Below are 56,205 nucleotides of genomic sequence, written 5' to 3'. Positions count from 1 at the left end.
CTCAGGTCACTCGCCCCAGGTTTCGGCCGGCGCGTAGCCGCTGCCGTTGTACTTCACGACCTGCAGCGACGACACCGCCGGCTGCCCGTCCTGCGTCGTGTCGACCGCGGTGCCCTCGAGCATCAGCGGCGCCTGGAAGTCCGAGATCGTCCGCAGCTGCTCCATGAAGTCCTCGCGGGTGGGCTCGGTCATCTTGGCGAAGACCTGCTCCAGCGTCGCGCCGATCATGTAGCTCCACATGCAGTGCGGGAAGGCCGGCACATCCGGGTAGTTCGCGTACTCGGCGAGGTTGTCGAGGAAGCCCACGACGTCCTCGTCCTCGGCGAACGCCGGGCTCTGCGGAGCCTTCGCGAACGACACCGTGTACACGCCGGGGAACGCGGTCGCCCCACCGGGCTCGAGGATCGCTCCCGGGCTCGACGTGTTCGATGGCAGGAACCAGCTGGGCAGCCAGCCGAGCTCCTGCGTCTTCTGCAGCGACGAGATCACCAGCGGGGTGATCGACATCGCGTTGAAGAAGACGTCCGCATCGGTCGCGGCCAGCTCGGTCAGCTGCGCGTCCACCGAGGCGTCGGTGGCCTCGTAGGTGAGCTCACCCACGATCTCGATGTTGTCGGATCCTTCGATCGCGGACTTGAAGCCCTCGACATAGCCCTCGCCGTAATCGTCGTTCTGCGACAGGATCGCGACCTTGTGGTCCTCGCCGGAGCTTGCCAGCAGCTCGCCGAAGGCTGCGCCCTCGTTCTGGTAGATCGGCACGAAGCCGAGCTGCCACGGGCTCTCCTCGGCGTCGCTGAAGATCGGGTCACCCGTCTGGATGAGCACCTGGGGAACCTCGTCGGCGATGGCCGCCTCACGCCATGCGCGGTTGGTCGGGGTGCCCAGGCCCGAGGTCATCGCGAACACGCTGCCCTTGAGCTGGTCGTAGTTGGCCTTGGCCTTCTGCGGGTCGTACTCGTCGTCCAGCGCCTCGATCTCGACGGTGCGGGTCTGGCCATCGCCGAACTCGATGCCGCCTTCGGCGTTGCGGGCGCCGAAGTATGCGGTGATGCCGGCCACGGTGCAGGTGCCCGGTCCCGCGGTCGGGCCGCTCAGCGGAGTCGTGATGCCGAGCGTGATGGACGAGTCGGTGATGCCGGGGCTGGCGGCCGTTTCGCCGTCGCCCCCTCCGTCGCCGCCTCCGCCTCGGGCGCATCCGGCAGCGAGGACGGCGACGACGCCGATTCCCGCGACGACCGAAGCGACCCGCATCCTCTTGCGGTTGATGCTCATTGGTCTTGCCTCTCTCTTGGTGATTCGTGTGGTTAAGACGACGGTGTGGCGTCGGACGACGGTGTGGCGTCGGACGACCGTGTGGGTGGCGACGAGGCGCGGCGACGTCGCCACAGCCTCGGGAGCGAGACCAGCCCGCCAGGAAGGACGAACAGCACCACCAGCAGGATCGCGCCCTGCAGGACGGCGGTGATGTTCGGGTCGATGATGTTCGTGATCTGCGGGACGAGCACGTACCAGGCACCGCCCAGCAGCGAGCCGAAGATGCTTCCGGCGCCGCCGATCACCATCGACGCGAGCAGCTCGATGGAGTGTCCGAAGTGGAGTGTCTCGGGCGAGGTGTACTGCACGACCACCATGTAGAGGAATCCGCTCACGCCGCCGATGAGGGACGCGATGGTGAACGCGAGCACCTTGTAGCGGTACGGCGAGACCCCCATGGATGACGCGACCGCTTCGTTGCCCTTCACGATGGCGAACGCGCGCCCGTATTTGCCGTGCACGAGGTTGCGGGTGAGCAGGAACGTGATGCCGCCGATGAGGAACACCAGGTACAGCTGCCACTGATCGTCGTACAGGCCCGTCCATTCCGGGGCATCCGTGAATCGCGCCGACGTGCCCTGCGAACCGCCCGTGAACTCTGACAGGCGCTTGGCGAGCGGCACGCCGACAATGGGCAGGGCGATCGTGACCATGGCGATGGCGAGCCCGCCGAGCCGTGCCGCGGCGAGGGCGATGAGCAGGCCCACCACGGCGGGCACGATGCAGGCCAGCACGAACACCAGGACGACGTTCCAGTCCTCGTTGACGCCGTACGCCGTGACGTACGCGCCGAGCCCGACGAAGAAGATCTGCCCGAGCGAGACCTGGCCGGTGTAGCCCATCACGACGTTCAACCCCAGCACCGCGACGGCGAAGACGCCGATCCGCGCGATCGTCTGGTTCGCGAACTCGGGAAGCAGCAGCGGCAGCACCAGCAGGAGCACGACGATCAGCGCGACACCGGCCCACTGCACCCAGGGCTTGGCGAAGAACCCGGAGGCCCCGGCCGTGCTGGTGCGATTCAGATCCGTTGTGGTCGACATCAGACGCGCACCACCGCTTTCCGGCCGAACAGGCCCTGGGGCCGGAGGATCAGCACCACGAAGATGAGGATGAAGGGCACCGCGATCTTCAGATCGTGGCCGATGAACGGCACGTACACGGCGGCGAGATTCTCGAGAACGCCGATGAGCCACGCCGCGACGACGACTCCGACGGGACTCGACAAGCCGCCGAGGATGCACGCGGCCAGCGCGTAGACCAGCGCGGAGTCCATCATGCCGGGGGTCAGGGTCAGCTGCGGGGCGACGAGGACGCCGGCGACCGCGCCGAGCACGGCCGCGAGGCCCCAGCCCACCATGAGCAGCCGGCCGACCGGGAGCCCTGAGAACGCCGACGAATGCGGGTTGATGGCGACGGCCCGCAGCGCAAGTCCGAGCTTGGTGCCGATGATCAGCGCCTGCAGCAGGCCCATCATCGCCACGATCACGATGAAGGTCCCGAGAGAGCGGACGCTGATCACGGCGCCCGCGAACTCCACGGTCTCGAGGGGGAACAGCGACGGGAAGAGGCGATTGTTATAGGTCCAGATCCACGCGCAGATGCCCGTGATGAGCGTCAGGAGGCCGATCGTGACCACCACCGCGGTGTCGGGATCACCGCCTTCGAAGCGGCGGATGAGATAGCGCTCGATCACCGCCCCGAGCAGGAACGAGAACACGATCGCCACGAGGATCGCCCCGATGAGGGGCACACCCCACCCGTAGACCGCCCACGCAACGTAGGCCGACAGCACCGCCATACCGCCCTGGGCGAAGTTGATGAGGCCGGTGGACTGATTGACCAGCACGATCGCGAGCGCCAGCGCCGCGTAGATCGAACCGGTCGACAGCCCGTCGACCACCAGCTGGATGAACGTCCCCATCCGTCAGCCTCCCAGGTACGCGCGGCGGATCTCATCCATGCCGCGAAGCTCGGCGGACGTGCCCGAGAGCACGCTCCGGCCGGTCTCGAGCACGGTCGCGGTGTCGACGAGCGACAGGGCGAGGTTGGCGTTCTGCTCGACCACGAGCATCGCGATGCCGGATTCGCGGCGCAGCCGGCCGATCGCGTCATAGACGGATCGCGCGGTGCTGGGCGCGAGGCCCAGTGAGGCCTCGTCGAGCATCATGAGCCGGGGCTTGGCCATGATCGCCCGGGCCACCGCGAGCATCTGCTGCTCGCCGCCCGAGAGCGCCGAGCCGTTCGAGCGGATGCGCTCCTTGAGCTGCGGAAAGAGGTCGAGGCAGTACTCGGTGTCGGACGCGATGCCTTTGCGATCCTTGCGCAGGTAGGCACCGACCATCAGGTTCTCGCGCACCGTGAGATCCGACAGCGTGCCGCGGCCTTCGGGAACATGCGCGATGCCGAGCGCGGCGACCTGATCGGGCCGCATCCCCCGCAGGTCCTTGCCGTCGAAGCGGAGCGTGCCCGTGGACCGCACGGCTCCCGAGATCGCGCGCAGCGTGGTGGTCTTGCCGGCGCCGTTCGCGCCCAGGATGCCGACGGCGCCGCCCTCGGGGACCGTCAGCGAGACCCGCTCCAGCACCTGGATGGGTCCGTACGACGCGGTGAGATCGGCGAGCTCAAGCAGCGTCATCCGCGGCGTCCTTCCCGATATAGGCCTCGATCACCCGGGGGTCGGCCTGCGCCTCGGCGGCGGTGCCCTCCATGAGCTTGCTGCCGTGGTCGAGGACCATGACGCGATCGGTGAGCGCCGAGATGAGGCCCATGTTGTGCTCGACGATGATGACGGTGATGTCGGCATCCCGCACGCGTCGCACCGTCTCGATCAGCTGCTCCACCTCTTCGTGCGGCAGGCCCGCGGCCGGCTCGTCGAGCAGCAGCAGGCGCGGCTTCATCAACAGCGCACGGCACAGCTCGACACCCTTGTGAAGACCGTGCGACAGCTCGTCGGCGCGCATGCGCGCAGCCCAGCCGAGTCCGTGCGCCTCGAGGAGCTCCATCGCCTCGGTGCGAAGCTCCCTCTCGGCGCGGGATGTGCGCGGCAGCCGCAGCGACCATTCCACCGGACCGCCGGGAAGCCTGCTGTGCGCGCCGAGCAGCACGTTCTCGAGGACGGTCTCGCGCAGTTGCAGCGCCGGATGCTGGAACGTGCGGGCCAGGCCGTGCCGCGCGAGGGTGGCGGGCCTGGCGCCTCGCACTTCGACGCCGTCGATGCGGATGGACCCGGTGCTCGGGCGGTAGTGCCCGCTGATGCAGTTGAACAGCGAGGTCTTGCCGGCGCCGTTGGGGCCGACCAGGCCGAAGATCACACCCGGATCGACCTCGAACGAGACGTCCTGGAGCACCTTCACGCCGCCGAAGTGCAGGTTGACGTCGCTCACCGTCAATTGCGCGCCCATGCTGCCCTTTCGCTTCGTTGCGTCGTCGCGCCGACGATTCCACCGCTGGGCGGCGTCACCTCGACAGGGGACTCGAGTCCTCCCCTGCCTGGGAAACTACGGATCGCCGGTTGGATTGTCAACGATTTTGGTGTGAACCGCGCGACTGTGCGCGAATTGTGACCGTTCGCCCCCTGCATCGCTGCCGGGGCGTAGTCGATCGTCCTCCTCCCGCGAGTCCGCGGTCACGGCGAATTCTGTTCAACGGAATCATCCCACGCCCTCCGAGCGGCCCGACCTACGCTGACCGCAACGAACAGGAGGGTCGACGATGACCGAGACGAGCACCGAATCACTTGCCCAGGCGATCGAGCGAGCGGGCAGCCCCATCGAACTGCTGCGCAACCAGAACTGGCCGGCGTTCACCTTTCCGGTGGCCCCCGAGTTCACCAATTGGCGTGACGAGCAGCGGGCATGGAGCGCGACCGTCGCCCTCATGGACCAGTCCCATCACATGACGCAGCTGTTCCTCGACGGCGCCGACCTCATCCCGCTTCTGAGTTCCCTCTCGCCCAACACGTTCGCGACGTTCCGTCCCGGCGTGGCCAAGCAGCTGATCTCGGTCAACCAGAACGGTTACCTGATCGGCGACGGCATCCTCTTCTACAACTCCGAGGGGCCCGAGGGTCTGGTGCTCATCGGCCACCACATGCTCATCGACTGGGTGCGCTTCAACGTCGAGAAGGCTCAGGATGCCGGCAAGGACGTGCGCTCCCGGCTCGAGGCGAACTCCCACATGCGGCAGGGGCCGCCGACGTTCTACCGCTACGAGCTGCAGGGTCCGAAGGCCGACGTCGCGATGGAGAAGATCTTCGGCGGGCCGCCTCCCGAGATCAAGTTCTTCCACATCGGCGACGTCACGATCGCGGGACGTCCCGTGAAGGCCCTGCGCCACGGCATGGCCGGCCAGCCCGGGTTCGAGTTCTACGGCCCGTGGGAAGACAACGAGGTCGTGCTCGAGGCGATCCTCGAGGCGGGCGCCGAGCACGACATCCGTCGCGTGGGCGCCAAGGCCTACTCGTCGTCACCGCTCGAGTCCGGCTGGGTGCCGACGCCGTTCCCGGCGGTGTTCGACGACGACTTCGCCGAGTACCGCGAGTGGCTGCCCGCGGCGCGCATCGGGTCGGTCGCCGGCTCCCTGCACTCCGACGACGTTCACGACTTCTACATGACGCCCTTCGACATCGGGCTCGGCCGCTCGGTGCGGTTCGATCACGATTTCCACGGCCGTGAGGCGCTCGAGGGCCACGCCGAGAATCCGCGCCGCCGCAAGGTCACGCTGCTGTGGAACTCCGAGGATGTCGCGGCGGTGGTGCGGTCGCAGATCGAGCCCGGCACGCCGGCGAAGTTCCTCGACTTTCCGAAGGCCCGCTACGGCCTCTACCAGATGGACGAGGTGCGGCGCGGCGGCGAGCTGGTGGGCATCTCGACGGATGCCGGCTACGTCGCGTACGACCAGCTGTACATGTCGCTGGCGACCCTGGACGTCGGCATCGCCGAAGGCGAAGAGGTCGAGGTCGTGTGGGGCGAGGATCCCATCTCGCACAAGGACTCCGTGGACCGCCTGCACCGCCAGGTGCGCATCCGCGCGACCGTGGCACCCGCGCCGTTCCACGACTACGCCCGGACGGTCTATCGCTCCGACTCGTGACGGCAGCGTTCCGTTCATCGGAAACCCGGGCTAGCATGGCGGCGTCATCGAGGAGGATGCCGTGGCACGAGGATCAGCCGGCGAGTCGGTGCTGCACCGTCACCTGCGCGTGCTCGAGACGTTCGACGCGTGGCATCCGTTCCTCACCCTGAGTGAGATCGCCGACGGTGCCGGCATCCCCCGCTCCAGCGCCCACCGGCTGATCGCCGAGCTCGAGCAGGAGGGTCTGCTCGAACGGCTGCCCGATCGCACATACCGTCTCGGCGTGCGGCTATGGGAGTTCGCCAGCCGCACGCCCGGTGCGCTGGGCCTGCGAGAGATCGCTCGCCCGTGGCTGGGAGCGGTGCACGAGCGGGTGCGGCAGCACACGCAGCTGGGGGTGCTCAGCGGGCGGGACGTGCTGTTCATCGACCGGATGTCCACGCGCGACGCCGTCGTGAACGCGACGCTGATCGGCGGGCGGATCCCGCTGCACGCATCGTCGAGCGGGCTCGTGCTGCTGGCGCACGCCGACGCATCCCTCGTCGCCGACGTCGTCTCCGACGGCCTGCGCGTGTACACCGAGAAGACCATCCGCACCGCGGCCGAACTGCGCCAGCGCCTGCGACAGGTGCGCAGCGACGGTCATGCCGTGGCCGAGGGCTTCATCCACCTCGAGTCGCGGGGCGTCGCGGTGCCGGTCAACGGCCCCGGCGGCACCGTTTACGCCGCCATCGGCGTGGTCATCCCCAACGACGGCACATCCGCGCATCCATACGTCGAGCTGCTACGTCGCGCGGCTGCCGGCATCTCGCGCGACCTCGCCGCCGCCTACCGGCCCGATGTCGACGAGCGCACCCACGGCATCCGCTCGGTCGTGAGCGGATCGCGGCGGTCGCTCGAGTACTTCGAGAGCCTCGAGACCAACCCGCATGACGCGGGAGTGCTGCACGACGCTCTCACCGAGCAGGCGGGCGGGCGGCGATGACCGGGGATTCGACGACGGTCACCGTCCTCGGGCTCGGCGAAGCGGGGCGGCGCTACGCGAGCGGTCTGGCCCGCGCCGGTGCCGTGGTCCGCGGTTTCGATCCCGCCCATCAGCTGGACGCCCCCGAGGTCACGCAGTTCACGGACCTGGCCGCCGCCCTGCACGGAGCCGACGTCGCGCTCAGCCTGGTGAGCGGCCGGGCCGCGGCATCCGTCGCCCGAGACGCCCTGCCGCACCTGCCCCGGGGCTCGGTGTACGCCGACCTCAACACCGGCTCGCCCGAGGTCAAGCAGCAGATCGCCCGGCTCGCGGCGGACCGCGAGGTGCTGATGGCGGATGCCGCGGTGCTCGGCCCCGTCGTTCGGGCAGGGCACCGCACCCGGGTGCTCGCGAGCGGGCCGGGTGCTCAGGCTCTGGCCGATCTGCTCGCGCCATTCGAGGTCCCCGTCGAGGTGCTCGCTGCCGGCGCGGGCGAGGCGGCGAGACTGCGACTGCTACGGAGCGTCTTCATGAAGGGCCTCGCCGCGCTCGTGATCGAGGGGCTCGATGCCGCACGCGCGTCCGGCGCCGAAGGCTGGCTGCACGAGCAGATGGCGCGCGAACTCGGACCCGACGGCGACGCGCTCGTGCACCGGCTCGTCGAGGGAACCCGGCGCCATGCGGCACGCCGCGAGCACGAGGTGCGCGATGCTCTGGCGATGCTCGAATCCGCCGGGCAGCCGGCCGACATGACGCGCGCGACCCTGGCCTGGCTCGAGCGGCTCGCCGGCGGTGACGAAACCGCCTGACACCGATGGAAAGGACGATGCCCGCCCGCGGAAGCGGACGGGCATCGTCGGGGCGAACGCGGGCTCAGAAGTCCGGACCGCGTCCGTCCGGCGCGACGTACATGGTCGCGAGCGCTCGGAGGCTGCCCGGCGCGGCGGGGTCGTAGGCGAAGATCGACGACGTGTCGGGCTGCAGCCGATCCTCGGCCGGGCCGTAGGTCATGTCGCCGTTGAGCCCGAGGTAGCTGACCTTGTCGAGCTCGACCATCGCGTTCATGATCCCGGCGCCCGAAAGGTCGCCCAGTTCGACGGCCTTCTCGAGGATCGTCGATGCCGTGATGGCCTGCATGAAGCCGTAGACGTTCTGCATCGTGGGGGTCGTGCCCAGCTGCTCGGTGAGCAGGTCGATGCCCTCGATCGAGGTGTCGTCCAGGTTGCCGGCGAGTCCCGTGATGAGGAAGTTCTCGGCGAGGTAGCCGGCGATGTCGGTGTCTTTGAACGACTGGGCGATCGCGAAGAACTCGGCCAGCCACACCGGCGCGTAGTCGAGCTGCGTGGCCGCGGCGACCAGGTTGGGCACGTTGTTCGTGGCACCGCCGAAGACGACGACCTCGCACTCGGCGTTCTTCAGGGTCTGCACCTGCGCGGTGAACGCGGTGTCGGTGGGCGCGAACTCGGTCTTCGGGCCGAGGGTGAACCCCAGCTCCTCACTCGCGTACTCGAGGGCGATCTGGCGCGCTTCGCCGGACTGGTCGGCCTGGATCATCGAGCACACCGTCGATTCCGTGGTGATCTGCCCCTCTTCGAACAGGTACGACAGCGTGTTCCACGTGTTCGACTGGTACGACGTGAACGTCATGCCGAGGTTGGGCTGCTTCGTGAACCTCGAGCTCTGCGTCGACGGCAGCGCCACGGCGTCGTCCTGCTCGAGGATCGGCAGCAGCGCCTCGGTCGACGCGTCGCCCAGCACGCCCGAGAGCATGACGACCTGAGCCTTGATGCGCTGGTACTCCTGCACGGCCAGCTGCGGGTTGTACTGGTTGTCGGCGGTGACGACCTCGACCGGGTACTGCCCGGCGATGCCGCCCTCGGCGTTGACGATGTCGTAGTAGGCCTGCTGTCCCGCGACCTGTTCGTTCGACGACGGCGCCAGCGGTCCGCTGAGCGCGGTCATCTGGCCGACGTGGATCACCCCGTCCGACAGGTCGAAGCCCGGGACGGCTGCCAGTTCCTGGGCCCCGTCGTCAGGGGTGTCGCCGGTCGAAGCGGTCTGGACGGCGCACGACGTCAGCAGCAACGCTGCTGCGGCCATGCTGAGGACGCCGAGAGTGCGGATTCTCACGAGCTGGGTCCTTCCTTCTGTGTGGTGGATTCCCCTGGTGCGGGGTCGGATGCCGCGCCACGCGCGGCTGGCGCGCGCGAGGCGCGAGCGGGTCGGTGGAAGAACGAGATCAGGCCGCCGCGGCGGAAGAGCAGGAAGACGACGATGAGGACGCCGTACACGATGAGGCCGAAGCCCGACACGCTCACGCCGCCCTGCTCGCCCGGCTTCGAGATGAAGGGCAGGTAGTCCGACAGCCAGATCGCCATGACCGGCACGAGTCCGATGAACAGGGCGCCGAGCACCGGGCCCCAGATGCTCGCGAGACCGCCGATCACGATGATCGCGACGTACTGGATCGACAGGTCCAGCCCGAAGTTCTCGGGCCGGATGTACTGCAGCTGCACCCCGAGCAGGCCGCCCGCGAGACCGCCCAGCACGGACGAGACGATGAAGGCGTTCATCATCGACGGCAGCCGCCGCACGCCCAGAACTTCGGCGGCGAGGTCGTGATCGCGGATGGCCTGCATCGCCCTGCCCGAACGCGAGCGTACGATGTTCGCCGTCGCCAGCAGCACGAGGGCCAGGATCACCCAGCACAGGATGAACATGCCCTGCTCGCGCGTGAGCAGGAACGGACCGATCTGCAGCGAGGTGAAATCGAGCGGTCCGATCGCCACCGGCGCGGTCACGACCGTGCCGTTCAGACCTCCGGTGAAGGCGGGCAGATTGCGTGCGGCGTAGATGCCGATGTACACCAGCCCGAGCGACACGATCGCCAGGTACGGCCCGCGCAGCCGCAGGGCGAACGGCGCGACGAGGGCGCCGAGGGCTCCGGCGAACAGGGCGGCAAGGGGCAGCCACAGCAGGAACGGCAGCCCGAGCTGCCCGCCCAGCACCTGTCCGCTGAACGCGCCGGCACCGACGAAGAAGGCATGACCGAGCGAGATCTGACCGGCATAGCCGGTCAGCAGGTTCAGGCCCGTGGCGGCGATGGCGGCGATCGCCGCCGTGGTGAGGACGGTCAGCACGTACCCGTTGCCGATGTTCAGCGGCACGGCGAAGATGGCGACGACGAACACGATCGCGAGGATCTTCGTCGTGAGCGTGCCGAACAGCCGCGGGGCGCGCGCGCGGGTGCTGCGGCCGAGCACCGCACCGGCGGAGTTGGCGTCGGCAGAGTTCGCTTCTGCGTGGCGGACGGTGGCGGTCATGCGCGTCTGATCTCCTTGCGTCCGAAGAGTCCGGCGGGCCGGATGAGCAGGATCACGAGCATCACGAGATAGGGCACGACGTCGGCGAAGCCCGATCCCCAGCTCTCGGGCACCAGCGACACTGCGAACTGCTGCACGACGCCGATGATGAGACCGCCCACGACGGCGCCGAGCGGCGATTCGAGGCCGCCGAGGATGATGACCGGCAGCGCGAGGAAGGCATAGACCTCGAGGCCGGGTCTGACCCCGCCTCCGACAGTGGTCGACAGCACGACGCCGCCGAACGCACCGAGGGCGCCGGCGATGCCCCACGAGATGCCGAAGACGAACCGCGTGCTCACCCCCTGCGCCATGGCGGCCTCGCTGTCGATGGCCGTGGCTCGCAGGCTCAGGCCGATGCGCGTGAACCGGAAGAACAGGAAGAATCCCAGCAGCAGCACGGCGGTGATCGGGATGAGCGTCGCGTCGCGCGCGGTGATGCCGATTCCGGCGACGCGGATCACCTCCAGGGCCCACGGGTCGTCGAGGTTCAGCGAGTCGCCCGGCCAGATAGCCGTGACGATCGGGGCGACGGCGATCGTGACGCCGAAGGTGACCAGCAGTGCCGCGAAGTGGTCGGTGACGCGGTGCACGACGAGCGCCTCGAGCAGCACCGCGAACACCGCGACCGCCGCCATCGCGAGGACGACCCCGACCCAGAACGGGAGCCCCGCCTGGTGGATGAGCGCGTAGGCGAGGTAGGCGCCGAGGATCACGAAGCTGCCCTGGGCGAGATTAAGGATGCCGGAGGCTCGAGCAACGACCACGAATCCGAGAGCCAGCACGGCGTAGAGGCATCCGAGTGCGATGCCCGACACGAGGGTCTGCAGGAAATCGGTCATCGGCCGGCCCCCTTCTTGGCGAGGCGCTTCGGGATCTTCAGCGCGATGTTCCCCGTGACCGTGGGATCCTCGATCTCGTCGGAGTCGCCGCCGAGATAGGCCGCGATGACGCGCGGATCCGAGATCGCGGCTCGCGGCGACTCGATCGTGATGGTCGTGCCGAAGTCCAGCACGAGCGACCGGTCGCCGAGTCGCGTCACGAGGCCCATATCGTGCTCGATCATGACGATCGTCAGGTCCAGCTCGCGCTTCGCGACCAGGATCCACTCGGCCAGCTCATCGGTCTCTTCGTCGTTCATCCCCGCGGCCGGCTCGTCCAGCAGCAGCAGCCGGGGTTCCACGGCGAGCGCCCGCGCGAGCTCGATGCGCTTCTTGATCCCGTAAGGCAGATCGCGGATCGGTCGGCTGAGGTAGTCGCCGAGACCCATCAGGTCGATGAGCGGCTCGCACGCCTGCCGCGCGATCGTCTCTTCGCGCCGTGCTCGACCCCACCACACCGCACCGCTGAGCACCCCGGAGCGCATCAGACGCTGGCGTCCGAGCACGACGTTGTCCATCACGTCCATGTGCTCGAACAGCGCGAGGTTCTGAAAGGTCCGGGCGATGCCGAGGTCGGCCAGCGCGGTGCGCTTGGCCTCGAGCAGCGAGCGGCCGTCGAAGATCACCGTGCCGCCGGTCGGGCGGTAGATGCGGCTGATGACGTTCAGCAGCGACGTCTTGCCCGCCCCGTTCGGTCCGATCACGGTGAAGAACTCGCCCTCGGCCACGTCGAAGCCGATGCCGCGCAGGATGTGCAGGCCACCGATCGACAGCTCGAGGTCGCGCACCTGGAGCAATGGCGCCGCGGCGGGGGCCGGAGCGCTCATGCCACCTCCTCCGATCCGAGTCCGAGCAGCAGTCGCTGCAGTCCCTCGTCGGAGCGGAGGTTCGCGGCGGTGTCCTGGTGGATGATGCGGCCGTGCTCGAGCACGTAGCCGCGGTCCGCGACGGCGAGCGCCATGGTCGCGTTCTGCTCGATGAGCAGCACGCTGGTGCCGGCATCCTGGATCGCGCGGATGGTGTCGCCGACAAAGGTCACGAGCTTCGGCGAGAGCCCGAGCGTCGGCTCGTCCAGCACCAGCAGCCGGGGCGAGGACATGAGCGCGCGTGCGACCGCGAGCATCTGCTGCTCGCCGCCCGACAGCAGTCCGGCCGCTTGGTCCCGCCGCTCGGCCAGGAGCGGGAACAGCTCGAACATCTGCTCACGGTTCTCGCGCAGTGCGGCTCCGCGCACGGTCACCCCGCCCATGTCGAGGTTCTCGCTGACCGACATGCCGCCGAAGATGCGCCGGCCCTCGAGCGTCTGCGCGACGCCGTGGCGCACGATGGCTCGCGGCGAGCGGTGGGTCAGATCCTCGCGGAAGCTGCGGATCGAACCCGCCGTGACAGATCCGCCTTGCGCCGGCAGCAGCCCGGTCACCGCGCGGGCGAGTGTCGACTTGCCCGCGCCGTTCAGCCCCATCAGGGTCACGACCTCGCCGTCGCCCACCCGGAGGTTCACATCGCGCAACGCCGTGATCGATCGTCCGTACCGCACGCTCAGCCCGGAGACATCCAGCGCGTCCTCGGTCTTGATGCTGTCGTCTTGGCTCACAGGTCCGGTCCTCCTCGACCACCTCGCCCTTCACGCATCGCCGCGGTCCGGGTCACACCAGTATCAGGCAACCTGAAATGCAAATCAAGAGAGATCTCACCGGATCGCGAGGCGGGACGGCTCAGCGAGTGAACGCGCTGTGGCCGGTCAGCGCTCGGCCCACGATCAACGTGTTGACCTCGCGCGTGCCCTCGAAGGTGTACATCGCCTCGGCATCGGCGAAGAAGCGCACCACGTCGTAATCCAGCAGCACGCCGTTGCCGCCGACCGTCTCGCGCGCGAGCGCCACGGACTCGCGCAGCCGGTCGGCGGCCACGAGCTTGATCAGGCTCGGCGAGACGTCGTCGTCGATGGGGTGGGTGGTCGTGCGCACCGCCAGGGCGAGAGTCTGCGCGATGTTCGCCACGATGCGCACGAGCTTGTCTTGGATGAGCTGGAATCCCGCGATCGGACGCCCGAACTGCTCCCGCCGCTGCGCGTACTCCAGCGCCGCGGCATACGCGCCAAGCTGCATCCCCGCCGCACTCCACGCGATGTCTGCGCGCAGTGAGCGGAACGCCCGGTTGATGTCGCGGAAGCTCTCGATCCGCGGAAGCCGGCGCTCCTCGGGCACGACGACGCCATCGAGGCGGATGTCGGCGTTGTGCACCATGCGCGTGGCACCCTTGTGCGCCATCACTGCGCGCTCGACGCCCGGCGCGTCGGCAGGCACGACGAAGGCCAGCACGCGATCGCCGCCCGCCTCTCGGGCGACCACGACGATGTTGTCCGAGATGGTGGCGTTGCCGATCCAGCGCTTGGCGCCATCGATGACCCAGCCCTCGGCGGTCCGCCGCGCCGTGGTCGACATGCCGCCGGCGACGTCCGACCCATGGTCGGGCTCACTGAGGGCGAAGCATCCCGTGAAGGAGAAATCCAGGATGCCGGGGTCCCACGTGGCGATCTGCTCCGGGCTGCCGCCCGCGTGGATCAGCGTGCGGAACATGCCCACCTGCCCGCCGTACGTGATCGACATCGCGAGGTCGAGCCGGCACAGTTCGAGCGTCACGAACCCCCGGTACAGCGGGCGCAGCCGGCGGGCGCCGCCCGGCAGCACAGCGGAGTGCCCGAGCAGTCCGGGGTCATCGAGCAGGTGCAGGTCGGCGAGCGGCCTGCGGAAGTCGGCCAGCGACTGGCCGCTCTCCCACCTTTCGACCAGCACCGGGCGCACGTGCTCGTCGAGGTAGGCCCGCAATTGCGCGAGCTTCGCCCGCTCGGCGGCGGTCAGGTCATCGGCGAAGCCCAGCAGGTCGCCGGGGTACTCCAGCCCGCTCATGCGCTGCCCGCGACGGACTCGAGGCCGAGCAGCCGGACGGCATTCTCTTTGAGCACGAGCTGTTGCACCTCCTCGGGCAGCTCCAGCCCGGCGAAATCGCGCAGCCACCGGTCGGGTGTGAGCGCCGGAAAGTCCGAGCCGAACAGCATCTTGTGCTTCAGGTACGTGCGGGTGGCGCGCACCAGCGCGGGGCTGAAGTACTTCGGCGACCAACCCGACAGGTCGATCCACACGTTCGCCTTGTGCGTCGCGATCGAGATCGCCTCGTCCTGCCACGGCACGCTCGGGTGGGCCATGATGATCGACAGTCCCGGATGCCGCGCCGCGACATCGTCGAGCAGCATGGGGTTCGACAGCCCCAGCCGCAGGCCGAGACCGCCGGGAACCCCCGCTCCGACGCCGGTCTGGCCGGTGTGGACCACGATCGGCAGCCCGAGCTCTTCGATGGCGCCGAACAAGGGGATGAACCGCTCCGCTGAGGGGTCGAACCCCTGCACCGTGGGGTGGAACTTGAATCCGCGCACGCGCAGCTCGGACGCCTGTCGCCGCAGCTCGTCGATCGCGGCGTCGCCCTGCAGCGGGTCGACCGAGCCGAACGCGATGAGCGTGTCGGCATTGCGGGCCGAGCCCGCGGCGATGTCGTCGATGCTGTTCGGAGCGTGGCCGGTGTTGGTGGTGGCATCCACCGTGAACACCACCGCCATCATGTCGCGCTCGCGGTAGTACTGTGCCGTCTCGTCGACGGTGCGCACCGGCTCGGAGCTGCCGAAATAGCGGTCCATCGCCTCGCGCTGCTCGGTCGATGCGCCGAAATGACCGCTGTCGTCGACTTGGATGTGGACGTGGGTGTCGATCGCGCGGATGCGCTCGAGGTCGATCATGCGGATGCCTCCTGGGTTCGGTCGGTCACGACCTCGGCGCGCAGTCTGCCGACGTCGACCTTTCCGGTGGGTGTGCGGTCCATCGACGCCCGGAAGAAGATGTGGCGCGGGCGCTTGTAGCCGGCGAGCAGCCCGTCGACGTGGGCGAAGAGCTCGTCGGCCGTGACCTCGTCGGCGCGCTGGACGACCGCGGTCACGATCTCGCCGAACCGGGGATCGGGAGCACCGAGCACCACGACGTCGGCCACCGCCGGGTGCGTGAGCAGGGCCTCCTCGACCTCCAGCGGATAGACCTTCTCGCCCCCGGTGTTGATCACGCCGCTGCCGCGACCGAGGAACTCGATGTGCAGGTCGTCCTCGACGCGCACCCAGTCCCCGGGCACCACATGCCGGACGCCGTCGATCACCGGGAAGGTGGCCGCCGTCTTGTCGGGATCGCCGTGATAGCCCAGCGGCAGCGCGCCGCGTTGCGCGAGCACGCCGAGGGCACCGGGACGGTGCTGCACCTCGTTGCGGTGCTCATCGAGCACTACTGCCGTCGGGAACAGGCGGGGGCGACCCGGGAGGTCGTCGGTGCCCGTCGTCGTGGTCACAGCGAACCCACCGCCCTCCGTCGAGGCGAGCAGATCGAAGATCGACAGGTCTCCCAGCTGGTGCAGCCGGCGCTTGGTCTCGGGACTGAAGCGCATGCCCGAGCTCATCACCGACCTCACCGTGGGCAGAGTGATGCCCAGCCGTTCGGCGGTCTCGACGAGCGGGATCGTCACCGCATCACCCGCGACGATGACGCGGGTCGCCCCGGCCTCGTTCGCGAACCGCAGCGCGGCCTCGGCGTCCAGCCGCGCCGACGAGGTCACCAGCACGGTGCCGCCCAGGGTGAGCGTGTTCATCGAGGTCGTGAGGGCGGTGCCGTGCATGAACGGAGCGAGCGGCAGGTTCACGATGTGCGGCGTCGACGGGGCGCTCGCAATGGCGACCGCTTCGTCGAGGCTCTGCGGCCAGGCCAGGTCGCTGAGCGAGTAGGTGGCGAACATCTGGACCTCGAACATGTCCTGCTCGTCCCAGCGCACCGCCTTCGGCCGGCCCGTCGTGCCGCCCGTGTAGATCCACAGCTCCGCACCGTCGGGCGCGGCCGCGGGGAGCGGTTCGGGGTGCAGCTCACCCGTGCCGACGGCTTCGGTCCACGCGATGCCGGAAGGGGCCGGGGTGCCGTCGTCGACGACGCTCAGCAGCACGACCTCCGCGGCGGCCTGCTCGACGGCGTCCCGTGCCACCTGCGACATCGACGTCGGGTGGATGAGCACCTTGGCCTGCGAGTCGTCCAGGAGCTCGGCCACCTCGCCGGCGCGGAACCGGAAGTTCAGCGGCACGGGCGTGATGCCCGCGGCCAGGCACGCGAAGAACGCGATGAGGAACTCCGGGCGGTTGTAGAGCAGGATCGCCACGCGGTCGCCCGGAGCGACGCCGCGCGCGGCGAGCGTGGCCGCCAGAGCGCCGGCCTCGCGCGCGAAGCGGGCATACGTCCAGGTCTGTCCGTCGATCGTGCGGATCGCAGTGCGATCGGGCAAGGCGCGCGCGACGGCCTGCCACACGTCGGCGTAATGTCCGCGCATCCTCAATCCTTCTGCGGTCCCGAGTGCTGTGCCTGAGCCGCGAGCTGCGCGTGCCAGGCCTCGTCGATCTGCTCCGGGCTCCAGCCCCCGTCCTGGTCGAGGGTACGCAGGACGGTCGGGTGCGCATACAGCGTCAGCCGGTCGCCGCCGATGCCGATGGCCTGCCCGGTGACGTCGGCCGCGGCATCCGATGCCAGCCACACGATCAGCGAGGCGACATCCTCGGGGGTTCCGAGCGCGTGATCGCGCCGGTACTCGACCGGGATCGGAGCGCCCGCCACGTAGTCCTCGTACACCTGGGTGTACGCCGGGATGGTCGCCGTCATCGGCGACAGCGCGGTGGGGACGACGGCGTTCGCGGTGATGCCAGCACGTGCCAGCTCGAGCGACCACGTGCGGGCCATCGCGACGAGGCCGGCCTTCGCGGTGGCGTAGTTGGTCTGGCCGAAGCTGCCGAACTGCCCCGCGGGCGACCCGATCAGGATGATGCGCCCGCCCTCGCCCTGCTCGCGCAGGTAGGTGGCAGCAGCCCGGCCGCACGTGAACGATCCGCGCAGGTGCGTCGCGATGACGGCGTCGAAGTCGTCATCGCCCATCTTCCACAGCACGCGGTCGCGCAGCACGCCGGCGTTGGCGACCAGGATGTCGAGCCGGCCGAACTCGTCGACGGCCGCCGCGACGAGCGCGTCCGCCGTCTCGGTGGGTCCGACCGGTCCGACCGAGGCGACGGCGCGGCCGCCCGCGGACCGGATGTCGGCCACGGTCTGCGCCGCGGTCTCGCCGTCGACGTCGTTCACGACGACGGCCGCTCCTGCATCGGCGAGCGCGAGCGCGTACGCGCGGCCCAGGCTGCGGCCGGCGCCGGTGACGATCGCGACCTTTCCCGCCAGCAGCGGCGCGCTCACTTGTAGTACCTCAGGACGAGCTCGGCCACGCACGCGGGCTTCTCGACATCCTCGATCTCGAAGGTCACCGGCACCTCGACCTGCCAGCCGCCTCCGATGTCGGTGACGGACTTGATGTGGCCGTGCACGCGCACGCGCGCGCCGACGGGGACCGGCGCGGGGAAGCGCACGCGGTTCATGCCGTAGTTGATCCCCATGCCGACGCCCGTGACCTTGAAGATCTCGCGCATGTGCGGCACCACGAGGCTCAGGGTCAGCAGACCGTGCGCGATCCGCGTGCCGAATGGGGTGGATGCCGCGAACTCGGCGTCGAGATGAATGGGGTTGTCGTCGCCCGAGACCTTGGCGTACAGGTTCACCTCGTCTTGCGTGATCTCTCGCCAGCTGGAGGGACCGAAGGTCGCTCCCTCGAGGTCGGGCAGCTCGTCGATCGTCACGGAGACGGCCGTTGCGGTCATTGCATTCCTCTTTCGCATCCTCGCGTCGCGCGTCATGCGCGGCCTTCGCTCGAATGTCAGGTTACCTGAAACAGCTCCCTCGCACAGCCCGATCTTTCCGCTGCGCGGAAACCCGGGCGGGACCCGCCTAGGATGAGGCGGGTGACCGCAGAGCGTACAGACCGTTCACGCGACCGCGTGCAGAGCATCGAGCGCGGCGTCGCCGTGCTGCGCGTGTTCGACGGGCGACCGCCCCTGCTCTCCGCCGGCGAGATCGCCGCGCGATCCGCCCTCCCCCGGCCGGTCGTGCGACGCATCCTTCTCACCTTCGAGCACCTGGGCTATGTGCGCGGGGATCGCGGGCTGTGGAGCCTCACGCCCCGCATCCTCGAACTGGGCGCCGCGTACTTCTCCGACTCTTCCCTCCCCGTGATCGCCCGGCCGGCGATGGAGGATGTCGTGCAGCAGCTGCGCGAGGCGTGCAGTCTCGGCGCGCTGAGCGGTGCCGACGTCATCCACGTCGCCCGCGTCGAAGACCACCGCCCGCTGCCCGGCTCGGTGCGGGTGGGCGAGAGCCTGCCGGCCTCGGCCACGGCGATCGGCAAGGTCCTGCTCGCCGCACTGGACGACTCGTCGTTCGACGCCGTCCTGCCGCTGGTGGACTGGGAGCCCCATACACCCCACACCCTCACCGACGCCGACGCCCTGCGCGAGCGGATCGCGCTCGTCCGCGCCCGTGGCTACGACGTCTCGATCGAGGAGCTGAACCCAGGCATGGTCGCCGCCGCGGTGCCCATCATGGCCGGTGGCGTGGCCGTCGGCGCGCTCGGTGTCTCGTCGACGACGGTGCGTCAGGACGAGGCATCCCTCACTCGTGACGCGGTGCCGGCGCTGAAGGCGGCCGCCGAGCGCGTCGCTCGCGGCTACCTCGGCGCCAACCCGCACCTGCATCGCGCGTCAGCCGCCGACCCGGCGGGCTGAACGGCTCAGAATCTGATGCCGCCGCGGATGTTGCGTCCTTCGACCATGTCGCGGTAGCCCTCGTTGATCTCGTCGAGCGTGTACATACGCGTGATGAGTTCGTCGAGCTTGAGCTGGCCCGCGTCGTACATCTGGATCTGGCGCGGCACGTCGGCGCGCGGATTGGCGTGGCCGTAGATCGTGCCCTGGATGCGCTTCTGGTAGCGGGTGAGCTCGAGCGGGCTGATCGGGATGCTGGTCTCGCTGTCGGGCGCGATGCCCGTCACGACCACGACTCCGCCCTTGCGGATCGCCGACACGGCCTGAGCGACGTGCGCGCCCTCGACGACGCTGACCGACACGATCGCGCGATCGGCGCCCTGGCCGTTCGTGACCGACCGCGCGTAGTCCGCCGCTTCGTCCATCGTGGCGAACGCGTGGGTCGCACCGAGCTCCAGCGCCTTCTCGCGCTTGAACGCGACCGGATCGACGGCGATCACCGACACCGCGCCGGCATGGTGGGCGCCCTGCACCGCGTTGATGCCGATGCCGCCGATCCCCATGACGATCACGACGTCGCCGGGCCGGGTCTCGGCGGCGTAGACAGCGCTGCCCCACCCCGTGCCGACGCCGCACCCGAGCAGCCACATCTTGTCGAGGTCCGAGCCCTCGGGAAGCTTGATGGCCGAGTCCACCGACACGAGCGTGTACTCCGAGAACGAGCCGACCTGGCACATCTGGCCGATCGGCGTGCCATCGGGCAGCGCGAATCGGTAGCTGTTCTCGTCGTCGAACCGATGCCCGGCCAGCAGATACCGCCCGCGATCGCACAGGTTCGTCATGCCGGTGGTGCACCAGCGGCACTTGCCGCAGCTGGGGATCCACGTGAAGACGACCGCATCGCCCACCGCCCACCCGGGAGTGTCGGGGCCGACGGACTCGACGATGCCGGTGCCCTCATGACCGCACACCATGGGCAGATGGCCGGCCACGCTGTCGCCGGTCATCATGTGGTAGTCGGAGTGGCACATGCCCGCCGCCACCATACGCACGCGGATCTCGTTCTGCCGCGGATCGCCGACCTCGACGTCGGCGATCTCGAACTCGCCGGGAGCCTGACGGACGATGGCGGCGCGGGACGTGATGGGCATGGTCCTCCTTCGGAGCAATGCGAGTGAGCATCGTCGCTCATTATCAGGTTACCTGTAACTGATGACCGCGTCGAGGGACAACCGCCGCGGGCGCAGCTCAGCGGAAGATCGACGTGCTCTCGCGGTAGTTCTCGATGGCCTCGGGCCCGAACTCGCGCCCCAGCCCCGAGTCCTTCACGCCGCCGAAGGGCGACCCGAGGTCGGGACGATAGCCGTTCAGGCCGATCGACCCGGTTCGCACCCGTCGCGCGACGGCGAGGGCAGCATCCTCATCGGCACTGAAGACCGCGCCGCCCAGGCCATACCGCGTCGCGTTGGCGATGCGGATCGCGTCGTCGACGTCGGCGTAGGGGTGCACCGTGATCGCCGGTCCGAAGATCTCGTGCTGCGCGATCATGCTGTCGGGTGCGGCTTCGGTGATGATGCGGGGCGCGAAGAAGTACCCGAGGTCGTTCGGGGCGGCGGTGTCGCCCGCCAGCACGACCGCACCGTCGCCCTGCGCCTGCTCGACCATCCCCGACACGCGTGCGAGCGCACGCGCCGACACCAGCGGGCCCACCTCGGTCGCGGCATCCTGCGGGTCGCCCATGCGCAGGTCTCGCGCGAGATCCACCAGCGCGTCGACGATCTGCCGATAGCGGGATGCCGGAGCCAGCACGCGCGAGAGCGAGACGCAGTTCTGCCCGGTGTTGGCGAACGACGCCACCCGCAGGCTCGCGATCACGTGGTCGAGGTCGGCGTCGTCGAGGACGATCGCGGCGGACTTGCCCCCGAGCTCGAGGGTCGCCGGAACGAGCCGCTCTCCGGCGGCAGCCGCGATGTGCCGACCTGCGGCCGTCGACCCCGTGAAGGCGACCTTGTCGACGCCCGGGTGCGCTACCAGGGCACGGCCGGTCTCGGCTCCGCCCGAGACGATGTTGATGACACCGGGCGGGAGCCCGATCGCCTGCGCCGCGACCGCGAGATTGAAGATGTCCAGCGGCGACTCCGCCGCCGGCTTGATCACGACGGTGCAGCCGGCCGCGAGGGCGGGGCCGAGCTTGAGGGTCGTCGAAGACTGCGGGTGGTTCCACGGCACGATGAGCGCGGCGACCCCGAGCGGCTGGCGCACGTGCAGCGATGAGCCTTCGCGGTCGACATTCGGTCGCACCTGCTCACCTTCGAGCCCCCGCGCGAGCCGGGCGTAGTAGCGCAGGTGCTGCACGGGTCGCATGCCGTTCATGAAGCGCGCGACCGAGATCGGCTGCCCGATCTCGTCGGTGACGAAGGCCGCCGTCTCGCCGGCACGCGCTTCGAGCTGATCGGCCAGCCGGTCGATCCAGTCCCCCCGCTCGGCGGCAGACAGGCGGGGCCATGGCCCGTGATCGAACGCCGTCCGGGCCGCGCGCACCGCGCGGTCGACGTCATCCGCCGTCCCGTCCGGCGCGTGGCCGATGAGTGAGCGGTCGAAGGGGTTCTCGACGGCGATCAGCTGCGAGCCGGTCGACTCGGAGAACTCTCCGGCGGCGAAAAGACGTTCCTGAACCTTCGTTGCTTCGGGCACGGCGTCAGGCTAACACCGCGCTCTCGCCGTTGTCACGCATTGCGACCAGCAGACCGCAATGCGTACACTCGACAGAGCGGTCTCCTCCGCGCACGTTCACCGACGACGATGAGGATGCGATGACGCACCTGCGTAGCAACATGTCCGACACCTCGGCCCTCGGGATCGCGCGGCGGGCTCAGTGGAAGGCCCTCGGCATCGGCGCCGACGAGCTGACCAAGCCCAAGATCGCGATCGTCAACACGTCGTCCGATCTGGCCGCCTGCTACGCCCACCTCGACGACATCGTGCCCGTGCTCAAGGAGGAGCTGCGCGCGCTCGGCGCGCTCCCGTTCGAGATCCGCACCACGGCCCCGTCGGACTTCATCACCAGCGTCGGGCGAGCGGGCCGGTACATCCTCCCCAGCCGAGACCTGATCGTGAACGATATCGAGGCCGTCGTCGAGGGCGCCCGCCTGGACGCCATGATCTGCCTCAGCTCGTGCGACAAGACGACGCCCGCCCACCTCATGGCGGCGGCACGGCTGAACATCCCCACGGTCGTCGTCGCGTGCGGCTACCAGCACAGCGGCCTGGCCGAGGGGCGCGAAGCCGACGTCGAGGAGGTCTTCCTGCTGGCCGCCCAGGCCGCGGTCACGGGCGAGCCGAGGGAGGACCTGGCCGAGCTGGCGGACGACGCGATCCTCGGACCCGGCGTGTGCGCCGGGCTGGCGACGGCGAACTCGATGCACATCGCCGCCGAGGCGCTCGGCATGGCCGTGCCCGGATCCACGCCGGTGCGCGCCAACAGCGAACGGATGTGGGATGCCGTGCGCCGGTCCGCAGCAGCTCTCATGGCTGCGATCGACAGCGCCACCCTTCCCCGAGACATCATCACCGCCGGCTCGGTGCGCAACGCCGCCCGCGTGATGCTCGCGATCGGCGGTTCGATGAACACGATCAAGCACCTGCAGGCGGTCGCCGTCGAGGCCGGCGTCGACATCGATGTGTGGGAGACGTACCGCGAGCTCGGCCGCCAGACGCCGCTGCTGTGCTCGGTGCGTCCGAACGGACCGCGGCTGGTCGAGGAGTTCGAGGACGCGGGCGGCGGCGCGACGGTGATCCGGGAGCTGCTGCCCCTGCTCGACGGCGACCAGCTCACGATCACGGGACGCACTCTCGCCGAGAACGCCGCCGACGCCCGTCCGGCCGACGGGGAGGTCATCCGCACCGTCGCCGACCCGTTCGGCACCGACCCGGCGATCACGGTGCTGCGCGGCACGCTGGCACCCGGCGGCGCCGTCGCCAAACGTCCCGTGCCCGACACCGGCCGCAAGCGCTTCACGGGACCGGCCCGCGTGTTCGCCAATCGCGAGGAGGCGATCGCGGCCATCTCGAACGGGCGCCTGCGCCCCGGCGACGTGGCCGTCATCCGCGGCATCGGCGTCTCGGGCGGTCCCGGCATGGGCCTGACGTCGGCCTTCATCTTCGCGCTCCACGCCAAGGGCCTCGCGCAGAGCGTCGCTCTCGTCACGGACGGCCAGTTCAGCGGCCTCGTCAACCAGGGCGTCACGATCGGCGAGGTGTCGCCAGAGGCCGCCGCCGACGGACCGCTCGGCCGCCTGCGAGACGACGACGTGATCGACATCGATCTGGGCGCCGGCACCGTCGATCTGCTCGTGAGCCCCGAAGAACTGGCGGCGCGTGCGCCGTTCTCCCCGCCTGCCGACCTCGACACCGGCGGCGGCTATCTCGATCAGTACCGCGAGCTGGTCCAGCCGCTCGCGTGCGGGGCGGTGCTGTGCCCCCGGCCCAGCAGCCCGTGCCGTCCCGGCACGGGCGAGGCATCCCTCGCTTCCACAGCAGCCACCGCAGGAGGAGCCCGATGAGCCACCCCACCGTCCACCTTCCCGCCCGCGAGGTACCGGTCCTCGGCGAATACGACGTCGTCGTGATCGGGGGCGGCCCCGCCGGGATCATGGCCGCCACCGCCGCGTCGCGCGCCGGCCGCTCGACGTTGCTGATCGAACGCTACGGCTTCCTCGGCGGCGCCGGCACGATGGGCGGTCTCAGCACGTTCTGCGGCCTGCACGCCCGCGTCCACGGCGAGGACGTGCGCGTCATCCGCGGCTACACCGACGAGCTGCTCGACCGGCTCGAGAAGCTCGACGGGCTGAACGCCCCGCATCTGTCGGTCGAGGGCCGCATCATGGCGCAGGCCTTCGACATCTCGGCGTACAAGATGGCCGCCGACGACCTGGTGCTCGCCGGCGGCGCCGACCTGCTCTTCCACGCGAGCGTGCAGGGCGTCGTCATGGACGACTCCCGCATCGCCGGTGTCGTCGTCGAGTCGAAGTCCGGCGCGGGCGTGGTGCGCGGACGCTTCTTCATCGACGCGTCCGGAGACGGGGATGTCGCAGCCTCTGCCGGCGCGCCGTTCGAGCGGTCGCCGCACCTGCTCTACCCATCGCTGATGTTCCGCATCAACGGCGTCGATTTCGTCGAGGCCGGCGAGGCATGGAAGACGATCCGGCGCCTGATGGAGGAGGCCGAGGCCGCCGGCACGCACCGCTTCCCGCGCAAGAAGCCGATCGTGCGCCCGCAGCGCAATCCGCTCGAGTGGCGCTCGAACCTCACGCAGCTCGCGAACGACGACGGCTCAGCCATCGACGGCACCGATGTTCGGCAACTGACGCGGGGCGAGATCCAGGGCCGGCAGCAGGTGCGCGAGACGTTCGACTTCATCCGGCAGGTGACGCCCGGCTTCCAGGACTCCTACGTCGTCGACATCGCTCCGCAGATCGGCATCCGCGAGACCCGGCGCATCGTCGGGCCGTACCAGCTGACCGAGGACGACGTGCTGGGCTGCGCCGACTTCGACGACACCATCGGCGTCAATGGCTGGCCCGTCGAGGCGCACGTGCAGGGCGACGTCGAGTTCCGCTTCGCACCGGAAGACTCCCGCGGCTACAACCAGCTTCCCTTCCGGATGCTGCATCCCCGGGGCGTCGCCAACCTCCTTGTCGCCGGCCGCTGTGCCTCGATGACGCAGCTCGGCCAATCGTCGGGCCGGGTCACCGGTCCGTGCTTCGTCATGGGCCAGGCCGCCGGCACGGCAGCCGATCTCGCCCTTGCCGGGAACGGGGCATCCGCCGCCGTCGACGTCGCCGAGCTGCAGCGACGCCTCGAACGCGACGGCGCCTATCTCGGCACGAGCCTGCCGGTCCAGCCCGAGCCCGCCGAGATCACGCGCTGAGATCACGCGCAGAACGGCACCCGGCGCTACCCTGAACGCGAGGGGCGAAGGGGCCGGATGGAACACACCAACTTCACGTACGTCATCAAGCAGGTGGAGCTCGCCCTGCGCCCGTACATCGACGGCGCGTGCGCAGCGGCCGGCATGACGACCGCGCAGTACACGGCGCTCACCGTGCTCGAGCGTCGCCCGGGCATCACCAGCTCCGAGCTCGCGCGACGCTCGTTCGTACGCGCGCAGACGATGGCGCAGACCATGGATCCGATGCTCGAGGCCGGGCTGGTGCGACGCGAGCGCGACCCGGAGCACGCCCGGCGGCTGCTGCTCTACCTCACCGACAGCGGGGCGGCGGCGATCGCCCGGGCGCAGCCGCGCGTGGACGAACTCGAGCAGCTGATGATGAGCGAGTTCACCGACGAGGAGGGCGCGGCGTTCGCGGACTATCTGCGACGCGTACGCCACGCCCTGCGCTCGGGAACCCCCGCCCTCGCGGAGAAGAGCTGACCGGACGGATCGATCGGGACCTCAGGCCGTCGCCGTGCGCAGTCCGTACACCGACTCGTGCCACGGGATCACGAAGCGCTTGGCCTCGTTGACGATGAGGTACAGCACCAGTCCGATGAGCGACAGCAGCAGGATCAGTGCGAACGTCCGCGCTGCGTCGAGCGAGTTCATCGCCCGCACGACCATCGCCCCGAGGCCCTCGCTGCCGCCCAGGTACTCGCCGACGATCGCGCCGATCGTGGCCAGCACGATCGCGACCTCCATGCCGGCGAACAGGTAGGGCTGCAGACTCCGCAGCTCGAGCTGCGTGAAGGTCTGGGCACGTGTCGCGTTCAGACTCGTCATGACCTCGTGCTGGCCGCGCTCGACCGAGCGCACGCCGAGCAGCACGTTGAGCATGACGGGGAAGAACGCCAGCAGCGCCGCGAGCAGGATCTTCGAGGTCATGCCGAACCCGAACCACAGGGTGAACAGCGGGATGAAGGCGACCTTGGGGGCAACCTGCGAGATCACGATGAGGGGGCGGATGCTGACCTCGAGCCACGGCAGCTTGCCCAGGACGACGCCCACGGCGATGCCGAGGACGACCGCGATCGCGAACCCGGCGAGGATCTCGGTGACGGTGATGCCGACTTCCTCCCACGTGGCGGGGTCGGTGATCAGGGCCACGAACGCCGTTCCGACCTCAGCGGGCGGCGGGAAGACGAACGGGTTGACGTTGCCGATCGTGACGAACAGCTGCCACCCGATGATCAGCAGGATCACCAGTGACGGCGTGACGATCCAGGGCAGCACCTTGGCCATGCGGGAACGCGGCACGTCATTCCTCCTCGTCGAGGTCGTGCCGGAGGGCACGAACGATGTCGTTGAACTCGGGCGTCGTCTGCAGGTCGACCGATCGCGGCTTCTCGAAGCCCACGGGAAGGATCTGGCGGATCCGTCCTGGCCTGGGCGTCAGGTGCACGACGCGGTCGGCCAGAAAGACCGCCTCGGGGATGTCGTGGGTCACGAACACCACGGTCGAGTTCGTCTCGAGCACGATGCGCTGCAGCTCCAGGTTCATCCGCTCTCGGGTGAGCGCGTCCAGCGCGCCGAACGGCTCGTCCATCAGCAGCAGGTCCGGCTTGGTGCTGAGGGCTCTCGCGATGGCGGCGCGCTGCCGCATGCCGCCCGACAGCTCGCGCGGGTAGGAGCTCTCGAAGCCCGCGAGCCCCACCAGGGCCGCGAGCTCGGTCGCGCGTGCCCGTCGCTCCGCCTTGCCGACGCCGCGGATCTTCAGCGGCAGCGCGATGTTGTCGAGCACGCTGAACCACGGGAACAGATTGCTCTCCTGGAACACGAACCCGAGCCGCGTGACGGCGGATGACTCGACCCTGCCGTCGCGCCACAGCTGGCGGCCGTCCACGGCGATCGTGCCGCTGCTGGGCGCGAGCAGACCGCCGATCATGCGCAGCAGCGTCGTCTTGCCGCATCCGGATCTGCCGATCAGGGCGACGAACTCGCCGATCCTGATGTCGAGGTCGATGCCCGACACCGCATGGGTGACGCCGGCCTTGGTGTGGAAGTCGCGGCCGATCCCCCGGATCTGCAGCCGAGGGATGGCACCGCCGACCTCGGCGTCGGTCACGGGCGGGGCGAGGGTGTCGTTGGACACGGTGGGGGCCTCTCTTCGTCGGATGAGGATCACTCCGCGGGCAGGAGTTCGTCGGTGATCCAGTCGGTCGGGTCCTGGCCGCCCTCCAGCATCCCGGCGTCGACGTAAGTGTCGTACGTCGCCGTCCACGCGTCGAGGTTGTTCTCGAGCAGGCTCGCCTCTCCGGACTGGTCCACCCACGTCTCGGTCGTGTAGACCTCGAGGGCGGCGGTGGCCACCTCGTCGTCTTCGAGGGCGGGGAACGTCCAGTCGCCGCTGTCGCGCAGGGTCTTCAGCACGTTCTCGAAGTCGTTCGGAGCGTCGTCGATGACCGCCTGCACCGCCTCGCGGATCGCGGCCAGGAAGGCCTGGATGTTCTCCGCCTGCTCGGGGTCCTCGATGTTGGATGCCGTGGTGAGCCAGGTCTGGATGTCGGGCGCCTCGCTGAGGCCGGCATCGTCGATCACGGCGTCGTCGTTCTGCGCGTCGATGCCGATCGATGTGTCGAGGCTGACGATGTAGCCGTCCAGCTGCCCCTGCCGCACGACCTCGAGCGTCGCCGCGGTCACCGGGACCGCCTGACGGGTGACCGCGTCCACGGGGATGTCGGCAGCGCCCAGTGTGAGGTCCAGGATCTTCTCGCTGGTGCCGCCGACCGATCCCATCCCGATCGTGGCGCCCTCCATGTCTTCGGGCGCCTCGATGGGCTGCTCGTCGACCGACACCATGCGCAGGTTCGACTTGTAGGCCATCGTGCCCACCGAACGGATCGGCTGACCGTCCTCCATCGCGGGGAAGACGTCGACGGTGCTCGCGCGCGTGATCACGGCGGCGCCGCCGAGCAGCGACTGGATCGCTGCCGAGGTGCCCTGCACCGGCTGCAGCTCGACGTCCAGACCGTGCTTCTCGAAGAAGCCGCCCGAGTACGCGTACATCTCGGGGGTGAAGGTGAACGACTCCAGCGGCAGGAACGTGACCACCGTCATCGGTGTCAGTTCAGCCGGCTCGTCGCCGTCTCCGGCGGATGCGGTGTCTGGCGTGCCGCCGGCGCAGCCGCTCAGCGCGAGGGCACCTGCGGCGAGAAGCGCCGCTGCGGTGCGGAGGATGCGCCGGCGAGACCGGGGGGCCGGGTGTGCGGTTGCCGTGGTCATATCTGACTCCTGTGTCGGATCTGCGTCCCCGCCGTTGCGGACGACGGGCTCGAGTCTTGTCAGTGCCGTCCGCGCTCTCCAGCGGACTTTTCACTCATCGAAAGGGTGTCTCCGGCTCGCGCGAGAACGGAGATGGTTCCGGCATCCCCGTCCACGCGCACCAGGTCGTCGGTGCGCACCGTGAGGACCGGATCGGGCAGGGCTCCCACGACGGAAGGCACTCGTGTGACGATCGCGCCGAGGGCCGCCTTCGTGGTCATCACCGTGAACACCATCGCCGCGGGGGCGGTGCCGAGCAGGCGGGTGCTCTGGAAGAACCCCGACCACCCCGACGACCCCTTCGCACCCGGAAAGACCAGCACCTTGCCGGTGAAGCATACGCCGAACAGCTCGTGGCGCGGCTCGATGACGGTGCCGGTCGCGACGTCGATGCCGCCGAACCCGGAGATCGGCTCGCTGGTCACCAGGGCAGGCGCCTCGACGGCTCCCCCGACGATTCCTCGCCCCTGCATCACGATCATGCCGGCAGCGTTCCGTGCCAGCGGCCGGTGACGGCCGCGTCGATGCACTCCTTCAGGGTGCCGAACCAGGCCTCAATCCCGAGGATCGCAGGCAGGTAGTGCGCCTGCTTGGCTGAGTCGGTCGCGAACACGCGCGTTCCGGGAGGGGCGGCGCGCGACATCGCGGGGCACGAGTCGGTGAGCACCTTGCCGCCGGCCGCGGTGATCGCCCGCGTGTAGCCGCTCCGGTCGGCGACGGAGCGCAGCGCGCGCGGCGTCATGACCCACAGCTCGGTGTCGGCGTGCAGGCGGCGTCCGTCGAGCAGTTGCGCGATCTCGGCCAGCTGGTCGAGCGAGGCGTGCGGGCATCCGAGCAGGATGAAGTCGACGTCGTCGCTGTCACCCTGGCTGTTGAGCGCCTCATAGACCTCGCGCCGTGCTGCGCGGTCGTAGACGCGCGCCTCCGGTACGCTCGCCCCGCCGAATGCCGCCTCGAGGTCGGGAGCCTCTGGCGTGACGCCGGGCAGGTGGTACATCTCGACCCCGCCGGAGGTCGCGGCCGCCGCGCCGAAATGCTTGAGATCCGCGAGGTCGGGCTGCGCGAGCGCACCCACCACCGCCGGTCGCGCCTCCTGCACCACGTCGCCGACGAAGTACCCCAGCATCCCCCAGTCCTGGAAGCTCTCGACCTGCACGTCGGCGCGCACGAGGTGGGTGGCCAACCGCTGCGCGGGGTCGTGGTTGCCCCAGTACGGGATGCGGCCGGTCAGCGCCGCAGCGCCGGTCGAGGCCGCACCCTCGCAGTTGGTGCGGGCGCCCAGCACGGAGTTGCAGTAGACGACGGCCGAGGACTCCATCCACGCGCAGTGCTCGCCCCGCACCGGCAGGTTGCCCACCTGGTACGGCGTGCACGTCGCCAGGATGTTGACGCCCCGCTCGCTGACGAACGCCTCGGCGTCCTCCTGCAGCGCGATCGACGAGTCGGGGTACGGGGTGAGCCCCGACGCATCCGTGCCGAATCCGTGCTGCAGCTGACAGGTGGGCACCTTCATCCGCGGGATGTCGAGATCGCGGTCGCAATCGAGGTTGGTCACGGCGTACACGCGTGACCAGCCACCCTCGGCGAACAGCGCCGCCTTCGCCGGCGACGGCTGCGTCATGGTGCCGGCGACGTTGCGGGTCTCGACGAGCCGCTCCGCCCCGAGCGCGTCGGCATACCGGATGAGCAGATCCATCGCGGCGGCGACCGCGTCGCCCTCGGCGCCGTCGCGCATCCGCTTCTCTTCGTCGGTCAGCAGCATGAGGCACCTCCGTCAGTGGCCGCCGTTCGGCAGTTCGACCCGCTCCAGCGCGTACGGCGTCGGTTCGAGCGCCGTCGACATGATGGCCTCCATCACGCGCGTGGGCACCAGGCAGTCCGCGCAGGCTTCGGCCGTCGCGTCGATCCGCACCACGATGCGGTCCTCGGCGGTCGGCTCCCAGCTGAGCAGGTAGCCGTCCGCGGCCATCATCTCGGTGAACGGCGCGAGCGCGGCATCCACGTCCTTCTGCTTCGTCTCATGCTGGCGCGTCGCCTCGGTCATGAGCGGCCTCCGATCTTGCTGTACGAGTAGGGGTTCTCTCGCGGCGGGTTGAGGGTGAACACCTCGACCACGGCCGATACGCCCGCGTTGTCGGCGCCGGCGACCATGATCTGGATCGAGGTGGGGTGGCTCAGCACCCTCACGAGAGTCGGATCGTCGGTGGCGCTGGCGGTGTCGGGCATCGAATCCGGATGCTGCGACGACAGGCGCCACCTGCTCTTGCGCGACAGCGCGTCCTTGCCGACGGCCGAGAGCTCGTCACGCGTGCGCGTGGCGTGCGTGAAGACGAACTGACGCAGGTCGTCCTTGCTCCAGCCGGCGGTCGCGAACACGGCGGCGTGCTCGGGGGTGAGCACCAGCAGCGCGCTGGTGTACTCGTGGATGAGCGCACCGGTACGCCGCACCGTATCGGCGAGGTCGAGCGCCAGCTGCTCGGGCTCGCTGGTGTGGCGTGCCTCGATGTGCACGACCGAGCGGATGACGTACGCCGTCACGACGCTGTCGGTCGCGTCGAAGCCGTACTCGGTGTGCAGCGGCGCCCACGGGCTCTGCTCCTCGTTCTCGGCGATGCACGCCGAGTACTTCGCCGGAGTGCCCTGCGTGGCCTGGTCGAGGCGGTGCGGCTGCAGGCCGAACGCGTTGATGCATCCCAGCCGGATGGCGCGGCCGATCGTGGCGTTCGCACGGAAGCCGGACCCGAAGATGTTGCCCTGGCTGTTGAGCCCGATCTCTTCGCGGATGGGACCGTTCACGACCAGGAACGGCGCCGTCCCGGTGGTGGACTGCCAGATACCGCGCGCGGGGTGCGGTTCCTGCGCGATCGCTTCCCAGGCCGCGACCACGACCGGGAAGTATTCGGGCAGGCATCCCGCCATCGCCGCGTTGATCGCGGCGAGGCGCACCGTGAGGCTGCGGTTCAGGTGCGGGATCGTGAACAGCACGTCCGCGCCGTCGTGGGGCACCGTCTCGAGGAAGCGTTCCAGGTACGACTCGGTCACCGGGACGACAGGCAGACCGTCGGTCCACTCCTTGGCCCAGTAGTACTCCAGCACCTCCCGCACGCGATCGGCGTCGACATCCGGTGCCGTCGTCACATCAAGCGTCGTCGACATATCAGTCCTCCACTCCCAGGATCCGCAGTACATCGGGCAGCGCGGCCAGCGCACGCTCGCGCACCTGCTCGGCGGTCAGGCTCGCCATCGGGTGCGCCACGGCGTGGAAGTCGAAACCCGGAAATCCCTGCACCGCCGCCATCGCGCGGCCCGACATCAGGAACGAATCCGATGTGATGCTCACCGTCGGCACGCCCGCGCGTTCGAGCAGGATGCCGTCGGCCACGGTCGCGGCGCTGCATGATCCGCAGTCGCCGACCGCGGTGATGACGACGTCGCACTCGTCGGCGATCCGCTGCAGCAGTTCGTCAGTGGCCGGCGTCCCGAAGTAGTCCTTCGTGTACAGCCGCGTCTCGCCCGCGCCGTGCCGGCGCTGCAGCTCGGCGCCGATCTCTTCGAGCAGCAGCGTGGCGTTGGGCTTGGTGTTGTCGAGCAGCCCGATCCGAAGGCCCGTGAGCGTGACCGGGCGCGGAGAGAGCGTGCTCTCCTGCCCGGCCTCGTCGGTGCCGGTGGGATCGAGAAGCAGTTCGTGTGTCGCCATGGCGAGTGCCTTCCGTCTTCGAACGTCGCGTCACTGTGACACGCGGCATCCGGGATGGTCCCCCGTGGTTTCCATACAGCGAAAAGCTGCGTGGCCGCACGCGCGCGGCAGCGGGAAGCTGGGTGGGCACCGGCGAACGGCGTCGTGCCGCGTGCGCGGACGAAGACGCCCGGAAGATGACGGAGAGCCACGCGTGAGCGCACCCCATTACAGCGACCTCTGGCAGGCCATCGCGCACGCCGATCCCGAGCGGCCGGCGGTCGTCACGCGCGACACGACGGTGAGCTACGCGCGTCTTGCGCAGCACGCCGGCGCACTCGCGCGCCACCTCGTGGAGCGGGGAGTCGGGAAGGGGGATGCCGCGGCCATGCTGCTCTACAACCGGCCCGAGTTCCTGGCCTTCCTGTGGGCGTGCCTGTCGATCGGCGCGGCGCCTGTCGCGATCAACTACCGGTACCGGGCCGGCGAGGTGCGCGAGCTGCTCGAGGACTGCGGCACGCGGGTGCTGCTCACGACGACGTCGCTGGGGCAGGTGGCCGCCGACGCGGCATCCGGGCTGGACGTCGAGATCGTCGCGATCGACGACGACGGCACCGCTCGCGACGAGACCATCGACTACGAGGACGTCCTGGCGGCGGGCGGTGCGCTGCCGTCCGCGGCACCGCGCGGCGCGGAACTGCGCCTCTACACCGGCGGCACCACCGGCCGGCCGCGTGCCGTGGTGTGGGACATGGACACCCTCCTCGTGGCGCGCCGCCAGTCCACGTGGGGCATCATCGGGATCACTCCGCCGGACGACCTCGAGGGAGCGGCGAGGATCGCGCTCGACCCCGCAACGCCGCGCGTGGTGACGCTGCTCCTGCCCCCGCTGCTGCACGGCACGGCGCAGTCGACGACGATGGCGACACTGGCGCTCGGCGGCACGGTCGTGATGCACGCGTCGCCACGGATGGACGTGGACGAAGCGCTGCGGCTCGCGCTGGCCCATCACGCGACACGGGTGGTCGTCGCCGGCGACGCGCTCGCGTTGCCGCTGGCCGAGGCCGCCGAGCGCTCGGGCACCGGGCTGCTGCACGTACGCACCGTCATCAGCTCGGGCATGCGCTTCAGCGACGACGTCAAGCGGCGGCTGCACGCTCTCGGCGATCTGACGATCATCGACATGCTGGCCTCCAGCGAAGGCGGGCCGTTCGCGTTCGGCGTCACCGAGAGCGAGGACGACCTGCCCACGCGCCTCGTGATGACGCCGGGCGCGGTGCTGCTGGATGAGGACCTCAACGAGATCCAGGCGGATGCCGGTGCCCTCGGCATCCTGGCGTTCCGCGGCGTGCTGCCCAAGGGCTACCACGGCGATCCCGAGCGCACCGAGCGTGCGTTCCCGACGATCCGCGGTCACCGCTACGTGATGCCCGGCGATTGGGCGCGCGCCGACGGCGAGGGCGGCATCGAGCTGCTCGGCCGGCTGAGCGCAGTGGTCAACACCGGCGGCGAGAAGGTGTTCCCCGGCGAGGTCGAAGAGGCCCTGCTGGCGCACCCGGACGTCGGCGACGCGGTGGTGTTCGGCCTGCCCGACGCGCGCTTCGGCGAGGTGGTGAGCGCGATGGTGGCACCGCGGCACGGGCGCACGCTCGACGCCTCGCAGCTGCTGGCCTCGGTCGAATCGCGTCTGGCGGGCTACAAGCGGCCGCGTCACGTGTTCGTGCGCGAATCGCTCGAGCGCACGCCCACCGGCAAGGTGGAGCTGGCGCGCGTGAAGGCCGACGCGGCGAGCGAGCTGGCCGCCCGTGAGCCGGCGGCTCGCGCGAGCTGACTCAGGTGTCGGCCAGGCCGAACCCGGCGGCCGCGAGAGCGCGTGAGATCGACGTGGCGGTCAGGCGCACGAGGTGGATCACGTTCTTGGCGTCGGCACCCTGCTCGTCCAGCGCGAGCGACACCGCGGCGACGACGCTGCCGTCCGCGCCGCGCACCGGAGCGGCGAAGCCGACGTGCACGTCGTCCACCTGCCGGTCGCTCACGGCGAAGCCTGTGCGCCGGATGTCGTCCAGCACGCGACGAAGCACGTCCGGGTCGGTGTAGGTGCGCGTCGTGTAGGCCTCCAGGCCGCGCGCCATGACGGCATCCTGCACCTCCGCCGGCGCGTGGGCGAGCAGCACCATGCCGATCGCGGTGGCGTGAAGCGGATAGCGGCCTCCCACGAGCGGCCGCCGGACCGGCCGTCTCGGGCTCTGGAAGCGCTCGATCGACATCAGCTCGAGACCCTCGCGGATCGCGAGATGGCACGCGTAGCCGGTGGTCTCGTAGAGGTCCTGCATGTACGGGCGCGCCAGTCGCTGCAGCCCGACCGATCGCGGCGCCATCGACGCCACCTCCCACAGTCGCAGCCCGATGTTGTAGCGGCCGTCGGCGTCGCGCTCGAGCGCGCCCCACTCGGCGAGACGCTGCACGATGCGGTAGCACGTCGCGATCGGCAGGCCGGTGCGACGGCTGATGTCCGACAGGGTTTGGCGCACGCGCCCGCCCTGGAAGGTGCCGATGATGCTCAGCGCGCGGTCGATCACCGAGCGGGGCGGTCCGCCCCGCTCGGTGTCGTCACTGGGCGCGGTAGTTCTGTCGGGCATACGCCGAGTATGGTGCCGGCTGGACCGTCGCACGGATCCGGACCTGCCGATGCGGCTCGACGGCCGGCTTGAGCGAGTTGGGCTCCTCGCCCCACACCACCACGACCTCGGTGCCGGGCTCGGCGTGAGCCGCCTCGACGCTCGCGAGCGAGACGAACGCGTGCTCGTTCGTGATGTAGCCGCAGTCGTGCGAGATGCCCACGTCGGCACTTCCGCGCAGCACGCGGTCGACCTGGTACTGGCCGTAGCGGGCCTTGGGAAATTCGAGGTACTTCGCGGGCAGGCCCGGCTCGAGGAGCGAGCGCTGCGCCGCGGCGACGTCGTCGGCATCCCACACCAGCGTCACCTTCACGCGCTGTGCCGCCGCAGCGTGCTGCTCGAGCGCCGCGCGCCCGATGAACTCGTGGTCGAACGAGACGCTGCGGCCGTATCCGAGCTCGTACGGGGTCAGGTAGTAGTCCTCGATGTCGGCGGACGCGAAGCTGCCCGCGAGCGACCCGGCGCGCGTGGCCGGCAACCATGCGAGGTAGTCGGCGGATCCCTGCCCGGTGAAGATCGCCGGCAGGGGCGACGGCACCCACGCCGACTCGAGGTTCGCCGACGAGTACGCCTTCGCGCCGACCCGCACGAGGCCGAACTCCTCGCCCGCAGCCAGGATCGCCTCGCGCACCGCGTCCCCGTCGGACCAGGGCCCGAAGAGCTCGAACCCCGGCTGCCCCGCCATGCCGTGCCGCAGCGATCTCACACGGACGCCGGCGATCGTGAAGTCCGCCATGCCGAAGAACTTCGTGGCCGGCACGGGAGCGCCCGTGATCCTCTCCATGAGCGCCAGGGCGTTGGGGCCCTGCAGCTCGTACCGGTAGAGCTTGGGGTCGCCCTCGCGCACCAGCGAACTGCCGTCGCGCTCGAACGTCACGTCGTAGCCGCCCGTCTCGCCGTGGAACTGCAGCCAGTCGATGACCATGTGCCACCCGACGAGGTCGTACGAGTCCTCGTCGAGGCGGAACAGGATGGCGTCGCCGATCAGGTAGCCCTCGTGGTTGACGGCGATGAACTGCTTGGCGGAGTTCACGGCGAAGTTAGCGAAGCTGTTGACCCCGACATCCGACAACACTCTCAGGGCATCCGGGCCCGAGATGAAGAGGTCGGTCATGTGGTGAGACTGGTCCAGCAGCGCCACCGACTCACGCCACGATCGCTGCTCCGAGCGCCAGTTGGTGAACTCCGGCGTGACGGGGAACACCGTCGGTCGGGCGGGCGCGTTGCGCAGCAGCTCGACGGCGGTACCCGCTCGCGCGATCGCGTCGGCCACGGACTCGGTCATGTGAACTCCTTCGGTCGGAGTCCACGGTAGTAAACGCTGGATCGAGAACAAGGTCTGGAAGATAATCATTGGTTATGGCGACGGAAGCGATGCTTAGCCGATGGACCTGAACCTCGTCCGCGTGTTCGTGGCGGTGTACGAGTCGCGCAGCCTGACGACGGCTGCCCGCAGGCTCTACGTCACCCAGCCCGCGGTGAGCCAGGCGCTCGGCAGGCTTCGGCGCGAGCTGGACGACGCACTGTTCCGGCGCACCGGCCGCGCGATGGAGCCGACGCCGTTCGCCGACGCGGTCTATCCCGGATTTTGCGAGGCGATCGCCGGCATCGACCGCACGCTGGACGCCGTCCATCGCTTCGACCCGGCGGACTCGCGCCGTCTGTTCCGCATCGCCCTGTCGGAGCTGGGCGAGATCGGATGGTTCCCCTCGATCCTCACCGCCGTACGGTCCGAGGCGCCGGACGTGCGCCTCGAGGTCGTGACCCTCGACCCGGCGTCGCTCCCGGACTGGCTGGCGCGCGGCACCGTGGACCTCGCGATCACGACCGCGACGATGCCGGCGGCGTTCGACCGGGTGCTCGTGAAGTCGCAGCCCTATGCGGCCGTGATGTCGACGCGCAACCCGCTCGCCGGCGGCGCGCTCGATCTCGACACGTACGCCGGCGCGCAGCACGTCACGGTCGCGAGCGATTCGGGCCGCCCCATACTCGAAGCCGCGCAGCGCCGCGCTGGCATCGTCATCCAGCCGCAGGTGGCCGTCGCCCACTTCGCAACGCTGCCCCCCGTGCTCGCCGCCGACCCCGGGCTGGTAGCGACGCTTCCCGACATGATCGCGGCCGGGTGGGCGCAGACCTGGCCGATCTCCCTCACTCCCCTGCCCTTCGACATGCCGCCGGTCGAGCTCTACCTCTACCGCCGCGCGACGAGCCAGCAGACGGGCGCACTCGACTGGCTGTTCGCCACGGTGGCCCGCGCCGTGCGCGGCTCGACGGGCCAGTTCTTCGTTATCCACGGCGACGCGGGCGCGACGCCCCACTGACGTTCTCGATTCGACTGCCGTTCCGTGATCGGCAACGGGTATCCGCCTTCGGCGCGGGCTTCGACGCGGGCTTCGACGCCCGAGAATCAGCACTTGACCTTGACACCGTGACAAGGTGTGGAGTGAGATGCGGAGGTGGTTCTCATGAACCAAGACAACGCGACGACACAGGTGACACGACTTAGCAATGCCCTGCGCGCAGGTGATGCGTCCGCTCGCCTGCAGGCTGCTCTCACGGCGGGCATCCATGCAGACGACGCCTCCCTGCCGATTCTCATCAGTCGGTGTGCGGTGGAACCAGATTTCTATGTGAGGGACATGCTCACGTGGGCGATCACCCGTCACGATCGCTCCCAGGCCGTCGACCTTCTGCTGCCGGAACTCGGCTCGGTGACCCCGCAGGCTCGCAGTCAAGCCCTGCACAGTCTGTCCAAGATTCGGGACCCTCGGGCGTGGCCGGCGATCACGGTTGCCCTGTTGCGCGATCCCGATGAGGACGTCGCCAAGACCGCGTGGCGCGTCGCGGCGGGGCTCGCGCCCGAGCGCGAACGCGCTGATCTGGCCCGCGAGCTGGGGAGGAACTTCGGCCGGGGCGATGGTGAGCTCCGGCAGAGCCTGAGCCGTGCGATCGCCATGCTCGGCCCCGCGGCCGAACCAGTGGTGGAGGAGGCATCAGAGTCCGAAGACCCAGATGTGAGAGCCCACGCTCTTGCCACTGCACATGTCATGGCAAACCCCGACGACAGCTTCGAGGCCGCCGTTGAAGAAGCGCGACGTGTGGTCGCCCTTCGTGCTGCACCCGCGATCGAGGATCACTGACCGTGCTGATCGGCGAGGTTGCACGGCGAAGCGGAGTTAGCGCACGGATGCTGCGTCACTACGACCGCATCGGTCTCGTTTCGCCGTCGGCGCGCACTGCCGGCGATTACCGGCAGTACACGGACGCGGACATGCAACGGCTCTTCCATGTCGAGAGCCTGCGCTCGCTCGGATTCAGCCTGTCGGAGATCGCGACGACCCTCGACACCGCCGACTTCGCACCGGGAGAGCTCGTCGAACGGCTTACTGAGCGCGCCCGAGCGCAGCTGGACGCGACTGTTGAACTTCTCTCGAGGCTTGAGCGAGTGCGCGCGAGCGAGCCTGACCGTTGGTCGGACGTGCTGCGCATCGTCGAACTCATTCGCGGGTTCGACTCCAGCAGCGCGTCCGACCGGCAGCGGTTGGCCCTGTCGTTGCACACGGTCGATGAAAGCAACTCCGCAGTTCTCGTGGAGGCATTGCTTCGCGAGAACGAGCCGAACGCGGCCGGTGCGCTCGTCTGGTCGATAGCGCGAATGGGGGATACCGCAGTCCCGGCACTCACCGAAGCGCTGAACTCGGACAGCCGGCAACGACGCCATCGCGCACTCGAAGCGTTGCTGAAGATGGGGACACCAGGATCGCTGGCAGTGGTCGCCGCACAGACCGCGCACGCAGATGGACACGTACGCGCACGGGCGAGCATCACCGCTGGCATGAACGGCGACGACGGCGCCATCCCATCACTGATCGCGCTGGTGACGGCGGGTGAACTGGATATCGAAGCCGGCGACGCGCTCGAGATCCTCGCAGAGGACGAGCAGATTGCGACGCGCATCGCCCGCCTGGCGCGCGGCGCCATGAGCGCGACGAACACGGACGGTCGCCGCCGCCTCGCCGGAATGCTCTCCTCCATACCGGGAGCGGAGGCGGACGTGACTTTGGAGCTACTCGCCGCCGACACCGACAGTGGGGTCGCTATGGCCGCCCGCGCCCACCTCCAAGCTCGTTCACCTGCGTGACCGGCTGACACACGGCGTCCTATACGACGGGGGGCGGATGCCTCGACTCGCGGCTTCGCCGGGTCGAGGCATCCGCCCCCGCTCGTCTGGTCAGGCCACGCCGGTGGTGCGCCAGCCGCCGTGGTACTCGGTGCGGGCCGTCTCGGCGTAGGGCACGGGGCTCACGACCGCGCGCACGGCGATCTGCTCGTGCGGCTCGACGGTGGCCTTGCCCGAGCCACCGTCCGGCTCGCCCCACACGACACGCACTTCAGCGCCGATCGGCACGTCCCGGTCGACGGTCGCCAGCGACAGACCGCGCTTCTCGTTCGCGGTGACGCCGGTGAACAGCGACAGCCCGACGTTGTTGCCATCGGCGTCGATGACGGCGTCGTAGTTCGACGAGCCGTAGTTGGCGTTGGGCAGGTCGAAGAACTGGTAGCCGGGGCCCTCACGGTCGATGACCGACGAGAGGATCTTGGCAAGGTCCTCGTCGTTCCAGGCGAGCGTGACCTTCTTGCGCTGCTGCTCGGGGTCGATCTTCTCCAGGGCGTCGCGACCGATGAAGTCGTGGTCGAACTTCACGAAGGATCCGTAGCCGAGCTCCCACGGTGTGAGGTAGTAGTCCTCGATGTCGTCGGAGACGAACGAGCCGGCGAGGGCGTTGATCGCCTCGTAGCTGTTGGCGGGCAGCCATTCGCGGTATGCGCGCTCGCCCTCGCTCGAGTAGATCGCCGGCAGCGGCGAGGGGATCCAGCCCGACTCGAGCGTGTTCGACGAGTACGCACGCGAGCCGCACGGCTCGATGCCGAACTCGCGGCCGGCCTCGAGGATCGCGTCGCGGATCTTGCCGTGCTGCTCGTACGGCCCCCACAGCTCCAGACCCGGAGCGCCCGCCATGCCGTGGCGCAGCGTGCGCACCTGCTCACCGGCGATCGTCATATGCCCCATGTGGAAGAACTTGACCTTGTCGACGGTGCCGCCGGCGAGCTTCTCGATGATCGCCCACGCGTTCGGGCCCTGGATCTGGAACCGGTAGTACTCGCGGCTCACCGGGGCGCCGTAGGGGCGCGACGGCGAGCGGTCGTCGTAGCGGGTCTCGACGTCGTAGCCGCCGGTCTCGGCGTGGAACTGCAACCAGTTCGCCCCGGGTGCGCGGCCGACGTATACGTAGTCGTTCTCGGCCTCGTGGAACAGGATGCCGTCGCCGATCACGCCGCCGTTCGACGCCGTCGGCACGAACTGCTTGGCAGTGTCGACCGGGAAGTTCGCGAACGAGTTGATGCCTGTGTCACGCAGCAGCTTCAGCGCGTCGGGACCCGACATGAAGAAGTTGACCATGTGGTGCGACTGGTCATAGAGCACCGCCGCGTCGCGCCACGCCTTCTGCTCGCGCCGCCAGTTGGAGAACTCGGCCGGGACGACCGGGTAGATGTAGGTGCCCAGCTGCGAGTTGCGCAGCAGCTCGACGGTGTTCGCGGCGTCGTCCAGCAGCTTCTGGAGGTTCTCGGCCATGTAGGTCTCCTCGACTTCCTTGTCTTGCGGTGCATGAGATCGTACGGGCCTCGAATACCTATGTACAGAGGGAAATCTCCCGTCGCCAAGATTGTAGACAGAATCTTGACCATTGCGCCAGAGGTGTGGTTCGCTGGGCCCCATGTCAGACAGCGCCACCCCAGACAGCGCCAACACCGTGCTGGTGGTCAGCGCGCACGCCGGAGACTTCGTCTGGCGGGCCGGTGGAGCCATCGCGTCCGCCACGATGCGCGGCGAGCGCGCCGTGGTGGTGTGCCTGTCGTACGGCGAGCGCGGCGAGTCCGCCAGCCAGTGGCTGCAGGGCAAGAGCCTCGACGAGATCAAGGCGATCCGCCGCGGCGAGGCCGAGGCTGCCGCATCCGCCCTCGGCGCCGAGATCGAGTTCCTCGACATCGGGGACTACCCGCTCGTCGAATCCCGCGAGGCGGTTTCGCGCCTCGTCGACGTGTACCGGCGAGTGCAGCCCACCGTCGTGCTCACCCACACGCTCCACGACCCGTACAACGGCGACCACCCGGCGGCGGCCCGCATGGCGCTCGAGGCCCGCGTGCTCGCCCAGGCGATCGGCGTGGCGAACTCGGACGGATCCTTCCCGACGAAGGACGACATCATCGGCGCTCCCCCGGTCTTCTTCTTCGAGCCGCACCAGCCCGAGCAGTGCGACTTCACTCCCAACGTGCTCCTCGACATCACCGAGGCGTTCCCGCGCAAGCGCGCCGCGATGGAATGCCTGCCCGCGCAGAAGCACATGTGGTCGTACTACACCGACCTCGCCGTGCGCCGGGGTGTGCAGGTCAAGCGCAACGCGGGCCCGAACCTCGGCCTGCCCCACGAGACCATGGGCGAGGCGTACATGCGGTACTTCCCGCAGGTGACCGGAGTCCTTTCATGAAGGCAGTGCTCGCATGACCGGTCCGGTCGTCGTCACCGACATCGAGAGGGCGGATGCCGCGACCGCTGCCGCTCTCGGAGTGCACGGCGTCGCAACCGTGCACGAGGCCATCGGCCGCACCGGTCTCGTCGGTCCCGGCATCCGTCCCATCCAGGACGGCGTGCGCGTCGCCGGGACCGCCGTCACGGTGCTGTGCTGGCCGGGCGACAACCTCATGATCCACGCCGCCGTCGAGCAGTGCCGGGAGGGCGACCTGCTCGTTGTCACGACGACCTCACCCTCGGTCGACGGCGCCTTCGGCGAGCTGTTCGCGACCGCCCTGCAGACCCGCGGCGTGCGCGGGCTGATCACGACCACGGGTGTGCGCGACGTCGTCGACCTGCGAGCGATGGGCTTCGCGGTGTGGTCGGGCGCGGTTCACGCGCAGGGCACGGTCAAGGCCACGCCCGGCTCGGTCAACGTGCCGATCGTGGTCGGCGGTGTCACCGTTTCGCCGGGCGACGTGATCGTCGCCGACGACGACGGCGTGCTGTGCGTGCCGCATTCGACCGCCGAGGAGGCGCTCGCCGCCTCGGACGCACGCGTCGCCAAGGAGGAGGCCGACCGGCAGGCGTATCGCTCCGGCGAACTGAGCCTGGACCGCAAGGGGCTGCGGAGCCTGCTCACCGACCTCGGCGTGACCTACGTCACGCAACGCGACTACCTCTCGCGGCCAGGCGATGAGCCCCGCTGACCCGAGCGTCGCGGATGCCGTGCGCCACGGCATCCGGTGCATGCTCATGCGGGGCGGCACCTCGAAGGGCGCGTTCTTCCTGGCGAGCGATCTTCCGGCCGACCCCGCGGAGCGCGACGACCTGCTGCTGCGGATCATGGGCACGCCCGACCCCCGCCAGATCGACGGGATCGGCGGCGCACACCCGCTCACCAGCAAGGTCGCGATCGTGGCGCCCTCGGCGACGGCCGGCGTCGACGTCGACTACCTCTTCCTGCAGCTCGGCGTCGAGGAGGCATCCGTGGCGGACGCGCAGACGTGCGGCAATCTGCTGGCCGGCGTGGGACCGTTCGCCGTGGAGCGGGGCCTGGTGGCGGCGGCCGGCGAGCGCACCACCGTCCGCATCCGCCTGCTCAACACCGGCGACATCGCGACATCCCGGTTCGCGACCGTCGACGGGCACCCCGATTACGACGGCGAGCCCGGCACCGAGGGCACCGTCGCGATCGACGGCGTGCCCGGATGGGGGTCGGCGATCGACCTCGAGGTCGGCGGCGGGCCCGACAAGCCGCTGCTGCCGACGGGAGAGGCCGTCGACGAGATCGAGGGGCACCGGGTCACGCTCATCGACAACGGGATGCCGGTGGTGCTGCTGCGCGCCGACGACTTCGGTGTCAGCGGCACCGAGTCGCCGGCCGAGCTCGAAGCCGATGACGAGCTCGCCGCACGCGTCGAGCGCATCCGGCTCGCAGCCGGTCCGCTCATGGGTCTCGGCGACGTGGCCGCCCAGACCGTGCCCAAGATGGTGCTGCTGTCGCCGCCGCGCGCCGGTGGCGCGGTGTCGACGCGAGCGTTCATCCCCGCACGCGTACACACGTCGCTCGGCGTGCTGATGGCCGCCTCCGTCGCGGCCGCCGTGCCGGTAAACGGCACCGTCGCCGCCGGGATCGCCACCGCCTCGGGCGTCGACACGAGCGGCGAGACCACCGCGATCGAGCACCCCAGCGGCACCTTCCCGGCGCGTGTCCACGTCACGCGCGACGCCGGCGGCACGTGGCGCGCGACGTCGCTGTCGCTGCGCACCGCCCGCAAGCTGTTCGACGGCGTGGTGTTTCCGCGACCACGCCGCTGACCGCATCCATCCCGCCGCATTCTTCGCACATCCCCGTCAGAGAGGACGCCCCATGACCGCTCACACGTCTTTCGACGTCGCCCACCTCGCCAACGTCGAGCTGCTCACGCCGAAGCCCGCCGAGAGCCGCTGGTTCTTCGAAGAGCTGCTCGCGATGCGCGTCGTCGCCGAAGAAGGCGACTCGGTCTACCTGCGCACGTGGGACGAGTACCAGCTCTACACGATCAAGCTGACGGCGTCGGATGCCGCGGGCGTCGGCCGCACGTCGTTCCGGGCCTCGTCGCACGAGGCGCTGGAGCGCCGTGTGGCGGCGATCGAGTCCGCGGGCCTCGGCGAGGGATGGGTGGACGGCGAGATCGGAACGGGCCGGACCTTCCTGTTCCGCGACCCCGACGGCCACTCCATGGGCATCCACTACGACACCGAGCGCTACGTCGCCGGCGATGAGGACCGCCCGGCGCTGAAGAACCAGGCGTCGCGGTTCCCTGGCCGCGGCGTCAACGCACGGCGCCTCGACCACATCAACTACCTCGCGAAGGACGTCGAGGCCAACGGCGAGTTCCTCGCGACGGCGCTCGGGATGCGAGAGTCAGAGCGGATCCGCCTCGACACCGGCAAGTTCGCCGCGTGGTGGTTCCACTTCTCCCTGAAGTCCTACGACGTCGTGTATTCCGACGACTGGACCAAGCATGGCAACCGCCTGCACCACATCGCGTTCGCCCCCGACACGCGCGAAGACATCCTCAAAGCCGCCGACATCTTTCTCGAGAACGGCATCCACATCGAGTCCGGCCCACACAAGCACGCCATCAACCAGACATTCTTCCTGTACGTGTGGGAGCCGGGCGGCAACCGCATCGAGTTCGCGCAGGCCGGTGCGCGGCTCCTGCTCGACCCGGATCAGCCCGTGGTCGAGTGGAGCGAGGCCGAGCGCAAGAAGGGTCAGGCCTGGGGCATGAAGACGATCGAGACCTTCCACACCCACGGCACGCCCGTCGTCGACGCCCCTGGGCACTGACCCCGGCGAGTCCGGTCGTCGAGCGAGGGAGCGCAGCGACCGAGGCGAAACGCCGGGGTCAGCGCCAGACGTCAGCGCCAGACGTCAGCGCCAGACGTCAGCGGCGATGTCGACGACCTCGCGCACCTTGGCCCACTGCTCGGTCTCGGTGAGGACGTTGCCCTCCTCGGTCGAGGCGAAGCCGCACTGCGGGCTCAGCGCCAGCTGCTCGAGCGGAGCGAAGGTCGCGGCCTCGTCGATGCGCTGCTTGACGGCATCCACGTCTTCCAGCTCACCGCTCTTGGACGTGATGAGCCCGAGCACGACCGTCTTGTCACCCTCGGGGAGGAACCGCAGCGGCTCGAAGCCACCGGCGCGCTCGCTGTCGTACTCGAGGAAGTACCCGTCGTAGGCGGTGTTGCCCAGCAGCTGCTCGGCCACCGGCTCGTAGCCGCCGGATGAGATCCACGTCGAGCGGAAGTTGCCGCGGCACACGTGGGTCGTGACGACCAGGTCGTCGGGCTTGCCTTCGAGGATGCGGTTGAGCATCGTCGCGTAGCGCTCGGCGATGCCGTCGGTGCGGATGCCGCGGTCACGAGCCTTCTCGAGCTCGACGTCCGAGCAGAGGTAGGCCCACGCGGTGTCGTCGAACTGCAGGTAGCGGGCGCCGGCATCGTAGAACGCGGCGACCGCGTCGCGGTACGCCTGGACGAGGTCGTCGACGATGGCGTCGCGACCGTCGTAGGCCGACTCGGCGATGTGGCCCGGCTCGAGCCGGAAGTCGAGCACGGTGGGCGCAGGGATGCTGAACTTCGGCACGGCGCCGGTGGTGCGCTCGAGCAGGCTCTTGAGCGAGCGGAAGTGCTCGAGGAACGGGTGGGTGTCGCTGAAGCCGATCTTGTCGCTGATCTCGATGCCGCGCGGCCGGGTCTGCACGCCCTGGAACTGGATGCCGTGATCCAGCTCGACGATGTCGACGCCGTCGAGCAGTCCGAAGAAGTCGAAGTGCCACCACGAGCGGCGGAACTCGCCGTCGGTCGCGAGCTTGAGGCCGGCATCGGCTTCTTGCACGACCAGTTCGGCGATGGCGGTGTCTTCCGCGACGCGCAGCGCCTCGGCGTCGATCTGTCCGTCGGCGAACCGGCGACGGGCTTCGGCGAGGGCGGACGGGCGGAGAAAGCTGCCGACGATGTCGGCACGGTACGGCGGCGTAGACACCCTGCGAGGCTACTCGATGCCCTCCGGCCACGCTAACGCCGCGTCATCCCCCGTCACCTGACCCGCCGCGTCGCTTCTCAGCGTTGACGGCGACCCCTCCGAGCCAGTAGCTTCGGGTCGCAATATCAACTTAGTTGATGTTTTCCCTCAACGACGAAGGAAGGACCACGATGAACAGTCCCCTCCGCTGGACCGGCTCACGCCATACCTCCCAGCATCCGTCAGCCGGACGCTGGAGGTGGGCCGGCGCCACCGGCGCCGTCGCCGCGCTCGCAGCCGGTGCGATGACTCCCGCCACCGCCGCCTACGCCTCGGGCACCCCCGATGCACCGGGGTTATCGCAGATCGCCGTCGCGACCGGCCCGAGCACCGGGCTGCCCGACGGCATGCCCGCTGCCGCGCTCGCGCCCGAACCCGAGCTGCCGGTGCCGGCGGCCTGGGGATTCTCCGAGGCGTTCCCCCGCACATCCGGTACGAGCCGGATCGACGACGGGACCCTGCTGTGGAGCGACTGGCTGTACGACGACACCGGCACGGGCGCCTTCACCTACCTCGATGAGGCGGCCGCGTCGAACGGGGCCGACATCTTCCGCGCCGCGATCGCGACGGATGCCGCGAACACGTACTGGCGCGTCGACTGGAACACGCTCGTCGACGCGGACGTGCCGATCGCGGCGTGGACGTTCGACACCGATGCGGATGCCACGACCGGCGTGGCGGAGTGGCCCGCGCAGGCTGGCGCCCACTCACCGGGCATCGACTCGGCCCTGGTCGTGTCGTCGCGCGGGGCGTGGCTGACCGATGCCGAGACCGGCGACCGCATCTCGGTGGCGTCTGTCGGGGGCACCCTCAGTGTCGATGCCGCCGCACGTTCGTTCGTCGTGGCCGTTCCGCATGACGCGCTCCCGGTGGACGGCAACTGGAGGGTGCGGCTCGCCGGCGGCGTCGCCGACGCCGAGGGCACGGCCTTCGCGCCCGCCCCCGAGACTGCGGAGGGGACCCGGATCTACAACGCTGCCTTCCGCGACGTCGCCGACGAGCCGCATCTCGTCGGCGGTTACCGAGACTCGTCCACGCAGTGGAACAACGGCCGCCAATCCGAGCAGCTGCGCGAGGGCTCGATGGCCGACTTCTCGCTCGACGTGGACTGGGCCGCGCTGCAGTCGGGCGCGAGCACCGCCGAGACGATCCCGACCGGGTACTCGACGCGCTGGTACGTCTCGAGTGTCGAGATCGCCCAGGGACGCGACCCGGGCGCCCGCAAGAGCCCGGGGCCCCAGGTACTCCCGGCGACGTTCTGGGGTCGCGTGCAGCCGTACACGGTGTACGTGCCCGCCTCGTACACGCCCGAGTCGCCCGCGCCGCTGACGATCCTGCTGCACGGCGGCGACGCCAACCACAACGGGTTCGCCGGAGACCACAAGGACTCGGTGTACCTCCCGATGTGCGAGGAGCGCGGGTCGATCTGTCTCAGCCCGATGGGCCGGGGGCTGTCGACGTGGTACATCAACCACGGTGAGCTGGACGTGTGGGAGGCGTGGGCCCGCACGGCCGACGCGTTCTCGATCGATCCCGACCGCACGGTGATCGGCGGATTCTCGATGGGCGGCGTAGGAGCCACGCGGTTCCTCACCACGCACCCGGACCTCTTCGCCGGCGGCGCCATCGTGTCGGGCGCCGGGTACTACAACTCTGCGGGCCAGCGAGACCGCGAAGGCGCCGAGCTGCGCCTGGAGAACCTGGGCGACCTGCACACCTTCATGGACTCCGGCAGCCGCGACATCGCGCTGGGCAACACGCAGCGCTGGGATCGAGCGGCCGAGGCAGCCGGCATCCCGTACCGCGCCCACTACTACGAGGGCGCCGATCACGGCATGCTCGGCACCCGGATCGGCTGGAGCGACGTCGCCGAGTACCTCGATCCCGCCAGGACCCGCGAGGCGAACCCCGCCGACATCGCCTTCCGGTGGGAGCCGGGTGACGAGCGCGTCGACCTCGGGATGCCGGTGGACCGCGCGTACTGGCTCGACGGGCTGGAGCCCCGCGATGCCACCGCCCGCTGGAGTCGCGTCGATGCCCGCTCGCTCGTGATGGACACCGTGGTCTTCGAGCCGCGGCTGACCGACGAGACGACGGTCATCGACGGACGCACCGTGCAGGTGCGCGACCAGCAGCTCGTCGCTATCGCCGAGGTGGCACCGGGCAACCGGATCGAGGTGGATGCGTCCAACGTCGCGGCACTGACGATCGACCTGGACCGCGCCGCACTCGATCAGTCGGCGCCCGCCGCCGTGGTCGTGACGACGGACGGACCGACCGACGTCACGCTGCGTCGGGGCTCGCTCAGCAGCACCCTCACCGTCGCCGCGGGAGAGCACGTGCTGGCCGGCCCGGATGCCCCGACGTCGGTGCGCGCGGCCGTATCGCCCGCGGGGACGCGGGTGCACTGGAGGCCGGCGAAGTCCGAGTCGCCCCTCACGGGCTACACCGTCCGGGACGCGGGCGGCGACATCGTCTGCCAGACGCGCGCGGTCACCTGCCGCGTGACGGACGCGGCGGCGGGCGCGACGTTCAGCGTGACGGCGACGAACCTGGTCGGAACGTCGGAGGGTGCGTCCTCCGGGCCTGCGACCCCGCGCGGTCGCTGACAGCATGGTGGCTGCGGTCCGCGAGGGCCGCAGCCACCTGCGTCCGCGCGTCAGAACACGTACTCCATGAGGTCGACACCCAGGGTGCGGAACGCATCGTGAGCCCGCATCCGGTGGTAGATCGACAGGTCGTCGAAGCACACGATGAGCGCGTACGACACTCCGGCCCGCGGTCCTGCCAGCACGCCCGCTTCGACCCGGATGCCGGCATCCCGGCCCGTCTTGTTGATGAAGAGCAGACCGTGCTCGTCGTTCTCGTGCGAGAACGGATCGAGGCCGGTCGCGGATGCCACGAGCGACAGGTCGTGGTTGAGACTCAGCCATTCCGCGACCTGGGCGCTCACCCCAGGCGACACGACCTGCGAGTTCACGAGCGCGGCGAAGACCTCGGCGAGCTCGCGCGCCGACCCGAGCGCGAAGTGCGGCGCGTCGTCGGGACCGCGCTCGTCGCGGAAGCGGTCCAGCAGTGCCGACCGCGCCAGGCCGAGCTGCTCGATGCGGGCGCGCACGGCCGGCAGGCCGACGCGTGCGAGCAGAGCGTTGGCGGCAAGCGCGTCGCCGGTGGATGCCGTCAGCACGGCCAAGTCCGACAGCGGGAGCGCCGGCGCCTTGAGATGCTGCCACACCCCCGCGACTGTGACGAGGTCCAGCTGCGAGCGGTCCATGATCTCGAGCGGCTCGAGCTGCCCGGACTCGAACGCCGCGGCGACCTCGATCAGCAGCGGCACCACGCCGAGGCCCGCGACCGGGAGCGTGACGAAATCGTCGCCGGCGAGCACCGACGTGCCGCGGTCGAGGTCGGTGATGCGCACCGAGATCTTCGCGCCGGACGTGGCGAGGTCGTCGAGCGCCTTCAGCGTCGACGTGAATGAGCGGCGTCCGGCCGCTGCCCTCCTCGGCGGCCTTCTGCTGATGCTTCGTCGCGACCCCCGCAGCGACTCCGCATCCCTTCTGGGCTCAGTGCCCACGGGCTTCCTTCCGGTTCTGTGTCCCCAGGTGGTCTCGGGTTCGGGGTGTTCAGCGGATCGGCGTCACCAGATGGTGACGCGCTGGTCGGCGTCGAGCCACAGCGCGTCGGATTCGGTGACCCCGAATGCATCGTAGAACGCGTCGATGTTGCGCACGATCTGATTGCAGCGGAATTCGTTGGGCGAATGCGGGTCGATCGTCAGCAGGCGGATGGTCTCGGCATCCCGTCCCTTCTGCTGCCAGATCTGCCCCCAGCTCAGGAGGAGTCTCTGGATGCCCGTGAGCCCGTCGATCTCGGGGTCACCGGCGCGCGACGCGTGCAGGTGGTACGCCTTGATCGCGATGCCGAGGCCGCCGAGGTCGCCGATGTTCTCGCCGATCGTGAGGGCGCCGTTGACGTGGTTCTCTTCGGCGAGGCCTTGCGGAACCAGCGCGTCGAACTGGGCGATGAGGTTCTTCGTGCGCTCCTCGAACGCTTCGCGGTCGGCGTCGGTCCACCAGTCGCGCAGCGAGCCGTCGCCGTCGAAGCGGCTGCCCTGGTCGTCGAAGCCGTGACCGATCTCATGGCCGATGACCGCACCGATGCCGCCGTAGTTGGCGGCGGCGTCACGATCGGCCTCGAAGAACGGGTACTGCAGGATCGCGGCCGGGAAGACGATCTCGTTCATCAGCGGGTTGTAGTACGCGTTGACCGTCTGCGGGGTCATGTACCACTCATCGCGGTCGATCGGCTGGCCCACCTTGGCGAGCTGGCGATCGTGCTCCCACACGTGCGCGCGACGCACGTTGCCGACGAGGTCGTCGGCCGCGATCTCGAGCGTCGAGTAGTCCTTCCACTTCACGGGGTAGCCGATCTTCGGCGTGAAGGCGTCGAGCTTGGCCAGCGCGCGCTCGCGCGTCTCGGGGCTCATCCACTCGAGGTCGGTGATCGACTGGCGGTAGGCCTCGATGAGGTTCGCGACCAGCTCGTCCATCGCCTCCTTCGCCGCGGGCGGGAAGTGACGCTCGACGTAGACACGGCCGATGGCCTCGCCCATGGCGGCCTCGGCCAGGCTCACGCCCCGCTTCCAGCGCTCGCGGTTGACCGGCACGCCGGTGAGCTGCGTGCCGTAGAACGCGAAGTTCTCGGCGACGAACTCCTCCGAGAGGAAGGCGGCGGCCGAGTGCACGGCGGCGAAGCGCAGCCACGCCTTCCAGTCCTCGAGGCGGTCCTCGACCAGCAGTGACCCGAGCCCCTCGAAGAAGCTCGGCTGATACACGTTGACCTCGGCGAACGCCGCGGCGTGCTCGGCGGCGGCGCCTTCCAGCCACGGGCCCAGGTCGGCGCCCGCGAGCGTCTGGAGGTCGTCCCACGACATCAGGTTGTACGTCTTGACGGCATCGCGGCTGGCGACGTTGTCCCAGTGGTGGGTGGCAAGCTCCGTCTCGAGCGCGAAGATGCGATCAGCGGATGCCTCCGCGTCGGCCACACCCGCCAGCTCGAGCATCTTCTGCACGTGCGCGCGAAACGCGGTGCGGGTGGGCTCGAAGTTGTCGAGACGGTAGTAGCTCTCGTCCGGGAGCGAAAGCCCGCCCTGGATGAAGAATGGCACGTACCGCTGCGGGTTGCCGGGGTCGGGCTCGACGTACAAGTGGATCAGCGCGGCGACGCCGTCGCGCTCGAGCTCGCCCGTCGTGCGCAGGAACCCGGCGATGTCGCTGATCTCGTCCACACGGGACAGGAGGCCGGCCAGCGGGGCTGCCCCGAGCTCGTTGATGCGCTCGGTGTCCATGAAGCTCGTGTAGAGATCGCCGATCTTACGGGTCTCGGTGCCGGCCTCGGCATCCGTGGACTCCATGACGATCGCGTGGACGTCCTTCTCAGCCTGCTCGGCGATGAGATGGAACGAGCCCCACCGCGCCTTGTCGTCCGGGATGTCGGTGCGTTCCAGCCACGCACCGTTCACGTGGCGGAAAAGATCGTCCTGAGGGCGGATCTCGGCGCTCAGCTCCTCGAGCGCGAGACCGGAGCGGGGGGCATCGGTCATGCGTTCCAGGTTAGCCGCCCCGAGCCGCACCTCTTCCCGCCACCATGTCCCTCCCGCGCCGACCATGTCGGTTTGCGCCGACCATGTGCCCCCTGCACCGACCATGTCCCTCCTGCACCGACCATGTCGGTTTCGCGCCGACCATGTGCCTCCTGCACCGACCATGTCGGTTTTGCGCCGACCATGTGCCTCCCGCACCGACCATGTGCCACATGCTCGGTGGGAAACCCACATGCTCGGTGGGAAACCCACATGCTCGGCGAGAAGGGGGCACAGGAGAGAGGAGAGAGGAGAGAGGGGCACACGGGAGAGGGGAGAGAGGGGCGAGGGCTCGTAGGCTCGGGAGGGTGACGAGTGCGCCAGACACGCTGAATCGCGACATCCTGCGGCTGGCCGTCCCGGCGCTGGGTGCGCTCGTCGCCGAGCCGCTGTTCCTCATCGTCGACTCGGCGCTGGTGGGTCACCTGGGCATCGAGCCACTGGCCGGCCTGGGCATCGCGTCGGCCGTGCTGCAGACCATTGTCGGGCTCATGGTGTTCCTCGCCTACTCGACGACGCCGGCCGTCGCACGCCGCTTCGGCGCGGGCGACCCATCGCGCGCGGTGTCGGTCGGCATCGACGGGATGTGGCTGGCGCTGGGCATCGGCGCGGTGCTGGCGCTGGTGGGCTACCTCGTGACCCCCGGCCTCGTCGGGCTCTTCGGCGCCTCACCCGTCGTTGCCGAACAGGCGGAGATCTACCTCGGCATCTCGATGTGGGGCCTTCCCGCGATGCTGGTCGTCTTCGCTGCCACCGGCCTGCTGCGGGGCCTGCAGAACACGGTCACGCCGCTGTGGATCGCCGGGCTCGGCTTCGCCTCGAACGCGCTCCTGAACTGGCTCTTCATCTACGGCTTCGGCTGGGGCATCGCGGGCTCCGCGGTCGGCACGGTCGTGGCCCAATGGGGAATGGTGGCCGCCTACGTCGTGGTCGTGGCGCGGCTCGCGCGCCGGCACGAGGCATCCGTCCGCCCCCAGCGCGAGGGCGTGCGCGGCTCGGCCCGCGCCGGCGGCTGGTTGTTCGTCCGCACCGTATCGCTGCGAGTTGCCCTGCTCGCGACGGTCGCCGTGGCGACGGGCCTCGGCACCGACGAGCTCGCCGGATGGCAGGTCGCCTTCACGATCTTCTCGACCGCGGCATTCACACTGGACGCCCTCGCCATCGCGGCGCAGGCGCTCGTGGGCAAGGGCCTCGGCGCCGACGACACCCGCACCGTCCGGCGCGTGCTGGCGCGAACCGTGGCATGGGGCGCCTGGTTCGGCGTGATCGTCGGGGTCGTCATCGGCGCCCTGTCGGGCGTGATCGGACTGCTGTTCACGGGGGATGCCGCGATCGCCGCCCTGGTGCAGCCCGCGCTCCTCGTGCTCGCGATCGCGCAGCCCGTGTGCGGGATCGTGTTCGTTCTCGACGGCGTGCTCATCGGAGCCGGCGACGCGAAGTACCTGGCGGTCGTCGGCGTGCTGAACCTCGTGCCGTTCCTGCCGGCTCTCGTGCTCGTGGCGCTGCTGCATCCCGCCGGCGCGGCCGGCCTGGCGTGGCTCGCGGTCTCGTTCTTCGGCGTCTACATGCTCGCTCGCCTGGTCACCCTGGGCTGGCGGGTGCGCGGCTCGGCGTGGATGACGGCGGGCGCGTAATCAGGCCCAGCGGCGGCACCACTCGTACATGACCACGGCGCCCGCGGCGCTGGCGTTGATGGACCGGGTCGAGCCGTACTGCGCGATCTCGACGACACCGGATGCCGCGGCCACCGCCTCGGGCGAGAGTCCTGGCCCCTCCTGGCCGAAGAGCAGCACGCATGCCTCAGGCAGATCGGCCTGCGGCAGCGGCACCGAGCCGGGCACGTTGTCGATCGCGATGATCGGGAGGGATGCGGCATCCGCCCACGCCGCGAAATCGGCGACGGACTCGTGGTGGCGCACGTGCTGGTACCGGTCGGTGACCATCGCCCCACGCCGGTTCCAGCGGCGGCGGCCGATGATGTGCACTTCGGCGGCGAGGAACGCGTTGGCGCTGCGCACGATGGAACCGATGTTCATGTCGTGCTGCCAGTTCTCGATCGCGACATGGAAGGCGTGGCGCCGCGTGTCGAGGTCGGCGACGATCGCGTCCATCGTCCAGTACCGGTAGGCGTCGACGACGTTGCGGGCATCGCCATGGGCGAGCAGATCGCGGTCGTAGCGCGGATCGTCGGGCCATGCATCGGGACCGCCCGGCCACGGACCCACGCCGACGGGCAGGGTCGGTTCGGCGGGCTGGTCGGACGCGGTCACCGGCTCAGACTAGCCTCGCCCACCGATCCAGACCGAGGCGGTTTCGGTGCACCGAAATACCGGTAGAGTTTCGGCATGCCGAAATCTGCCCGTCGTCACGCGCCCCGCGCGGTCGCCGCCGCCCTCGCGGTGGCGACCACTCTGACTGCGCTGGCGGGATGTGCCGGTGCTTCCGAGCCCGCCGACCCAGGAGAGGGCGATGATCGCCTCGTCGTGTTGACGACGTTCACCGTGCTGCAGGACATCGCTCAGAATGTCGCCGGCGATGCCGCCCGGGTCGAGTCGATCACGAAAGTCGGCACCGAGATCCACGGCTACGAGCCGACTCCGGGCGACCTGCGGCGAGCGGGCGAGGCCGACGTCATCCTCGACAACGGGCTGGGGCTCGAAGCCTGGTTCGAGCAGTTCGTCGAGGGTCTCGACGTGCCCCACGTCGTGGTCAGCGAGGGCGTGGAGCCGATGCCGATCGCCGAGGACGCGTACGAGGGCCTCGACAACCCGCATGCCTGGATGTCGCCCCTCAATGTGCAGCTCTACGCCGACAACATCGCCGCGGCATTGTCCGAGCTCGATCCGGCCCACGCCGACGAGTACCGGGCCAACGCCGAGGCTTATCGCAGCGAGCTGCAGGACGTGCACGACGAACTCGTCGCCGAGGTGGCCGGTCTCCCCCAGAACGAGCGCGCGCTCGTCACGTGCGAAGGCGCCTTCTCGTACCTCGCCCGTGACGCAGGACTGACCGAGCGGTATCTGTGGGCGGTCAACGCCGAGCAGCAGGCGACGCCGCAGCAGATCACCCGGGCGATCGATTTCGTCCGCGACAACGAGGTACCGGCCGTGTTCTGCGAGAGCACCGTGTCGGACGCACCGATGCAGCGAGTCGTCGAGGCGACGGATGCCGCGTTCGGCGGCATCCTGTACGTCGACTCGCTCTCGGCGCCGGATGGACCCGTCCCGACCTATCTGGATCTCATCCGCCATGACGCCCGCACGATCGTCGCGGGGCTGACCGGGGATGCGCCATGAGCGTCATCGACGTCCGCGACGTGCATGTGCGGTACGGAGACGTGCGTGCACTGGACGGGGCGACTCTGAGTGTCGGCGCCGGCACCGTCTGCGGACTGATCGGGATGAACGGGTCGGGCAAGTCGACGTTGTTCAAGGCCATCATGGGCGCCGTCCGGCTCGACCAGGGCACCATCCTGCTCGAGGACCGCCCCCCGCGCGAGGCACGGCGGGCCGGAGTGGTGGGATACGTGCCGCAGAGCGAGCAGGTGGACTGGTCGTTCCCGGTGAGCGTGCGCGATGTCGTCATGATGGGCCGGTACGGGTTCCAGGGCTTCACCCGCAGGCCACGCCGCACCGACGTGCAGGCGGTTGCCGAGGCCCTCGCGCGGGTCGAGCTGGAAGGGCTCGCCGACCGGCAGATCGGCGAGCTGTCCGGCGGACAGCGCAAGCGCGCCTTCGTCGCGAGAGGGCTCGCTCAGGGGGCACGCATCCTGCTGCTGGACGAGCCGTTCGCCGGCGTCGACAAGCGCAGCGAGGCGACTCTCACCCGCCTGCTGCGGGAGCTCGCCGGCCAGGGGCGCACCGTCCTCGTCTCGACCCACGACCTTCACGCCGTCCCGGCGCTGTGCGACGACGTCATCCTGTTTCTTCACCGCACGCTCCTCCACGCGCCCCCCGAGGTGGCACTCCGTCCGGAGCACCTGGCGCGCACATTCGGTCTGGAAGTGCCGACATGAGCCTCATCGATCTGCTCCTGACGCCCTTCGGGTACGAGTTCATGCAGCGGGCGCTCGCCGTCGCCGTCGTCTCAGGTGTCGTGTGCGGAGTGCTCAGCTGCTGGCTCGTGCTCATCGGCTGGTCGCTCATGGGCGACGCCGTCTCGCACGCCGTGCTGCCCGGCGTGGTCATCGCCTACCTCATCGGCACGCCGTTCGCGGTGGGCGCGCTGGTCTTCGCCCTGCTCGCCGTCGCTCTCATCGGGGGCGTGCGCAGCACCAGCCGGATCAAACCGGATGCCGCGATCGGCGTCGTCTTCACGACGCTGTTCGCGCTGGGGCTGGTGCTCATCTCGGTCGTTCCCAGCCAGACCGACCTCGGCCACATCCTCTTCGGCAACCTGCTGGGGGTGAGCACACCCGAACTCGCGCAGATCGTCGTGCTCGGCGCCATCACACTCGCCATCGTGCTGCTCAAGCGTCGCGACCTCGTGCTCTACGCGTTCGATCCCGACCACGCCGGCGCGATCGGTCTCAACCCTCGCCGGCTGGGCGCGCTGCTTCTCGTGCTGCTCGCGCTCACCGTGGTGGTCGCCCTCCAGGCGGTCGGCGTGGTGCTCGTCGTCGCGCTGCTGATCATCCCCGGGGCGACGGCGTATCTGCTGACCGACCGCTTCTCGACGATGCTCATCATCTCGCCGGCGATCGCCGTGGTGTCGGCGATCACCGGCCTCTACGCCAGCTACTACCTCGACACCGCCTCGGGCGGGATGATCGTCCTCGCGATGGGGGCGCTGTTCGCCCTGGCGTACCTGTTCTCGCCGAGCCAGGGCCAGCTTCGCCGGCTCCTGCCCCGACGCACGCGTTCTGCCCCGCGAGTACCCTGAAGCGGTGCCCTCCCCCGCCACCGATGACTATCTGAAGACGATCTACCACCACACCGAGTGGCAGAGCGAGCGGATCACGCCGTCACACCTGGCTGCGGAACTGGGACTCGCGCCGTCGAGCG

General features: G+C 69.6%; 53 protein-coding genes (1 of these 53 cut by a window edge). 21 read left to right on the top strand and 32 right to left on the bottom strand.

Annotation, left to right across the window (positions count from 1 at the left end):
- Positions 1-6: 6 nt before the first annotated feature.
- From K0817_RS03645 to K0817_RS03625, 5 genes are read right to left on the bottom strand one after another with little or no spacing between them, the layout of a single operon-like run.
- Positions 7-1,272 (bottom strand): ABC transporter substrate-binding protein, encoded by a 1,266-nt coding sequence (locus K0817_RS03645; RefSeq protein WP_253735157.1) that lies wholly within the window; start codon positions 1,270-1,272, stop codon positions 7-9.
- A 32-nt stretch (positions 1,273-1,304) separates the two neighbouring features.
- The gene (locus K0817_RS03640) at positions 1,305-2,357 is read right to left on the bottom strand and encodes a branched-chain amino acid ABC transporter permease (protein WP_219980011.1); all 1,053 of its coding nucleotides are present in this window, start codon (positions 2,355-2,357) and stop codon (positions 1,305-1,307) included.
- Entirely contained in the window at positions 2,357-3,238 is an 882-nt protein-coding gene (locus K0817_RS03635) for a branched-chain amino acid ABC transporter permease (protein ID WP_219980010.1), read from the bottom strand. Before K0817_RS03635 ends, K0817_RS03640 begins: the two co-directional genes overlap by 1 nt.
- A gap of 3 nt (positions 3,239-3,241) precedes the next feature.
- Positions 3,242-3,952, bottom strand: a complete 711-nt coding sequence (locus tag K0817_RS03630; RefSeq protein WP_219980009.1) for an ABC transporter ATP-binding protein — start codon at positions 3,950-3,952, stop codon at positions 3,242-3,244.
- Positions 3,939-4,718 carry an ABC transporter ATP-binding protein gene (locus K0817_RS03625; RefSeq protein ID WP_219980008.1) on the bottom strand — a complete coding sequence of 260 codons (780 nt, stop codon included), beginning with the start codon at positions 4,716-4,718 and terminating at the stop codon, positions 3,939-3,941. Before K0817_RS03625 ends, K0817_RS03630 begins: the two co-directional genes overlap by 14 nt.
- Before the next feature lie 310 nt (positions 4,719-5,028).
- Here K0817_RS03625 and K0817_RS03620 point away from each other — a divergent pair, with 310 nt between their 5' ends.
- The 3 genes from K0817_RS03620 (at position 5,029) to K0817_RS03610 (ending at position 8,163) form a co-directional block, all read left to right on the top strand.
- Positions 5,029-6,408: an aminomethyl transferase family protein gene (locus K0817_RS03620; RefSeq protein WP_219980007.1), complete on the top strand. Its 1,380-nt coding sequence runs from the start codon at positions 5,029-5,031 to the stop codon at positions 6,406-6,408.
- Between the two features lie 61 nt (positions 6,409-6,469).
- A complete protein-coding gene (locus K0817_RS03615) occupies positions 6,470-7,375 on the top strand; it encodes an IclR family transcriptional regulator (protein ID WP_219980006.1) in 906 nt (301 codons plus the stop codon).
- The gene (locus K0817_RS03610) at positions 7,372-8,163 is read left to right on the top strand and encodes a DUF1932 domain-containing protein (RefSeq protein WP_219980005.1); all 792 of its coding nucleotides are present in this window, start codon (positions 7,372-7,374) and stop codon (positions 8,161-8,163) included. The genes K0817_RS03615 and K0817_RS03610 overlap by 4 nt, the downstream gene beginning before the upstream one ends.
- 64 nt (positions 8,164-8,227) lie before the next feature.
- Here the strand turns inward: K0817_RS03610 and K0817_RS03605 are convergent, their stop codons facing one another.
- The 10 genes from K0817_RS03605 to K0817_RS03560 form a co-directional block, all read right to left on the bottom strand.
- The gene (locus K0817_RS03605; protein WP_219980004.1) at positions 8,228-9,484 is read right to left on the bottom strand and encodes an ABC transporter substrate-binding protein; all 1,257 of its coding nucleotides are present in this window, start codon (positions 9,482-9,484) and stop codon (positions 8,228-8,230) included.
- Positions 9,481-10,677, bottom strand: a complete 1,197-nt coding sequence (locus K0817_RS03600; protein WP_219980003.1) for a branched-chain amino acid ABC transporter permease — start codon at positions 10,675-10,677, stop codon at positions 9,481-9,483. Before K0817_RS03600 ends, K0817_RS03605 begins: the two co-directional genes overlap by 4 nt.
- A complete protein-coding gene (locus tag K0817_RS03595) occupies positions 10,674-11,558 on the bottom strand; it encodes a branched-chain amino acid ABC transporter permease (RefSeq protein WP_219980002.1) in 885 nt (294 codons plus the stop codon). Before K0817_RS03595 ends, K0817_RS03600 begins: the two co-directional genes overlap by 4 nt.
- On the bottom strand, positions 11,555-12,424 hold the full coding sequence (locus tag K0817_RS03590; protein ID WP_219980001.1) for an ABC transporter ATP-binding protein: 870 nt from the start codon (positions 12,422-12,424) through the stop codon (positions 11,555-11,557). Before K0817_RS03590 ends, K0817_RS03595 begins: the two co-directional genes overlap by 4 nt.
- A complete protein-coding gene (locus K0817_RS03585) occupies positions 12,421-13,191 on the bottom strand; it encodes an ABC transporter ATP-binding protein (RefSeq protein WP_219980000.1) in 771 nt (256 codons plus the stop codon). Before K0817_RS03585 ends, K0817_RS03590 begins: the two co-directional genes overlap by 4 nt.
- A gap of 121 nt (positions 13,192-13,312) precedes the next feature.
- On the bottom strand, positions 13,313-14,506 hold the full coding sequence (locus K0817_RS03580) for an acyl-CoA dehydrogenase family protein (RefSeq protein ID WP_219979999.1): 1,194 nt from the start codon (positions 14,504-14,506) through the stop codon (positions 13,313-13,315).
- The gene (locus K0817_RS03575; RefSeq protein ID WP_219979998.1) at positions 14,503-15,387 is read right to left on the bottom strand and encodes an amidohydrolase family protein; all 885 of its coding nucleotides are present in this window, start codon (positions 15,385-15,387) and stop codon (positions 14,503-14,505) included. Before K0817_RS03575 ends, K0817_RS03580 begins: the two co-directional genes overlap by 4 nt.
- Complete coding sequence (locus K0817_RS03570) at positions 15,384-17,000, bottom strand: AMP-binding protein (RefSeq protein WP_219979997.1); 1,617 nt, start codon at positions 16,998-17,000, stop codon at positions 15,384-15,386. Before K0817_RS03570 ends, K0817_RS03575 begins: the two co-directional genes overlap by 4 nt.
- Positions 17,001-17,002: 2 nt before the next feature.
- Entirely contained in the window at positions 17,003-17,905 is a 903-nt protein-coding gene (locus tag K0817_RS03565) for an SDR family oxidoreductase (protein WP_219979996.1), read from the bottom strand.
- Positions 17,902-18,363, bottom strand: a complete 462-nt coding sequence (locus K0817_RS03560) for a MaoC family dehydratase (protein ID WP_219979995.1) — start codon at positions 18,361-18,363, stop codon at positions 17,902-17,904. The genes K0817_RS03565 and K0817_RS03560 overlap by 4 nt, the downstream gene beginning before the upstream one ends.
- A gap of 141 nt (positions 18,364-18,504) precedes the next feature.
- Between K0817_RS03560 and K0817_RS03555 the strand changes: the two genes are divergently transcribed.
- The gene (locus K0817_RS03555) at positions 18,505-19,323 is read left to right on the top strand and encodes an IclR family transcriptional regulator C-terminal domain-containing protein (protein ID WP_219979994.1); all 819 of its coding nucleotides are present in this window, start codon (positions 18,505-18,507) and stop codon (positions 19,321-19,323) included.
- 5 nt (positions 19,324-19,328) lie between these two features.
- Here the strand turns inward: K0817_RS03555 and K0817_RS03550 are convergent, their stop codons facing one another.
- Together K0817_RS03550 and K0817_RS03545 are read right to left on the bottom strand one after the other, a co-directional pair.
- Complete coding sequence (locus tag K0817_RS03550; protein WP_219979993.1) at positions 19,329-20,453, bottom strand: NDMA-dependent alcohol dehydrogenase; 1,125 nt, start codon at positions 20,451-20,453, stop codon at positions 19,329-19,331.
- 97 nt (positions 20,454-20,550) lie between these two features.
- Positions 20,551-21,996, bottom strand: a complete 1,446-nt coding sequence (locus tag K0817_RS03545; protein ID WP_219979992.1) for an aldehyde dehydrogenase — start codon at positions 21,994-21,996, stop codon at positions 20,551-20,553.
- Between the two features lie 119 nt (positions 21,997-22,115).
- Here K0817_RS03545 and K0817_RS03540 point away from each other — a divergent pair, with 119 nt between their 5' ends.
- From K0817_RS03540 to K0817_RS03530, 3 genes are read left to right on the top strand one after another with little or no spacing between them, the layout of a single operon-like run.
- Positions 22,116-23,864, top strand: a complete 1,749-nt coding sequence (locus K0817_RS03540) for a dihydroxy-acid dehydratase (protein ID WP_219979991.1) — start codon at positions 22,116-22,118, stop codon at positions 23,862-23,864.
- The gene (locus tag K0817_RS03535) at positions 23,861-25,231 is read left to right on the top strand and encodes an FAD-dependent oxidoreductase (RefSeq protein ID WP_219979990.1); all 1,371 of its coding nucleotides are present in this window, start codon (positions 23,861-23,863) and stop codon (positions 25,229-25,231) included. The genes K0817_RS03540 and K0817_RS03535 overlap by 4 nt, the downstream gene beginning before the upstream one ends.
- A gap of 57 nt (positions 25,232-25,288) precedes the next feature.
- Positions 25,289-25,735 (top strand): MarR family winged helix-turn-helix transcriptional regulator, encoded by a 447-nt coding sequence (locus K0817_RS03530; RefSeq protein ID WP_219979989.1) that lies wholly within the window; start codon positions 25,289-25,291, stop codon positions 25,733-25,735.
- 21 nt (positions 25,736-25,756) lie between these two features.
- Here the strand turns inward: K0817_RS03530 and K0817_RS03525 are convergent, their stop codons facing one another.
- The 8 genes from K0817_RS03525 to K0817_RS03490 are packed head-to-tail and all read right to left on the bottom strand — an operon-like array spanning position 25,757 to position 32,255.
- A complete protein-coding gene (locus tag K0817_RS03525) occupies positions 25,757-26,554 on the bottom strand; it encodes an ABC transporter permease (RefSeq protein ID WP_219979988.1) in 798 nt (265 codons plus the stop codon).
- Between the two features lies 1 nt (position 26,555).
- A complete protein-coding gene (locus K0817_RS03520; protein WP_219979987.1) occupies positions 26,556-27,389 on the bottom strand; it encodes an ABC transporter ATP-binding protein in 834 nt (277 codons plus the stop codon).
- A gap of 29 nt (positions 27,390-27,418) precedes the next feature.
- On the bottom strand, positions 27,419-28,519 hold the full coding sequence (locus tag K0817_RS03515; protein WP_219979986.1) for an ABC transporter substrate-binding protein: 1,101 nt from the start codon (positions 28,517-28,519) through the stop codon (positions 27,419-27,421).
- A 59-nt stretch (positions 28,520-28,578) separates the two neighbouring features.
- A complete protein-coding gene (locus tag K0817_RS03510; protein WP_219979985.1) occupies positions 28,579-29,040 on the bottom strand; it encodes an aconitase X swivel domain-containing protein in 462 nt (153 codons plus the stop codon).
- Positions 29,037-30,320 (bottom strand): aconitase X catalytic domain-containing protein, encoded by a 1,284-nt coding sequence (locus K0817_RS03505; protein WP_219979984.1) that lies wholly within the window; start codon positions 30,318-30,320, stop codon positions 29,037-29,039. The genes K0817_RS03510 and K0817_RS03505 overlap by 4 nt, the downstream gene beginning before the upstream one ends.
- A gap of 12 nt (positions 30,321-30,332) precedes the next feature.
- Positions 30,333-30,602 (bottom strand): hypothetical protein, encoded by a 270-nt coding sequence (locus tag K0817_RS03500; RefSeq protein WP_219979983.1) that lies wholly within the window; start codon positions 30,600-30,602, stop codon positions 30,333-30,335.
- Positions 30,599-31,714, bottom strand: a complete 1,116-nt coding sequence (locus K0817_RS03495; protein ID WP_219979982.1) for a hypothetical protein — start codon at positions 31,712-31,714, stop codon at positions 30,599-30,601. Before K0817_RS03495 ends, K0817_RS03500 begins: the two co-directional genes overlap by 4 nt.
- Before the next feature lies 1 nt (position 31,715).
- On the bottom strand, positions 31,716-32,255 hold the full coding sequence (locus K0817_RS03490) for a UGSC family (seleno)protein (RefSeq protein ID WP_219979981.1): 540 nt from the start codon (positions 32,253-32,255) through the stop codon (positions 31,716-31,718).
- A 193-nt stretch (positions 32,256-32,448) separates the two neighbouring features.
- Between K0817_RS03490 and K0817_RS03485 the strand changes: the two genes are divergently transcribed.
- Positions 32,449-34,065, top strand: a complete 1,617-nt coding sequence (locus K0817_RS03485; RefSeq protein ID WP_219979980.1) for an AMP-binding protein — start codon at positions 32,449-32,451, stop codon at positions 34,063-34,065.
- 1 nt (position 34,066) lies between these two features.
- On the opposite strand, the gene K0817_RS03480 is transcribed toward K0817_RS03485, so the two are convergent.
- Together K0817_RS03480 and K0817_RS03475 are read right to left on the bottom strand one after the other, a co-directional pair.
- The gene (locus K0817_RS03480) at positions 34,067-34,873 is read right to left on the bottom strand and encodes an IclR family transcriptional regulator (RefSeq protein WP_219979979.1); all 807 of its coding nucleotides are present in this window, start codon (positions 34,871-34,873) and stop codon (positions 34,067-34,069) included.
- Positions 34,845-36,197, bottom strand: coding sequence for an aminomethyl transferase family protein (locus tag K0817_RS03475; protein WP_219979978.1), 1,353 nt, complete (start codon positions 36,195-36,197; stop codon positions 34,845-34,847). Before K0817_RS03475 ends, K0817_RS03480 begins: the two co-directional genes overlap by 29 nt.
- A 100-nt stretch (positions 36,198-36,297) precedes the next feature.
- Between K0817_RS03475 and K0817_RS03470 the strand changes: the two genes are divergently transcribed.
- From K0817_RS03470 to K0817_RS03460, 3 genes are all read left to right on the top strand, one after another.
- Positions 36,298-37,233 (top strand): LysR family transcriptional regulator, encoded by a 936-nt coding sequence (locus K0817_RS03470; protein WP_219979977.1) that lies wholly within the window; start codon positions 36,298-36,300, stop codon positions 37,231-37,233.
- Between the two features lie 144 nt (positions 37,234-37,377).
- Positions 37,378-38,052, top strand: a complete 675-nt coding sequence (locus K0817_RS03465) for a HEAT repeat domain-containing protein (protein WP_219979976.1) — start codon at positions 37,378-37,380, stop codon at positions 38,050-38,052.
- A 2-nt stretch (positions 38,053-38,054) separates the two neighbouring features.
- The gene (locus K0817_RS03460; protein ID WP_219979975.1) at positions 38,055-39,053 is read left to right on the top strand and encodes a HEAT repeat domain-containing protein; all 999 of its coding nucleotides are present in this window, start codon (positions 38,055-38,057) and stop codon (positions 39,051-39,053) included.
- A gap of 90 nt (positions 39,054-39,143) precedes the next feature.
- Here K0817_RS03460 and K0817_RS03455 read toward each other — a convergent pair whose 3' ends face one another.
- Positions 39,144-40,547 carry an aminomethyl transferase family protein gene (locus K0817_RS03455; protein ID WP_219979974.1) on the bottom strand — a complete coding sequence of 468 codons (1,404 nt, stop codon included), beginning with the start codon at positions 40,545-40,547 and terminating at the stop codon, positions 39,144-39,146.
- 142 nt (positions 40,548-40,689) lie between these two features.
- On the opposite strand from K0817_RS03455, the gene K0817_RS03450 reads away from it, so the two are divergent.
- From K0817_RS03450 to K0817_RS03435, 4 genes are read left to right on the top strand one after another with little or no spacing between them, the layout of a single operon-like run.
- A complete protein-coding gene (locus K0817_RS03450) occupies positions 40,690-41,460 on the top strand; it encodes a PIG-L deacetylase family protein (RefSeq protein WP_219979973.1) in 771 nt (256 codons plus the stop codon).
- A gap of 13 nt (positions 41,461-41,473) precedes the next feature.
- Entirely contained in the window at positions 41,474-42,193 is a 720-nt protein-coding gene (locus K0817_RS03445; RefSeq protein ID WP_219979972.1) for a 4-carboxy-4-hydroxy-2-oxoadipate aldolase/oxaloacetate decarboxylase, read from the top strand.
- Positions 42,180-43,304 (top strand): 4-oxalomesaconate tautomerase, encoded by a 1,125-nt coding sequence (locus tag K0817_RS03440; RefSeq protein ID WP_219979971.1) that lies wholly within the window; start codon positions 42,180-42,182, stop codon positions 43,302-43,304. The genes K0817_RS03445 and K0817_RS03440 overlap by 14 nt, the downstream gene beginning before the upstream one ends.
- Positions 43,305-43,356: 52 nt before the next feature.
- A complete protein-coding gene (locus K0817_RS03435) occupies positions 43,357-44,322 on the top strand; it encodes a VOC family protein (RefSeq protein WP_219979970.1) in 966 nt (321 codons plus the stop codon).
- Positions 44,323-44,406: 84 nt separating this feature from the next.
- Here the strand turns inward: K0817_RS03435 and K0817_RS03430 are convergent, their stop codons facing one another.
- On the bottom strand, positions 44,407-45,519 hold the full coding sequence (locus tag K0817_RS03430; protein WP_219979969.1) for a 5-methyltetrahydropteroyltriglutamate--homocysteine S-methyltransferase: 1,113 nt from the start codon (positions 45,517-45,519) through the stop codon (positions 44,407-44,409).
- Positions 45,520-45,689: 170 nt separating this feature from the next.
- Here K0817_RS03430 and K0817_RS03425 point away from each other — a divergent pair, with 170 nt between their 5' ends.
- On the top strand, positions 45,690-48,167 hold the full coding sequence (locus tag K0817_RS03425; protein ID WP_219979968.1) for an alpha/beta hydrolase-fold protein: 2,478 nt from the start codon (positions 45,690-45,692) through the stop codon (positions 48,165-48,167).
- Positions 48,168-48,217: 50 nt separating this feature from the next.
- Here K0817_RS03425 and K0817_RS03420 read toward each other — a convergent pair whose 3' ends face one another.
- Both K0817_RS03420 and K0817_RS03415 read right to left on the bottom strand, forming a co-directional pair.
- Positions 48,218-49,135, bottom strand: coding sequence for a serine hydrolase (locus K0817_RS03420; protein WP_253735156.1), 918 nt, complete (start codon positions 49,133-49,135; stop codon positions 48,218-48,220).
- Between the two features lie 63 nt (positions 49,136-49,198).
- Entirely contained in the window at positions 49,199-51,163 is a 1,965-nt protein-coding gene (locus K0817_RS03415) for a M13 family metallopeptidase (protein WP_219979967.1), read from the bottom strand.
- A 347-nt stretch (positions 51,164-51,510) separates the two neighbouring features.
- On the opposite strand from K0817_RS03415, the gene K0817_RS03410 reads away from it, so the two are divergent.
- Entirely contained in the window at positions 51,511-52,836 is a 1,326-nt protein-coding gene (locus K0817_RS03410) for an MATE family efflux transporter (protein ID WP_219979966.1), read from the top strand.
- Here K0817_RS03410 and K0817_RS03405 read toward each other — a convergent pair whose 3' ends face one another.
- A complete protein-coding gene (locus K0817_RS03405; protein ID WP_219979965.1) occupies positions 52,837-53,472 on the bottom strand; it encodes a TrmH family RNA methyltransferase in 636 nt (211 codons plus the stop codon).
- 75 nt (positions 53,473-53,547) lie between these two features.
- Here K0817_RS03405 and K0817_RS03400 point away from each other — a divergent pair, with 75 nt between their 5' ends.
- The 4 genes in view from K0817_RS03400 to K0817_RS03385 are tightly spaced (at most 4 nt apart) and all read left to right on the top strand, a layout consistent with a single transcriptional unit that may run on beyond the window.
- Positions 53,548-54,498: a metal ABC transporter substrate-binding protein gene (locus tag K0817_RS03400; protein WP_219979964.1), complete on the top strand. Its 951-nt coding sequence runs from the start codon at positions 53,548-53,550 to the stop codon at positions 54,496-54,498.
- Positions 54,495-55,217 (top strand): metal ABC transporter ATP-binding protein, encoded by a 723-nt coding sequence (locus K0817_RS03395; RefSeq protein ID WP_219979963.1) that lies wholly within the window; start codon positions 54,495-54,497, stop codon positions 55,215-55,217. The genes K0817_RS03400 and K0817_RS03395 overlap by 4 nt, the downstream gene beginning before the upstream one ends.
- Complete coding sequence (locus tag K0817_RS03390; protein ID WP_219979962.1) at positions 55,214-56,083, top strand: metal ABC transporter permease; 870 nt, start codon at positions 55,214-55,216, stop codon at positions 56,081-56,083. The genes K0817_RS03395 and K0817_RS03390 overlap by 4 nt, the downstream gene beginning before the upstream one ends.
- Before the next feature lie 4 nt (positions 56,084-56,087).
- Positions 56,088-56,205: the 5' portion of a metal-dependent transcriptional regulator gene (locus tag K0817_RS03385; RefSeq protein WP_219979961.1), read on the top strand. 518 nt of this gene lie beyond the right edge of the window; the window shows 118 of its 636 coding nt (coding positions 1-118); it begins with the start codon at positions 56,088-56,090; its stop codon lies beyond the right edge, outside the window.

Origin of the sequence: Microbacterium sp. HD4P20 (genome assembly GCF_019449275.2) — a bacterium.
In the GTDB taxonomy this organism is placed as follows: domain Bacteria; phylum Actinomycetota; class Actinomycetes; order Actinomycetales; family Microbacteriaceae; genus Microbacterium.
Note: the sequence above shows the minus strand (reverse complement) of the source record. Positions and strands in the feature narration are given on the sequence as shown.

Excerpts from the sequence above, each read along its gene's own strand:
- K0817_RS03645 (WP_253735157.1), bottom strand. The coding sequence starts at position 1,272 with ATGAGCATCAACCGCAAGAGGATGCGGGTCGCTTCGGTCGTCGCGGGA.
- K0817_RS03640 (WP_219980011.1), bottom strand. The coding sequence starts at position 2,357 with ATGTCGACCACAACGGATCTGAATCGCACCAGCACGGCCGGGGCCTCC.
- K0817_RS03635 (WP_219980010.1), bottom strand. The coding sequence starts at position 3,238 with ATGGGGACGTTCATCCAGCTGGTGGTCGACGGGCTGTCGACCGGTTCG.
- K0817_RS03630 (WP_219980009.1), bottom strand. The coding sequence starts at position 3,952 with ATGACGCTGCTTGAGCTCGCCGATCTCACCGCGTCGTACGGACCCATC.
- K0817_RS03625 (WP_219980008.1), bottom strand. The coding sequence starts at position 4,718 with ATGGGCGCGCAATTGACGGTGAGCGACGTCAACCTGCACTTCGGCGGC.
- K0817_RS03620 (WP_219980007.1), top strand. The coding sequence starts at position 5,029 with ATGACCGAGACGAGCACCGAATCACTTGCCCAGGCGATCGAGCGAGCG.
- K0817_RS03610 (WP_219980005.1), top strand. The coding sequence starts at position 7,372 with ATGACCGGGGATTCGACGACGGTCACCGTCCTCGGGCTCGGCGAAGCG.
- K0817_RS03600 (WP_219980003.1), bottom strand. The coding sequence starts at position 10,677 with ATGACCGCCACCGTCCGCCACGCAGAAGCGAACTCTGCCGACGCCAAC.
- K0817_RS03595 (WP_219980002.1), bottom strand. The coding sequence starts at position 11,558 with ATGACCGATTTCCTGCAGACCCTCGTGTCGGGCATCGCACTCGGATGC.
- K0817_RS03590 (WP_219980001.1), bottom strand. The coding sequence starts at position 12,424 with ATGAGCGCTCCGGCCCCCGCCGCGGCGCCATTGCTCCAGGTGCGCGAC.
- K0817_RS03580 (WP_219979999.1), bottom strand. The coding sequence starts at position 14,506 with ATGAGCGGGCTGGAGTACCCCGGCGACCTGCTGGGCTTCGCCGATGAC.
- K0817_RS03575 (WP_219979998.1), bottom strand. The coding sequence starts at position 15,387 with ATGATCGACCTCGAGCGCATCCGCGCGATCGACACCCACGTCCACATC.
- K0817_RS03570 (WP_219979997.1), bottom strand. The coding sequence starts at position 17,000 with ATGCGCGGACATTACGCCGACGTGTGGCAGGCCGTCGCGCGCGCCTTG.
- K0817_RS03560 (WP_219979995.1), bottom strand. The coding sequence starts at position 18,363 with ATGACCGCAACGGCCGTCTCCGTGACGATCGACGAGCTGCCCGACCTC.
- K0817_RS03550 (WP_219979993.1), bottom strand. The coding sequence starts at position 20,453 with ATGCCCATCACGTCCCGCGCCGCCATCGTCCGTCAGGCTCCCGGCGAG.
- K0817_RS03540 (WP_219979991.1), top strand. The coding sequence starts at position 22,116 with ATGACGCACCTGCGTAGCAACATGTCCGACACCTCGGCCCTCGGGATC.
- K0817_RS03535 (WP_219979990.1), top strand. The coding sequence starts at position 23,861 with ATGAGCCACCCCACCGTCCACCTTCCCGCCCGCGAGGTACCGGTCCTC.
- K0817_RS03530 (WP_219979989.1), top strand. The coding sequence starts at position 25,289 with ATGGAACACACCAACTTCACGTACGTCATCAAGCAGGTGGAGCTCGCC.
- K0817_RS03515 (WP_219979986.1), bottom strand. The coding sequence starts at position 28,519 with ATGACCACGGCAACCGCACACCCGGCCCCCCGGTCTCGCCGGCGCATC.
- K0817_RS03510 (WP_219979985.1), bottom strand. The coding sequence starts at position 29,040 with ATGATCGTGATGCAGGGGCGAGGAATCGTCGGGGGAGCCGTCGAGGCG.
- K0817_RS03505 (WP_219979984.1), bottom strand. The coding sequence starts at position 30,320 with ATGCTGCTGACCGACGAAGAGAAGCGGATGCGCGACGGCGCCGAGGGC.
- K0817_RS03500 (WP_219979983.1), bottom strand. The coding sequence starts at position 30,602 with ATGACCGAGGCGACGCGCCAGCATGAGACGAAGCAGAAGGACGTGGAT.
- K0817_RS03495 (WP_219979982.1), bottom strand. The coding sequence starts at position 31,714 with ATGTCGACGACGCTTGATGTGACGACGGCACCGGATGTCGACGCCGAT.
- K0817_RS03490 (WP_219979981.1), bottom strand. The coding sequence starts at position 32,255 with ATGGCGACACACGAACTGCTTCTCGATCCCACCGGCACCGACGAGGCC.
- K0817_RS03480 (WP_219979979.1), bottom strand. The coding sequence starts at position 34,873 with ATGCCCGACAGAACTACCGCGCCCAGTGACGACACCGAGCGGGGCGGA.
- K0817_RS03475 (WP_219979978.1), bottom strand. The coding sequence starts at position 36,197 with ATGACCGAGTCCGTGGCCGACGCGATCGCGCGAGCGGGTACCGCCGTC.
- K0817_RS03470 (WP_219979977.1), top strand. The coding sequence starts at position 36,298 with ATGGACCTGAACCTCGTCCGCGTGTTCGTGGCGGTGTACGAGTCGCGC.
- K0817_RS03465 (WP_219979976.1), top strand. The coding sequence starts at position 37,378 with ATGAACCAAGACAACGCGACGACACAGGTGACACGACTTAGCAATGCC.
- K0817_RS03455 (WP_219979974.1), bottom strand. The coding sequence starts at position 40,547 with ATGGCCGAGAACCTCCAGAAGCTGCTGGACGACGCCGCGAACACCGTC.
- K0817_RS03450 (WP_219979973.1), top strand. The coding sequence starts at position 40,690 with ATGTCAGACAGCGCCACCCCAGACAGCGCCAACACCGTGCTGGTGGTC.
- K0817_RS03445 (WP_219979972.1), top strand. The coding sequence starts at position 41,474 with ATGACCGGTCCGGTCGTCGTCACCGACATCGAGAGGGCGGATGCCGCG.
- K0817_RS03440 (WP_219979971.1), top strand. The coding sequence starts at position 42,180 with ATGAGCCCCGCTGACCCGAGCGTCGCGGATGCCGTGCGCCACGGCATC.
- K0817_RS03435 (WP_219979970.1), top strand. The coding sequence starts at position 43,357 with ATGACCGCTCACACGTCTTTCGACGTCGCCCACCTCGCCAACGTCGAG.
- K0817_RS03425 (WP_219979968.1), top strand. The coding sequence starts at position 45,690 with ATGAACAGTCCCCTCCGCTGGACCGGCTCACGCCATACCTCCCAGCAT.
- K0817_RS03415 (WP_219979967.1), bottom strand. The coding sequence starts at position 51,163 with ATGACCGATGCCCCCCGCTCCGGTCTCGCGCTCGAGGAGCTGAGCGCC.
- K0817_RS03400 (WP_219979964.1), top strand. The coding sequence starts at position 53,548 with ATGCCGAAATCTGCCCGTCGTCACGCGCCCCGCGCGGTCGCCGCCGCC.
- K0817_RS03395 (WP_219979963.1), top strand. The coding sequence starts at position 54,495 with ATGAGCGTCATCGACGTCCGCGACGTGCATGTGCGGTACGGAGACGTG.
- K0817_RS03390 (WP_219979962.1), top strand. The coding sequence starts at position 55,214 with ATGAGCCTCATCGATCTGCTCCTGACGCCCTTCGGGTACGAGTTCATG.